Genomic DNA, 57671 nt, shown 5'->3' on the forward strand with positions numbered 1-57671 from the left:
CTTTATTTTCTTGTAGCAGTGATGATGATGCTTCAAATAACACAAAAAACCCAATTGTTGGTGAATGGCAAATAGCCTCATTTATTGAAGAAAACGGCGAAATTCAAGAAGCTTCAGTATGTGAAAAAAAAGGTGTATTAACAATAAACGACGATGGAACTTTCTCCTCAACTTCATACGATAATGATGGAAAAAATGAAGACGGATCTGACAAATGCAAACTAGAGGAGCCAAATACCGGAACATATACCATTGAAGGAGAAAACATTACAGTTGTGAGAAATGATAGCACAACCTCATCCACAACTATATCCGAATTTACCGTTGATTCCAACACATTAACTTTATCAAATGATGATGGAGCCACAGTCTACACAAAAAAATAAATTTATCTAAAAAAACATAAACCACGCTTGTTGAATATTCAACAAGCGTGGTTTTAATTATAAGAAAAAGTTATAAGAAGTTTTTACAACATATCATTTACTATTTTCTTTTTATGGATAAGCGCTCCATATTGTTTAGCACAAAACATTGATTACGAAACCATAAAAAAAAGTAAGCCTTTAAAAGTAAGTGGTATTGTTTCTGCCAACGGCGTGTATTACAACTCCAACCAAAATGCCAGTCGCAATCCTTTTACGTACTTTTTACAAGGCACTTTGAATGTTTCTATCTACAGTTTTTCTTTACCAATTACATACAGTTATAGTAATCAAGGAGAAGATTTAGGCTACCAATTGCCCTTTGATTTTAATAGACTGAGTTTACACCCCAAATACAAATGGATTACTGGGCATATTGGGTCTGTAAATATGAACTTTTCGCCTTACACCCTAAGTGGACATCAATTTACTGGCGGTGGCTTAGAATTAACACCTAAAGGGCCTTTTAAAATAAGCCTAATGGGAGGGCGCTTACTCAAGGCTACTCCCGATGATGGCGATGCTCGAACTCAGCCTGCTTTTGATCGTATGGGCTACGGATTTAAAACTTCGTATGAAAAAGAGCGATACAAAATAGGCCTTATTACTTTTTATGCTAAAGACGATCTGAATTCCTTAGATAGCATTCCTGAAGCACGAGGTGTATTACCGCAAGAAAATTTAGTGATTAGTATTGAATCTCAGGTTAAATTAAATAAACAATTTACAGTACAGGCAGAATTTGCCAACACTGCCATTACCACAGATACGCGAACTGCTAAAAATGAAGCTAGTGGTTTTTCAATAGTTAAACCATTTTTTAACAACAGAGCTGCTACCTCCTATTACAATGCTTTAAAAACGGGTTTGAATTACACACAAGGCAAAGTTAGTGTGGGTATTGGCTACGAACGTATTGATCCTGGATACACCACATTGGGCGCTTATTTTTTTAATAATGATTTTGAGAATATAACCGTAAATGCTACCAATTCCTTTTTTAAAGACAAACTGGTTTTAGGGATTGATATTGGTTTACAACGTGACGATTTAGACGGTCAAAAAGCAAACAATACCAATCGAACTATTGGTGCTGCCAATGCTACTTTAAGCCTAAACGAACGCTTAACCCTTACTGGCATGTATTCCAACTTTACCACATTTACAAATATTAAACCCAATCAATTTGAAGATATTAATGATAGTGATTTGACTGATGAAGCCGTGGAAGATTTGGATTTTAGGCAATTATCGCAAACCGCTAACTTGAACATCAACTATGTAGTATCACCCAAAAAAGAAGCCCACCAAAACCTAAACATCAACTACAACTTAAATGACGTAGCCAACGAGCAAGGGGGTGTAGTGCGTATTGGAGATGCCTCTACATTTCATAATTTAAATATTGGACATACCATTAGCTTTTCGGAACGCAACATTAGTATTACCTCTGCTATCAACACTACTTTTAATACGATCGGAAGGGAAGACGCTACCACATGGGGACCTACTTTAGGCATCTCTAAAAGTTTTTTTCAAAAAACACTGACGAGTCGTTTTTCGGCTTCCTATAATCAATCAGATAACACTGGAGGCAAAAGCAATGTTACCAACCTTAGGGCTGGTGCCAGCTATTCCTTAAAAAAAGTGCATAATTTTAATGTAAATGCCATTCAATTATTTCGGAATTCAGATAATTCAGCTTCTTTGAGTGAGTTTACGGCAACTTTTGGTTACAATTATGCTTTTGGCGTTAAAAAACCGAAACTCAACATTAAACTTCCTAAAAAGAATAAAAAAACACATGATACTATTGCTATTGATTACAGAAAATATCATTATAAAAACACCCCCATTAATATCACTCCTCAATTAGTAAAACTACCCTTTAACGGAAATTTCCCTTACCTCACTTCTGTTAGAAAAAAAGAATTGAATGCTTTAGAAGAACAGTTGCACGATTCGGAAAAAAAGGACAAAAAAGTATACAAAACTGTTGCTTTAGCTTATTTAAAAAAATTAAGTGACTATGATGATTTTGAAGCTAGTTATTACAATATGCTTTATTATGCTTATTTAAAACTAGGTCAAGAAGCTGAGGGAATAAGTTATAAGTTGGAGCGCGAATTGGATTATTTATTAGGAGAACTAGCGAATAAAAAAGGAAAAGACACCTCTGAAGAAGAACGTGTTATTACTATCCAAGAACAACGCTTAGATGCTCACAATAAATTATTGAGCACCTTAAAAAAATGGGCTATAACACCCGATAAAATCACTGAAGCCGATGGTGAATTAAAACTATTACGAGACAAGTATTTAAAACGCGCTTTTGAATTACATGACACTGGAAAAACCAAAGCGCAAATTATCGAATTTTTAGAAGTTCGCTGGGCTGATTATTTCCATAAAAGAATTAAAGAGTAACATTACAAAGGCGTATTCAGAGAATATCTTGATACGTATAGATTATTGATAAGTCACTAATGCTGCTACTTTTTCATAAGTAAAGACAAGTAGAACTCCGCTTTTAGCTCTTTGTAGCTGTTTTCGGGGTTTTTATTCAACTTAACTTACAACAAAACCCTTGTAAAACAAGGGTTTTGTGTATTCTAAATACGCCTTTTAGGCTTCATTTAGAATATTCAAACTATTTAAATAGTATAGATTCATTGTTTATAAAAAACTAATCTGACTGACTATAATAAATTTGAAGTTTAGTTTAAGTTTATAAAGTTTAAATTTTTATCAACAGCTCCTATAAAAGGTTTAAATAATGAAACCCTATTTGGCTCACTAGTCTGAAAACCAGTAACAAATAAAATTCTTTCTTTATCTAAAATTAAATTTGATGAAATATCTGCTTTGGTATAAATTTCTTTTATAATATTACCTGATTCATCATATTTGGTTAAAAACCCTCTTCGACTTATAATAAATGAATCCTCTAATTTTAATAAAAATCCGCCACTTTGAGTTCCTTTTGAAATTAATTCCTCTCCATTTAAATCCATAATTCTAAGTTCACCAAGTCCATAAGTAACAAGTTTGCCTGATGCTAACTTTTCTATATGCATTAAAGAATTTAAGGAATCAAATGATAAAAACGTATCTGGCGATGTTAACTTTGAATTTGGGTATAACTTTGTTTTCGTTATTTCTAAATCAGTATTAAAAAAGATCAATAAAGGGGTATATGAATTTATACTATTTCCATCATTTGAAAATCCTCCTCCAAATGCCACATAACCAGTATCTATTTCAATCATATCTGATATTATGGTGTTTTTAAAATCTAATTCTGTGTTCATGTAAATCTTTGTATCTATAACCACATTGTCCTCATTTCTAATTTCTATTGCAGGATACCTTTCTGTAACTTGGCTTTCTTCATTAAACTTTGATTCACTACCATAAAATATCCTATTTTCATTTACAGCAATGTTCCCATAAACAACACTAATACCTGTAAAATCAACAGCTACTTTATTTTCAGGATCAATCTTAATCTCTCTTGAAAAAAAACTGGTACTAAACGTATTAACAGTATTTATAATTTTATCGCCATTAGTAAGTAAAAACCTAGCAGCTGATCCTGTATTTTCAGTTTGATCCCTTAAAAAAACTTGAGAAGTTTGTTTAAAATCATTGTCTAACTCTTTATAATAGTAGGCCCTCCCACTTGAGCTGGAACCCAAAAGATCTATATAATAAAGCTTTCCTGTAGTAGCGTCTATCCCTGCACCCAAAGGAATAGATTCAAAATCATTTGGAATATTAATAAAAAATAGGTTTTCTTCAAAGTCATTAACAGTTATAGTAATGCTACTAGAGTTAGTTTCTCCATTTTCACCAAACACTTTTACACCTACTAAATGGTCGCCAGGCTTTGGAAAACTAACTTCTATATCAGGTGTAGTTACTGTTACTAGTTTTTGTTGTTGAGAGTCAAAATAGGAATATTCTATAGACTTAAAATTTTTAGAACAATTTGTTATTTTAACTTTTTCACCTACTTCTACATAATTTTTACTAGCATTAATACAGGCTGAAGGCGAATTATCTTCGGATTCATCACTACATGAAATTAAATTGAAAAATGATACGATAAGTAATAGGCGTGGCAATAAATTTTTCATAGCTATAGTTAAATTCTAAGGTTTTTAATTAGTTTTTTTCAAAAAAGTGGAGTGAATTTTAAGAACTAAGTTCTTATCAAAATCTATTTCCTATTTGGAATTGGTCATATTTCAAATCTATTAATTATACACCTAATAAATCTGTACCACCAAAGATAGTTGCTCCACAATCAAATTTTCTATTTATTCAAAAGTCAAAGTAAGGTTTTGCAGTAACAAACTTTCATCTCCCATAATATCTTCTATAGCATCATATTCATGAAATTCTTTAGAGTTTTCAAAAGTTGCAGGAAAAAAAGGTAAATCACCTTCATCTTCAATTGAACTAGAAAAACCACCTGACGAATTTTCACCTTTTACTTGACCTGCTGTAAATCGAGTAACAATTTTAGTCATATCTCCTTCACCATATACAAATCGCTCCCCATCTTCTCCAATAAGAATAAGAATATTGTTTACAAATTCATATTTAGCTTTAAAAATGTCGCCCTCTTCTGAAATTTCAATTTCAGTTTCACTTAAAAATTTAAAAAAATCATTTTTACTGTCATTTTCGAATTCCTCCTTTTTTAATGATACTCTACTATTTAAGAAAGAATTTAAAACTTCTTCAGGCACCTCTGAAGACTCAGCTCCATTTTGGAAAAACAAAAAACGTTCATCAACTTGTTTAAAATTCAATGTAACAGGAAACCTATCATTATCATCAGAATCACAGGATGAGGTAATAAATATTAGAGAAGTTGCTAAAAATAATTTTAATAAAATACTTTTCATATGTGTGTTTTGTTAGTTTGCTCAAAACTAACAAATAAATCAAAAATAACATTCACTTTTTTGGCATATTATATATTTAACATACTAGCAATTAATTTAAAAATTCAGCTACTTAGGCTTAGTGTTATCAAATTTGGCTATAGCCTCAAACAAAACAACACACTCCTTTGCTTCTTTAACATCATGTACTCTCAATATATTGGCTCCTTTTTGTAGGGCTATCATATGTAGCGCGGTAGTACCGTTTAAAGCTTGATCGGCTGTAGTGTTTAGGGTTTTGTAAATCATGGATTTTCGTGAGATTCCTGCTAATATAGGCACATCTAATTGTTTAAGTATCTCAAAATTAGTCAACAATTCAAAGTTGTGATCAAGCGTTTTGGCAAATCCAAAGCCAGGGTCCACAATAATATCATGAATCCCTAAGGCACGTGCTTCGGCTATTTTTTCTGAAAAATAAAAACATACTTCTTGCGTAATGTTTTTATAACTGGCTAATGACTGCATGGTTTGCGGGCTGCCTTTCATATGCATCATGATGTAAGGCACCTGGTAAGCAGCTATAGTTTTAAGCATTTCAGCATCTAAGTTGCCAGCAGAGATATCATTTATTAATGCAGCCCCCTGATCCAGACAAGCTTTGGCAACAGAACTTCTAAAGGTGTCAATTGATAATCGAATCCCCGAAAATTCTTTAACTAATAGTTTTACTACAGGAAGTACGCGATTCATTTCTTCGTCAATAGAAATATCTGTGGCGCCTGGGCGTGAGGAATATCCCCCAACATCAATAAAGTCGGCTCCGTCTTGCAACATTTTTTCTACTTTACTAATTATAGCTGCTTCATTTTTAAGGGAGCCGCTGTCATAAAAAGAATCTGGAGTAAGGTTTACTATTCCTAATATTTTTGGATTAGTTAATTCAATTAAATCTCCAAGGCAATTAATAGTCATGTAGCAGTTATTTTGAATACATTTAGTGTGGAAAAGGTACAAAGTTACGGGCAATTTTATAAATTGCCATTTCTTTATGGAATTGAATACTATTTATACTTTTTATGCATAACACTTCGCAACAATACGATGCCGTTATAACTACCTGCCGCACCTTGTTTTCAAATAAAATGGCAGATTACGGAAGTGCATGGCGCATTTTACGACTACCCTCATTAACCGATCAAATTTTTATTAAAGCGCAACGTATTCGTAGTTTACAAGAGAATGAAGAACGTAAGGTAGACGAAGGACAAGAGTCAGAATTTATTGGTATTATCAATTATTGCATTATGGCGTTGATTCAAATTGACAAAGGCATTGCAACACAACCTGATTTAAATACCGATGAGGCGGTTAGTTTGTATGATATATACATTGCAGAAACTAAAGCCTTAATGGAAGCCAAAAATTACGACTATGGCGAGGCATGGCGTGATATGCGGGTGAGTTCCTTAACCGATTTAATTATTCAAAAATTACTTCGCGTTAAGCAAATTGAAGATAATAAAGGAAAAACACTAGTAAGCGAAGGGATTGCAGCAAATTATCAAGACATGATAAATTATGCAGTGTTTGCTATGATTCATTTGTCTTAAATAAAATTATGTTAATATATTTAAAGAAATTATTTTTTTTCGCTCTATTTATAATAGGATTTAATTCTTTTGGACAAAATAACAAATTAACTAATGGGAGATTTGAGGTAAAACTAACTAAAGATTCATTTTTGGACGTTCAAAAGACTAATAAAGTTGATGAAAAAGGAAGATGTATTGATTGTATGTCAATAAAAGGAACAATAAAATCTATTGCCAAAGATTCGTTGACTTTAAATTTAGATTCATATTGTACTTATAAAAAAATTAATGGCAAAAAAATAAATACTAATTACCAATCTGAAAATGAAAGAGAAACCTATACTATTGGTTTAAATGATATAAATTTTGTGACTAGTTACAGAAATAAAAAAGCTAAAAAAAGGACTGATGTAACAGATAAAATTAGCGGAATATTAACAATAACTGGAGTAACAGCACTTATTGGAAGTCTTTTTATTTCAAATAGTAAGACTAGAAGCACTATCAGAGGGGCTGGATATTACCAAAGCGTCATAGCACTGGGGTTAACATTTGGCAGTGGTGCGCGCTATCATAATTTCAAGAAAAAAAAGAGGCCTTGGGCGTTTGAAAATAATTAATGCTAGTAGCTAAAAGCTAATAGCCAATAATAGCTAAAGAAAAAGATGAAAGTACTTGTTGGATTTTTTCGAATTTTTGTTGGAATATTTTTTATTATTTCAGGATTTATCAAACTGAACGATCCCTTGGGTTTTTCATATAAATTAACGGATTATTTTGCTCCCGATGTATTGAATTTAGAATTCTTAAATCCATATGCTTTAGTATTGTCTATATTCATTGTCATTTTTGAAGTGATGGTTGGTGTGCTTTTAATTATAGGTTATAAAGTAAAATTTACACTCTGGTCCTTGTTAGGGATGATTGTATTTTTTACATTTCTAACCTTTTATTCTGCCTATTTTGATAAAGTAAAAGACTGTGGTTGTTTTGGTGATGCTTTGAAAATCACCCCCTGGCAATCTTTTGGAAAGGATGTAGTACTCACAGCCTTAATTCTTTTAATTTTTGTAGGTAGGAAGCATTTAACACCATTCTTTTCCAAATTTGCAAATACCTTAATTACGTTTGTTGCCTTTATTTTGTGTATGTGGTATGCTTATCACGTTTTAATGCATTTACCAGAAGTTGATTTTAGGGCATACAAAGAAGGCGTAAATATCAAAAAAGGAATGTCCGTACCTGAGGGTGCACCTAAGGCTATTTTTGATTATAATTGGGAGTTTGAGGAAAATGGAAAGACAAAAATTATCACCACCGAAGGTGCCTATCCACAAACTTCAGGAAAATTTATAGGAGTTAAAACCGAAGTAAAGCAAGAAGGTTATGTACCCCCAATTCATGATTTTTCTATTGAAAAAGGCGATCAAGATTTGACCGATCAATTTTTAAATGAAGATAAATTAGTCACTATTATTTGTTATAATTTATCTAAATCAGAGGCTGACGGGATGGGGAAATTAGCAGATGTATATACGCAAGCTACCAAAGCAGGGTATAAAGTCATTGGAATTTCAGCATCGGGAGCTGATAAAATTGGTAATATTAAATCCACCTATGGCTTGCCTTTTGATTTTTATTTTTGTGATGAAACTGCGCTTAAAACAATAGTACGATCCAACCCTGGAATTGTTGTTTTAAATGGCGGAACCATCAAACAAAAACTGCATTGGAATGATGCTGAACAAATTGAACTTCCTTAAGTGATAAGGTATATTTTACATAAAATTGCTTACACGATACTTACGCTTTTCGGTGTAGTCTCAGTAATTTTTCTATTATTTAATGTGTTGCCAGGGGATCCGGCGCAAATGATGCTTGGCCAAAATGAAAATGAAGCGCAATTACAAATAGTACGTAAAAAATACGGCTTTGATTTGCCACTTTCAGCGCAATATGGATATTATTTAAATGACTTGTCTCCAATTTCATTTCATAGCCTAAATCCTGAAAATTTTTGTTTTTATTCCGAAAATAAATATTCTGGCAAACGGCTATTCAAAATCAATGGTTATCAGGTTGTTTTAAAGTTTCCTTATTTAAGAGAATCCTTTCAAAAAACAGGAAAAGAAGTTAGTAGCGTAATAAAAGAAACATTGCCCAATACAGCAGTTCTGGCTGTATTTTCAATTATAATAGCATTATTACTTGGAATATTTTTGGGAGTAATTTCTGCAATAGAAAAGGATTCATGGATTGATCAAACTATTCAATTAGTGAGTACATTGGGGATGAGTGTTCCTTCTTTTTTTAGTGCCATTTTATTTGCCTGGTTGTTTGGTTTTGTATTACGAGAATATACCCATTTGCCAATGACAGGCAGTTTATATCAGTTAGATGATTTTGGCGAAGGCATACATTTAAATTTAAAAAATTTAGTATTACCCGCTGTAGTTTTGGGAATCAGACCCTTAGCGGTAGTTTCGCAATTAATGCGAAATTCTTTATTAGAAGTGCTTTCGCAAGATTATATCCGTACCGCAAAAGCAAAAGGACTTTCTACCGCAAGGGTAATTTATAAACATGCTATAAAAAACGCGCTTAATCCAGTAGTAACTGCAATTTCGGGTTGGTTTGCCTCCATGCTCGCTGGAGCTGTTTTTGTGGAGTATGTGTTTGGTTGGAATGGTATAGGTAAAGAGATTGTTGATGCTTTAAATACATCGGATTTGCCAATTGTAATGGGAGCGGTATTAGTAATTGCATTATTGTTTATAGGAATCAATATATTTGTAGATATTATTTATGGGTGGTTAGACCCAAGAATCAAATTGATAAAATAACCTTACTAAAAATAACATGAGACAAAAAATTGTTGCAGGTAACTGGAAAATGAATAAAAACGTGACCGAGACTAAAAGTTTGATAGCTGATTTAAAGGCACAAACTAAAACATCAAGTGCACGTGTAATTATCACGCCTTCGTTTGTAAGCTTAACTACTGCGGTAGCAGCAACATCGGGTAGTGGAATTGAGGTGGCTGCTCAAAATATGAGTCAGCATGATAGTGGAGCTTACACGGGGGAGGTTTCGGCAGCAATGTTAAAAGATGCAGGTGTAAAAATTGTTTTGTTAGGACACAGTGAGCGCCGCGCTTATTACGGTGAAACTGATGCTTTGTTGGTTGAAAAAGTAAATAAAGCATTGGCTGAAGGCTTGGAAATTATTTTTTGCTTTGGCGAGGAATTAGAAGACAGAAAAGCTGGAAAACACTTTGAAATTGTTGCAAGCCAAATTTCAAATGCATTATTTCATTTAAATGCAGATGCCTTTAAGCAGATTATTTTAGCTTACGAACCAGTTTGGGCAATTGGAACGGGTGAAACGGCAACGGCAGATCAAGCACAGGAAATGCATGCATTTATAAGAAAAACACTGGCGGACAAATATAGCGCTGATTTGGCAGAAAGTGTATCAATCCTTTACGGAGGGAGTTGCAAACCGACGAATGCCGAAGAAATTTTTTCAAAAAAAGATGTTGACGGTGGACTTATTGGTGGTGCTGCACTAAAAGCAGAAGACTTTTTTGGTATTGTTAACGCTAGATAACAAAGCAAAACTCAAAAAATAAATTTAAATAAAATGCAAAGCATGAGCAATTTAACTCATGCTTTGTTTGTTATATTACTTATAAATGTTACATTAGTACTTAAGTATTCTTTTATCCCCACTTAACGAAAGTGAACACATTTAAAAAAAATAATAAATGTCGACTCCAATATATAAAGGATATAATTTTACCATTTCTCCATTACAACCCGCTACTGAAATATTAATAGCCGAATTAGGTGCTGTGGGCTTTGAAAGCTTTGTAGAAACTGAAACAGGCGTAAATGCCTACATACAAGAAAAGGATTGGAATCCTAGTATTTTAGAAGATATATACGTATTAAGTTCTAACGAATTTACTATAAGTTATGTACAAGAAGAGATTGAACAAGTAAACTGGAATGAAGAATGGGAAAAGAATTTTGAACCTATTTTAGTGGATCAAAAATGTAGTGTCCGTGCGCCTTTTCATGAAAAAAAGGAAGTGGAATTTGACATTGTAATAGAACCTAAAATGTCATTTGGGACGGGGCATCATGAAACTACTCATATGATGATTCAGCATTTGTTGACTTTAGATGTAAAGGACAAGAAAACACTGGATATGGGCTGTGGAACTGGTGTGTTGGCCATATTGGCCGAAATGAGAGGGGCGAAACCTATTGATGCCATTGATATTGATAATTGGTGTTACCTAAACACTCTGGAAAATGTAGCGCGCAATAGCTGTACACACATAACAGCCTATGAAGGAGATGCAAGTTTACTTGACAATAAAACGTACCAGTTAATTATAGCAAATATTAATAGAAATATTTTAATCGCTGATATGAATAAGTACGTTACATGCTTAGCAGCAAAAGGTGATTTATTACTAAGCGGATTTTACGAGGAAGATTTTGAGATAATTAAAAAAACTTGTGTTAACTTGGAGTTAGTTTTTAATACCAAAATTGATAAAAATAACTGGGTAGCAGCTCACTTCAAAAAAGTTTAACTTTCTTTATGTTAGCCCATAGTGCAATAAGAAGGACTGCCAACTTAATTTGAGCCTTAACAAATGCGCTTTTTTCAAATAAATTAATTTTAAGTAAAAGCAATGTACAGTTTTTTATTGTAAAACCCTTATCCGTATGTTTAATTTATAAAATTATAATCTAATTGCACTAGCTAGTTTTTCATGTAAATGATTAAGAGAAAAAACTACTTTAGCGTGGATAACGATATAATTAACAATGTTAAATGGATTAGAATAAGTAACGTATTATTTTATACACACTGAATATAATTTATTAAAGTGAGAAAATTAGCATCATTTTTTTTTGTAAATAAATTCTATTTACAAAAACGTTATAGTTATTTTGGTGTTTATTTTATTTTTATATGCTCGTTCAATTTGAGTTAATATAATTTGTGTTTCTTTAATGAAAAACTATACTTTAATAAAGTTTAGTTTTTGATGTGAATTATTTAATAATCAGAAGTTTATGTTATTTATGGCTTTATTGATTCCTGCTTTTTGATATAAGGATTTTAAAAAAAAAGGGGGAACTAAATCACTATAATAATGCGCTACTTTTTACTTAAAAATTTCTCATTTTTTAAAATTACGCTTCATTACATCCATCTTACTTTTAATAAAAAGAGTCGATTTCATATTGAAAAAAGTGACAAACAACTATAAAATGAAGCCTTTTGTGGTCGGAACCGTCAAGCCGCTTTTTCTTAACTAATATTCATTGTTTTTCGAACGTTATATATAATAACTAGTCAACTTTTTAAATAATGAAAAATAAAATTACTACAAGAATTTTAAACGGTTCATTTAAATCTTGTCACTCATCAACAGTATTTACAAACATTAAAATGTGTAATATTTTGTTTGTAATTACTTTTTTAACATTTAATTTATCAGCTTTAAGTCAAACGCATAATTGGACTAGGACCAATCCAGGAGGTGGAGGTTGGTTTAGCTGTATTGGTGCCAGTAAATCTGGAATCGTTCTTGCAGGGAGTGATTTAAGTGGTACTTACAGAAGTAAAAACGGAGGGCGCTCTTGGGATGTAATAGGAGCAAGTAGAGGGGTTAAATCTACGCATGTCTCTGGAATAGGATTTCATAAAACTAATGGTAACATTATGTTTATAGCTAGTGGTGGTATCCACAAAACTACTAATGGTGGAGACTCCTGGCGCAAAACTATAGATACTAAAGGATATGTTTCGGATATAGAATTTGGTACCAATAACCCTAATGTAGGGTATGCTGCTAGCCATTTAGGCAATTGGACTTCTAAAAATGCGGAGATATTTAAAACAACCAATACAGGTGATACTTGGACTAAATTGAAAACCAATTTGCCAAATACAAGAATCCTAAAAGTTATAGTAGATATCAACAACTCAAATACAGTATACTTAATTACTGGAAGAGGAAGACCCTCATGCTCTGTTGCTGATGTTTTTAAAAGTACTAATGGAGGAACAGCATGGACTAATATAACCGATAATAATAATTTTGAGGGCTTTACGGAAGTTGCTGATTTTGCTGTAGATCCTAATAACTCAAATACAATGTATCTTTCAACAGTTAAAGCAGATTGTGATAATCGATTTTGGAGAGATGGTTTAGAAAGCAAACTTTACAAAAGCACTAATGGAGGAAATACTTGGTCAAAAATACAAGACCAAGGTGGTGTTATACGTATCAACCCTAACAATTCTAATATTACGCTTCTTGAATTACATGTAGCTAAAGATTGGAACTCAAGGGCTGGAGTGCGACTTTCTACCAATGGTGGGAATTCATTTACTAAAATAAGCGATTTTTCTAGATGGGAAACTGTTTTTAGTGGTGATATAGCTTACGGAGGGTCAAGTGATGGTTATTGTAGAAACATGGGAGAAGATTTATCCAACCCTAATAATTTTTATACTTTTTCTGCCCAATTTATTGGTCGCACCACAGATGGAGGTCGTAATTTTAAAGTTTTACACGGTAAAAGAGTTGGCGCTAATGGGTGGCAAAGTACAGGTGTAGATAATTTGGTTAACATGGATATGGTAATAAGCCCTAAAAACCCAAATATTATCTATCTAGCATTACCTGACATGGGTTTTTGGAGAAGTTTAGACAAAGGAAAGTCTTGGGAAAACTGTAACAGTGAAGGTAACGTATACGGATGGGGGCAAAGAAGAGGAGGTAGCTTTCATTCAATTGTTGCAGATCCTGACAGAGAAAATATGGTATGGGCTACAAGTAAAACAGGTCATATTTTAAGAAATACCAAAACAGGGCAATTTGATAGTTGGGAAATTGTAAATTCAGACGAAATAAATCTTACTATTTACGTAAACGGTCTTTCTTTAGACCCTAATAGCCCTATTTCTAACAGAACACTTTATTTAACTTCAGAAGGTTCAGTATTTAGAAGTACAAATGACGGAAGAAATTGGCGAAAAGTGCTTGATAATAAATTTTGTAATTATACTGCTGTAGATCAATTTAATAGTAATATTGTATATGCTGGTGGTGCTAAAGGTTTATGGAAATCTACTGATAAGGGTGCTAATTGGAATAAAGTAAATAGTTTTAACGACTTTCCTGCTGATAATGATGAACTTTACATAAGATCAACTAATTATACAGGGGTTTATGATATTGTAACCGATCCAAACAATCCAAACTGGGTATATGTTACTACGCATGGAAAAGGACAAGATGGGGGCTTATTTTTAAGTAAAAATCAAGGGAATAGTTGGACAAAATTACTTACAGATAAATACATGAGACAAGTGGCTGTAATGCCAAAAAACTCTGACGTTATTTATGCTACTTCATCTAATTCGATAGGATCTGGAGGTTATAATAAAAACAGTAATGGTATATGGTTTACAAATGACGGTGGAAAGAACTGGACAAAACAAAATAAAGGTGCGGCCTTCAATACATTTAATTCCATTGATATTTCAAATGAAGACAGACCATACGTACTTGCTGGTGGTCAAGGGATGGGGTTTCAAAAAGCTGATGTTCCCGCTAGAGCCAAACGCCCATCAAAACCAACTATAGGAGGTGATCAAAAAAATGGAGTCACTGTATATTTAGGTTGCAATTTTAAAGGAGCTAATGCTACTTTTGCTCCAGGAACTTACGATTTTAAACAATTTAAGACGCGTTTTCGTAATGATCAATTGTCATCAATAAAGGTGCCTAAGGGCTACAAAGTCACGCTTTATGAGCATGATTTAAAAGGTAAAACATTAGTGTTAAGCTCGGATAATAGTTGTTTAATTGCAGAAAGTTTTAACGATCAAACTTCCTCAATTAAAGTTGAAAAAACACAAAATTCCAAAACTGCTAGTCGTGTTCAAATTAATGGGGTATACACCATTAAAAGTTTAGCGAATCAACAAAATTTGATTGCACCGAGTTGGGATGAGCACAATACAAGAATGTTTAATTCAACCAATATATTCCCTGACCATCAGTGGGAAATTGAACATATTGGGAATGGAATTCATCAAATTAAAAATGTAGGGACAAATCGATTTTTAGAAATTGCTTTTGGAAAATGTGAAAGAAATGCAAATTCTAAAACTTGGACAAACGCAAATTCCAATCACCAAAAATGGTATATAGAAAAAAATGGTAATGCACATTATTTTAAGCCAGTTCATTGTGTATCCATGGCTTTAGATAAAAGTAGTGGTAATGATGGAAATGTAAAATTATGGAGTTTTTCAGCAACAAATGATAATCAAAAATTTGAACTGGTAGCTGCTAGTGGGGCAAAAATTTTAGAAGCTGATAAAAACCCATTTTTAGTCTATCCTAATCCAACTAGTGGTTACGTAAACATTGAATCTTCGTTTAGTGCTAACTTTACAATTACAGGAATTGACGTTTTTTCCCTTAAAGGAGATTTAGTAGCAAGTTTTACTAATACAAGTGCATTAGATCTTACAAATTTGACTAATGGAATGTATTTAGTAGTAGTAAATTTTAAAAGTTCAGAAAGCGGCACGGTTACTAAGCAAGTAGTTAAGCTAATAAAAGAATAGCGCAATACCTATATTAATTGCCAATACCCATAAAAAAGTCTAGAGTTTTCAAAAATCTAGGCTTTTTTGTTTTTATGATTCAGTTTAAAAGTATTTAAATGGACGAAACTATTAAAAGTTATATCGGTGCTGATATAAAATTATTAAAAAAATTACTGATTCAATTTCAAGTAATTTAATGTTAAAATCGTTATAAATTGTGATATTGTAGCAATATTTTTTTTGTCTGTTTTCATAATTTAGCATCTAAGGAAAAGACAGTGAATGTGAATAAAATGCAAAGTGTGAGTAATTTAGCTATATTTTTTTCATTATTATAGTATAATGTTAAACTTTATACTTAAGTATTTTTGCTCAGTAATATTAATTTGATATTATTTAATTTTGAGTATTGGCAAAAAGTTTAGCAGTAGCCTGTACCGCCCAAATTATAACAATATCCTTTTTGATAATTTATTAAAATACGCTAAACTAATTGAAAATATTCATAGTTTAGTTTAGTGGATTTATACTAATAAATTTTATTTTAAGTTATTAATTTGTTTATAAAACTAAGTATTTAAGCTTTAGAATAATTTTTGCTTTTAGATGATTTTATGAAAAAGAATTTTTTAATTATAAGTAAAAATTAGTGTAGAGTTGGTTTGATTTTTGAAAAAAAAAGAAAAATATTCGAATACTTTTCATTTGAAAAAATAAAAAAATTGCTAGTTATGACTGAAGATTGTGATATTCAAATTTTAGAAAAAGAAGTTACTAAAACAAAAAAAGAGCGGTACAATCAAATCATATTATTTAATGATGATGTAAATACTTTTGATCATGTAATTGATACGCTTATTCGTGTTTGCGAACATCAGCCTTTACAGGCCGAACAATGTGCCATGTTAGTGCATTATAGGGGTAAGTGTGGTGTTAAAACGGGGGAGTATAAAGATTTGGAACCCAGGTGTATTGCTTTATTAGATGCAGGTTTGAGCGCCGAGATACACTAAAATATTGCCTTAATTGACTAAAATAATTTAACAGCATATGTACGCTGACTGCATGATGTGTCATTAAATTATTTTAATCACAGTGTTTATTATTGCACTAAGCTTGATTAGTTTAATTTAAAATATACCTGTTCTTTTTCTAACCACTCCAATAGCTCGCTATTGATATCTATTTTTAGCTTACGGCTAGGCATGGTAAGCTGTACCTTTTCCTTAGGTTCAAATACTTGTACATTTAAACTTTTTGAGCCCGAAAATTTGGTTATGGTTTCGTGTAAATTATCAATGTAGGAATCGTTTAAATCATTAACACTCAATTGTAGAGTTAGCTTGCGCGAAAATTGTTCAATAACGTCATGTAATAACATAAAATTATTGAATTGAATTCTTGGTTCTCCGCGCTTGCCAGTGTCTTTTTGAATCCAACCTTCTTTAATAAATGACTTTACGTACACAAATGTATTTTGTATCAAAAATGGTCTAAAGCGTAAATATTCTTCACCAAAAACACGAAATTCAAAAGCCATATCATAATCTTCAATGGTAAACATTGCCCAGCCTTTTCCTGCTTTTGATGTTCGGTGGTCTACGGAAGTTACCACTCCTCCAAATGAAATTTCTCTATTGACAACGTTATTTAAATCCTGAAAATCCTGTAATTTACCGCTGCAAAAATGTTTCAAGGCATGTTTGTGATCATCTAAGGGATGTCCTGAAATATAAATACCAACCACCTCTTTTTCTTTGGCAAGTTTTTCCATAGTTCCCCATTCCTCGCATGGCGGCACAATAGGTTCTTGAATTTGTACTTGACTGCTTTCGCCAAACAAACTTACTTGTGCGGAATTTTTACTTTCCTGAAATTTACTGCCAAATCTAATGGCTTTTTCTAAAAAAGTAGCACCCGTACCTTCATCATGAAAAAACTGGGCTCTATGGGTACTTCCTAATGAGTCAAATCCGCCAGCAAGCGCCAAACTTTCAAAAGCTTTTTTGTTAGCGGCGCGCAGATCAATACGTTTTGCTAAGTCAAAAATAGAATTGAATTTTCCGTTTTCCTTTCTGTTTTCTACAATAGTGGAAACCGCACCACTACCCACACCTTTAATAGCTGCCATACCAAAACGTACAGCACCTTGTTCGTTTACTGAAAATTTATGGAAAGATTCATTCACATCTGGACCTAAAACCTCTAGTCCCATGCGCTTACACTCTTCCATAAAAAAGGTGATCTGCTTAATGTCGTTCATGTTGTTGGAAAGTACCGCAGCCATATATTCGGCAGGATAATGCGCCTTGCAATAGGCAGTTTGGTAGGCAATCCAAGCGTAACAGGTGGAATGCGATTTGTTAAAAGCATAGGATGCAAAAGCCTCCCAGTCCTTCCAAATTTTCTCCAAAGTTTCCACAGCATGCCCTTTGGCCGACGCTTGTTCCAAAAATTTGGGCTTCATTTTATCCAGTACATGTTTTTGTTTTTTTCCCATGGCTTTTCGCAGTACATCAGCTTCACCTTTGGTAAAATCGGCTAACTTCTGCGAAAGCAACATTACTTGCTCCTGATACACGGTTATACCATAGGTTTCTGCTAAATACTCCTCGCAAGCGTCAAGGTCATAAACAATTTCTTCATCCCCATGTTTTCGCGCGATAAAACTAGGAATGTACTCCATAGGACCCGGACGGTACAAGGCGTTCATCGCAATAAGATCAGCAAAAACGGTTGGTTTTAAGGATCTCATGTGTTTTTGCATTCCAGGAGATTCATATTGGAACACCCCAACGGTTTCTCCACGTTGGAATAACTCGTAGGTTTTTACATCGTCAAGCGGGAAGTTTTCCGGATCTAATTCTACACCATGTTTTGCTTTTACAATTTTTACAGTGTCTTTAATTAGGGTAAGAGTTTTTAGCCCTAAGAAGTCCATTTTTAACAGACCCGCATCTTCCACCACCGAGTTGTCAAACTGAGTACAGTACATTTCTGAATCCTTGGCCAAAGCCACGGGAACGAATTTGGTAATATCATCGGGTGTAATAATCACACCACAGGCATGAATTCCAGTGTTACGAACCGAACCTTCTAAAATATAAGCCTGATTTAGGGTTTCGGCTTCTAAACCTTCTCCTTCCGAAATATTGACAAGCTCATTTATTTTTAAAAGCTCTTCATTATTGAATTTCTTTTTTAGCGTAGCCTCATCTATACCAATAATTTTATTAAGCTTAGACATATTCGGAATCAGTTTAGCCATCCGATCGGCTTCCATTAACGGTAAATCTAAAGCACGCGCGGTATCGCGTATGGATGATTTTGCCGCCATGGTACCGTAAGTAATAATTTGTGCCACCTGATTGGCGCCATATTTATCAATTACATAGTCCATAACACGACCTCGACCTTCATCATCAAAGTCAATATCAATATCGGGCATACTCACACGATCCGGATTCAAAAAACGCTCAAAAAGTAAGTCGTATTTAATGGGGTCTAAATTGGTAATCCATAAGCAATAAGCCACCGCGGATCCAGCTGCCGATCCACGTCCGGGACCCACCGAAACATCCATTTTTCGAGCAGCACGTATAAAGTCTTCAACAATAAGGAAGTATCCAGGATAACCTGTTTTTTCAATTACTTTAAGCTCAAAATCTAATCGTTCGTCAATTTCAGGAGTAATTTCGCCATAACGAATTTTAGCACCCTCGTAGGTAATATGACGTAAAAACTTATTTTCACCACGTTTGCCACCATCTAATTTATCTTCTTCAAACTGAAATTCTTCAGGAATATCAAAGGCAGGTAAAAGGACATCTCTGGCCAAGGTAAAGGTTTCCACCTTGTCTATAATTTCCTGAATATTGGTAATCGCTTCAGGGATATCCTGAAACAGTTTTTTCATTTCCTCAGAGGACTTAAAATAGTATTCCTGATTAGGTAATCCGTAGCGGTAACCACGTCCACGACCAATAGGTGTGGCTTGTTTTTCGCCATCTTTTACACATAATAAAATATCATGCGCATGGGCGTTTTCCTTATCACAATAATAGGTGTTATTGGTAGCAACAAGTTTTATGCTGTGTTTTTTTGCAAATTGAATTAATACTTGGTTTACACGGTCTTCATCCTCCTGTCCGTGACGCATTAATTCGATATATAAATCATCGCCAAAGGTATCTTTCCACCAAATTAAGGCTTCTTCGGCCTGCTTTTCTCCAATATTTAATACTTTACTAGGAACTTCTCCGTAAAGATTTCCTGTGAGTACAATAACATCTTCCTTGTATTGTTCAATCACTTTTTTATCAATACGAGGCACGTAGTATTTACCAGCAACAAAGGCAATGGACGACATTTTAGCTAAGTTTAAATAGCCATTTTTGTTTTTGGCAAACATGACAATTTGGTAGCCATTATCCTTTACCGATTTGTTGGTGTGATCCTCACATACTTGAAACTCACAACCAACAATAGGCGTGATCTCTAATTCAGGTTCAGGCAATTCATGTAAAGGTTCTAGACCTTCGGCTAAAGTACCATTTTGAGTGGCTTCAAAACGAGCTTGATTTTCCTCGTTTCGGGATTTTACCCCTTTATTATGATTAATTACTCCATTTACAAAATGAAAAGCCCCCATCATATTAGCATGATCCGTCATGGCAACAGCAGGCATTTTATGCTTGGCTGTAGCTTTGATTAAATCGGGTACACTAATGGTAGATTGTAATATGGAAAATTGCGTGTGATTGTGTAAATGAGCAAAATTGGCGGTTTCGAGCGAAGCTAGATTATTACTTAAATCAGCATCAGAAAGGTGATCATCAATTAGTGATTTTTCAAGCTCTTTTCTAATTTTTTCAGAAGCCTTTTTAAGGTTGATGTGCTTTAAACCTATCAGTTTAAAAGGATCGGGATTGGCTTCTTTAAAACGGGTGTAATAGTGATTGTCAACACCTAATTGCTCAATACTATATTGTTGTTTACGTATCAATTCTAAAAAACAACGGGTGGTAGCCTCCACATCAGCAGTAGCATTATGGGCTTCGCCAAAGGCAGTACCAAATAAATATTGGTGTAGCTCGGTAAGGGTAGGTAGTTTGAATTTACCACCACGTCCACCAGGAATTTGACATAAACTAGCGGTATGTTCGGTACAGGTATCCAGTACAGGTAAGCTAGCCATAAGACTTTCTACTCCATTACGGTAAAACTCACAGCCCATGATATTTACATCAAAGCCTACATTTTGACCGACTACAAATTTTGATTTGGCTAGTACGGCATTGAATTTCTCTAATACTTCGGCTAAAGGAATACCATCTTTTTCTGCTAATTCGGTAGATATTCCGTGAATTTTTTCGGCATCGTACGGAATATTAAAACCTTCGGGTTGTACCAAATAATCCTCGTGTTCAATACAATTTCCTAATTCGTCATGTAATTGCCATGCTATTTGAATACATCTAGGCCAATTGTCAGTATCCGTAATTGGCGCCTTAAAGTTTTTAGGTAAACCTGTAGTTTCAGTATCAAATATTAAGTACATGAATCAAATTTAAGTTTTGGAATTACAAATTTAGTGATTGTATTCATAGAATTCTAATCCACAAAGGTTTCCTTGAGAACAGATTTTAGAGCTGTGATTTCTGGATTACTCATGCGTCCTATTTTTTTGATAATTCTACTTTTATCAATTGTTCTTATTTTATCGACAACAATCCATCTAATTTTATTTCAATTCTTGTGGGATACATTTTAGAACTAGTAGTCATTGGAGCAAGGATAATTGTCCTAAGGTGTTTATTCATTTCATTTGGAGAAATAATAACGCAAGGACGTGTTTTGTTTATTTCGCTACCTACAGTTGGGTTTAGGTTGACTAGGACAATTTCATATTGATTTAATTCCATTCTTCAAAAGTTTCATCTTCAAAAACATCATTAAATAATAGTTTGTCATCACCATTTGCGCTCATTTCTTTAAAAGCATCATCCCATCCTTTTCCAAGAATTAAATCAACTTTATCTTTTATATTATATTTTTCGAGGATGGTTTTACTAAAATGTATTCCTCTAGGATTTCCTATTTGTGTTACTGAAACTTCCATAAAATTTTAGACTAATAGTTATTACAAAAAAGTAAATTTTCCTAATAGTTGGAAAGTGTGTAGGTTTCTAAAACAATTTTTTAATAATCTTCATTTTAGCATCAGTATGTTCATAATATTTAAGATTGGGTTCAATCCATGTAGATTTACTTAAAATAGCTTTTTGATGAGAAAAACAATCAAAACTAAATTTACCATGATAACTCCCTGTGCCGCTATTACCAACCCCTCCAAAAGGCAAATGGTGATTAGTAAACTGCATTATGCAGTCATTAATGGCTCCATTGCCAAAAGAAATTTCATTCAGAAAACGTTTTTTAATAGTTTTATTGTTTGAAAATAAGTAAGCAGACAAAGGCTTATCAATTTTTCTGATTATAGCAAAGGCTTCATCAATAGTGTCATATTCAATAACCGGTAATATTGGGCCAAAGATTTCCTCTTGCATTACAGCGTCATCAATAGTTATATCAGTAAGTATAGTGGGTTCAATAAAACGGGTATCTTTAATATAATTACCCCCATAAAACACTTTTTGAGAATCAATTAAAGAAACGACTCTATCAAAGTTTTTATCGTTAATTAGTTGAACAAAATTTCCATTTTCAATACTGTAATTTTGTTTGTTAATTTCGGAGATTACTCGTGCTAAAAATTTTTCTTTGATACTTTTTTGAACCAGTACATAATCAGGGGCAATGCAAACTTGTCCCGCATTTAAAAATTTACTAGCCACCATACGTTTTACACCAATGTTCAACGCGCAATCTTGGGTAAAAATAGCAGGATTTTTTCCGCCAAGTTCTAAAGTAACATCGGTTAAATGAGGTGCTGAAGCTTGGTTTATAATTTTTCCAACTTGCGGACTTCCTGTAAAGAAAATTTTATCAAAACGCTGTTTTAATAGTGCACTAGTTTCTGGAATGCCTCCTTGAATAACGTTTAGGTAATCCGAAGGGAAGTTATCGTTAATTAGTTGAGCCATAATAGCACTAGTAGCTGGAGCCATTTCACTAGGCTTTAAAATACTCGTGTTTCCAGCAGCTATAGCGCCTACAAGCGGGATGAATGCTAAATTGTATGGAAAGTTCCAAGCACTTATAATTAATGAAGTGCCTAGTGGTTCCGAAATGATGTAGCTTTTAGAAGGTATGTTTAAAAGGTTTGTTTTAACCCGTTTAGGTTTTGCCCACTTTTTTAAGTTTTTTATAGTGTAGTCAATTTCACTATAAATAGGAAGTATTTCAGTAGTTAAATTATCAAATTCAGATTTTTTAAGATCTTCATAAATAGCTTTATGAAGGTTGCTTTCATTTTTTTTAAGTATCTCCTTAAGTTTTTTTAACTGATCAATTCTAAACGCAATTGATTTTGTAGCGTTCGTATCATAAAACTGACGTTGAGCTTTAAGAGTTTTCTTAACTTCTTGTTTAAATGGCTGAATGTTGTCGGAAGTATTGTTCATGCTCTTGAGCTCAGATTATTTGATGTTTAAAAAAAAATGGTACTAATAAAAGTGTACATTTAAATAGAGGATAAAAGCAAAAAAATAACTCTTATTTTATAGTTTAGACAATATTGTTAAGAACAGTTTAAGCTAATTAAACTATTTATCTGTTAAAGTATAAGTGTGCACAAAGTCAACATACATTGTTCTATCACTTTGACTCATATTTTTGAGTCTTTCTTTTGTTTCAAAGCCGCCATCGTGATCGTGTGTCCATAAATCCCAAATAACATCCAACTCCCTGGTGAATTTTGATTTTGAAGTGTCAATTGCTGTCTGTTCACCATTTATGTAATAAATCATTGTGTGTGCATCTTTCCAATACAAGCCAAAAGTCTGAAAATCTTCATTCCATTTTTTTCCTTTTGCAGGATTTGAATTCGAAAGTTTTCTGTTATCAAAGTCAGCTACTCTATCAAAATTATCTTTTGCTTCTGGGTGTACCCTTACACTGCGTTCTTCTTTGCTATTTTCGACAATGAAATATTGCGATTGCATTAAGTAAGGTAATTTTGGATCATTATTGATAGGGTTTGACATGTTTTCACAAATATCAATTTCGTCTCTGCCCTCGGCATTTCCGTTATTTAACCAAAATGTATTGTAAGCGGAAATATGGGCTGTTTTCATACTGCACTCAATATACATTGGAAATGAAATTTTGTTTTTTCCGTAGATTCTAGAGGTTTCAAACCACCTGTCAGTAGTATCGTCAGAAGAAACACAAGCCCTTATCCACAACTTTCCGTCAGTTACTCCTGAGTTTTCAGCCTTCATTTTATTTGGTACAGGATAATCCCAAAGTACAGTGCGCCATTTGTTGTCATCCCAATGATCAAATTCATCGGATAAGTTTGCTACAATTTCCCATTTTTTTCCTTCAGGTGGGCTAGGTTGTGCAAATGCGCAAAAGGTTGAAATGCAAAAAGTAAAAAATGTAATAGTTTTTTTAAAAGACAGTAATCTCATTAGAGCGTGTATTATTTAATTTATGTAACAAATTAATAAAAATATCGGATTTGATTTTATAGATTGTTTTAATCTTGATATTTATCTGATTTTGAGTTTGCTATTTCATAGCATAAAGTAACTTTCATTGTGGGACATTGCATATATATAATTAGGTGGAATATTTATTGATAGTAGCGCAAATGCTTTTTACATCCAATCCACAAAGCTGATATAATTCTTCGGTACTACCATGATCAATAAAACGATCAGGAATTCCCATGAGCTTAATTTTTCCTTTGTAATTATGCAATTGAGCTTCTTCCAGTACGGCTGATCCAAAACCACCCTTGGTAACTCCGTCTTCAATAGTTATAATTGTTGTGTAGTTTTTAAACACTTGCGTGAGAAGTTTGGTATCTAATGGTTTTACAAATCCCATATCAAAATGAGCTACATCATGAGCGGATTGATCAATGGCACTACGTACTTGTTGGGTCATTTTTCCAATGCTTAAAACAGCTAAATTTGTACCGTTAGACAGCTTTTTGCCTCTGCCGATACTAATTTTTTCAAAAGGGGTTTTCCAGTTTAAATGAATCCCTCGACCTCTTGGATAACGAATAGCTATAGGTTGATGTAAACCAAGTGAGGCGGTGTAGAGTAAATTCCTAAAAATAATTTCATCTGCTGGAGCCGCAATAATAATGTTTGGAATACATCGCAGGTAAGCGATATCAAACACACCATGATGTGTAGCGCCGTCGTGTCCGACTAAGCCTGCGCGATCAATACAAAAAATAACGGGCAAGTTTTGCAATGCAACATCATGAATGAATTGATCGTAGGCGCGTTGTAAAAAGGTAGAATAAATTACACAAAAAGGAAGCAAGCCTTGAGTGGCCATTCCTGCGGCTAATGTTACAGCATGCTGCTCAGCAATACCCACATCAAAAGTGCGCTCTGGGAACTGTTGCATTAATTGATTTAAGCCACTACCTGTAGGCATGGCTGGAGTTAGTGTAACAATTTTGTTGTTTTTTGCTGCCAATTCAATCAAGCTACTTCCTAATACTTCAGGGAATTTCGGAGGCGCAGGTGAAGTGTTTTTGGGAATGAGTTCTCCAGTTTTAGCATCAAATTTCCCTGGGGCATGATAGCGCACTTGATCTTCTTCTGCTTTTTTAAGTCCTTTGCCTTTGGTAGTAATTATATGGAGTAACTTTGGACCAGGAGTGTTTTTTAATTGTTCCAAATGCAAAATAACTTCATCAATATCATGACCATCAATGGGGCCAATATATTTAAAGTTTAACGCTTCAATAATATTTGGTTGACTGTGAAAAACTCCTTTTTTTGCTTTGGTTAAGTAATTTTTTAAGGCACCAACACTAGGGTCAATGCCAATTGCGTTGTCATTTAAAACAATTGTTAAGTTAGCATTAGCAACACCAGCGTGATTTAAAGCCTCAAATGCCATCCCGCTAGCAATAGAAGCATCACCAATAACAGCAATATGTTGTTTGCTGTTTTCGTTTTTATTTTAGATGCTAAGGCCATACCTAAAACAGCAGAAATGGATGTAGAGGAATGTCCAGTGCCAAAAGCATCGTAATCACTCTCATTTCGCTTTGGAAAGCCGCTAATGCCATTGAGTTGTCTATTAGTCTCAAAGATGGCTTTTCGACCTGTTAAAATTTTATGTGGATAAGCTTGGTGTCCTACATCCCAAACCAGATTATCTATAGGGGTATTGTAGCAGTAATGCAAACCAATACTTAATTCAACAACACCAAGACTGGCTCCTAAATGTCCTTCTTTAGTAGCAACAATGTCGATAATAAAGTTTCGCAACTCTTTAGCTAATTGAGGCAACTCTTTTTTGTCGAGTTTTCGCAAATCATCAGGCGATTGAATTGAATGTAACAGTGTATGCATATTACAAAAATAGGTGTTTTAACAGGTATTACCGTTCTCAAGTGTTATTTTAGTGCGTGCTTTACATGATATTCTTAAATCAAGATTCCAATAGTTCATTAAAACTATATATCTTAAAGAAGTTACTTTTTTTAACAGGTGTCGTGTTTTGTATCTTAACAAAAACCTTTTTTTAAAAGAAAGAAGTTTCACAACACAATTAAATCTAATTTGGTTTTTTAGTTATTGATTTTATAGTGTGCTGGAAAAAGCTAATAAGCCCGAATGGAATTAAATTCTGTAAAATTTGAATTACTTTTAAAAAAAACTTCATTATGGAATCAGTGTTTGATGATACGTACTACATGAAAAAAGCATTACAGGAAGCGGAGGAGGCTTTTGACAAGGATGAAATTCCTGTGGGCGCAGTTATTGTTATTAAGGACAGGATTATTGCTCGAGCACATAATTTAACGGAATTACTTAATGATGTTACGGCTCATGCTGAAATGCAAGCAATAACAGCAGCAGCAAATTTTTTAGGAGGAAAGTATTTACGGGATTGTACGCTGTATGTAACATTGGAGCCGTGTCAAATGTGTGCTGGTGCTTTGTATTGGAGTCAAATTTCAAGAGTAGTTTATGGAGCCTCAGATCCAAAGCGGGGTTGTAAAGCCATGGGGACTCAATTGCATCCTAAAACTACGCTTATTGGTGGTGTTTTGGCTGATGATTGCGAACAATTGTTAAAGCTTTTTTTTATGCAAAAGCGAAATTTAAACTAAATGCTAACGGGTTTTACTATAATTTTTTAATGAAATAGCCTGCTTAAACGATATTTTTTTAGATTTAAAGTGTTGATATTCAATAAAATATTTATTTTTATTTAGTTGTTTACTTCTTTTTGTTAAATTAACAGTGTTTTTTTTACGAATTGAATTGTATGTTAAAATTTAAACCCAACTGTTAATTTAAAAGGTTGAATTTTAATACTGTTGCTTAACATTGGTTTAGGAAAGTATTTGCAATTAAGTATTTTATGTGGAACTATTTAGATTTTAAAACCTACTTTCTACTCTATTTTAGTTTTTCTGAAAATGTTCAGGGAAATCAAAAGCGTCGATTGATTATTGACAGTGTTGGCGAGCACAAATTTGAAGCGCACTTGGAGCAAATACTGGAGGATCGAAGCATGGTAAGCCGTAGAAAAATTAGGAAATATATAGGTGATAATGATATTTCTGAAGAAGAAATAAAAAATTTATATGATGAGTTAAGGAAGATCTATCAGTGCAACCATGCAACGGCACTTACTGAACGCGAAGAACAAATCATAAAAACTATTATCAAAACTTATTTTAAATTGGAAATTTAGGAGCATTCAAATCTTAATTTTCTTTGTCATTTGTGTCTTTCAGCTGCTTTGAAAATTGTTATTTTTGAAGCATGATTTTTACCGATACCCATACACATTTAAATAGTGAGGCTTTTGCCGAAGATAGGCATGAAATGATACAGCGTGCTATTGACAAAGGCGTTTCACGATTGTTTGTGCCTTCAGTTGATTCAGAAACTACCAACAGTATGTTGGAGGTGAAAAAGGCATTCCCAGAACACGTTTTTTTAATGATGGGATTGCATCCAACGCATGTTAAAGATAATTATTTGGAGGAATTAGCACATGTAGAACAGCAATTGGCACAACATCAATTTTGTGCAGTGGGTGAAATAGGAATGGACTTATATTGGGATAAAACTTACGTAGAAGAGCAAAAACAGGCTTTTGAACAACAAATCGAACTAGCCAAAAAGCACCATTTACCAATAAATATACATTGCAGAGATGCTTTTGATGAAACTTTTGAAATACTTGAAGCTCATAAAAGTTCTGAATTAAACGGAATTTTTCATTGTTTTACGGGAACTTTAAAGCAAGCAAAGCAAGCGATTGCTTGCGGTTTAAAATTAGGCATTGGAGGGGTGGCAACTTTTAAAAACGGAAAAATTGACCGATTTTTAAATGAAATTAGTCTGAAAGACATTGTATTAGAAACAGATGCGCCCTACTTGGCGCCAACACCTTTTCGCGGTAAGCGCAATGAGCCAACACATATTGTTACTATTGCTGAAAAATTAGCAGCCATTTATCAATTACCTGTTTCAGAAATTGCTGAGGTGACCACTCAAAATTCAAAAGCTATTTATGGGATTTGAAAAGCAGTTTTGCGTTAGGTGGAAATAGTGGGAAAAATAGTTTTAAGTAAAAGTTATTGCAAAACCTTTGAAAAAATTGAAATTTGAATTTTAGGTAAACTTTAAGCTTTGCAGTGTCTCAAAAGTTGATTTAACATCCTATAATTTATTAAATTTAGTAAAAATATATCGCGTTATGCGAATGAATTAGAGCGTAAATGCAGCAAAAAATTTTACTTGTATACACCGGTGGAACTATTGGTATGGTTAAAGATAGTAGTTCGGGTGTGTTATTGCCTTTTGATCTTGAAAATCTCTTAGATCAAATTCCTAAATTACATTCAATTAATGCTGAAATTGACACGATAAGTGTTCCGAATCCAAAAGATTCGGCAGATATGCAACCTAGTGATTGGCAATTTTTAGGAGATTTAATTTATTCTAAATTTATGCAGTACAATGGATTTGTTGTATTGCACGGAACGGATACTATGTCTTATACTGCTTCGGCACTTAGTTTTATGTTTTCAAATTTAAGGAAGCCTATAATTTTTACGGGATCGCAATTGCCAGTGGGTGATATTAGGACGGATGCACTTGAAAATGTATTGACAGCCATTCAAATTGCCTTATTGCAGGAAAATGGGAATCCTAGTATAAATGAGGTAGGTGTGTATTTTGATAGTCATTTGTACAGGGGAAATCGGAGTACAAAAATAAGTTCAGATCGTTTTAAAGCTTTTTCATCGCCTAATTTCCCTGCCTTAGTAACTTCTGGCGTAAGCCTTAAAGTAAATGAACCTATTCTTTTAAAACCAAATATAAATAGAGCGACTAAATTCTCTCACGATTTAAATACCAAGGTTTTTTTGCTAAAAATACACCCAGCAATTGATCAACTGATGTTTGAGCAATTTTGCAAATTTGTCGATTTTGATGCGCTTATCTTAGAAACATATGGTTCAGGAACCATATTTAGTCAAGATTGGTTATTGATTTTATTGCAAAAAATGCAAGAAAAGGGGAAAAAAATCATCAATTGCTCCCAATGTGTTTCGGGTATTGTAAAACAAGGTATTTATGAAGGTAGTAAGCAGCTTAATGCCTTGGGAATCATTAGTGGAAAGGACATGACAACTGAAGCTGCTTTGGCAAAAACAATGTATTTGTTAGGTCAAAAAAGTGCCGAAAATGACTTTAAAATGCAATTTGAGACCGATTTAAGAGGGGAGTTGTATTAAAAAAGTGTTTTCTATTTTAGAAAACCGTCATTTTTTTATTTATTTGCTAAAGTGATTGTAGGTATTTTTTGATTTAAAATTTAAAAACATATCTTTAAACAAAATTTATAGGGGTCAACTCCTAATTAATCACAAATTTTAACTAAAATAATACTAGTAAACTTAAGACTTGAACTAATGAAAAAAATCTTTTCAATTTTAGCCATCGCAGGAGCAATGATGATTGGTAACGTTGCAAATGCAAACACGGCAGTAGAAGCGGCTGCTACAACAACAGTGGCTGTATCATCAATACAAGAAGACACAGCAGCACCAGTAGTTAAAGAATCATTTCACCAAGGATTGAAAAAGCGTTTCATTGAAGGGGGTCCTGAATTTATGGGGATCGTATTAATTTGTTTGATTTTAGGTTTGGCTATTGCAATTGAAAGAATTATTTACTTAAACTTATCCACTTCAAATTCTAAAAAATTACAGAAAAATGTTGAAGATGCACTAGCTAGCGGAGGTGTTGAAGCTGCAAAGGAAGTTTGTAGAAACACAAAAGGGCCTGTTGCGTCAATTTACTACCAAGGTTTGGATAGAGCTGATGAAAGCATTGATGCCGCTGAAAAAGCAGTTGTTGCTTACGGAGGTGTGCAAATGGGGCAGTTAGAAAAGAACGTTTCATGGTTATCATTATTTATCGCCTTGGCACCAATGCTTGGTTTCATGGGTACGGTAATTGGTATGATTCAGGCATTTGATAAAATTGAGCAAGCAGGAGATATGGATCCAGCGTTAGTTGCAGGGGGGATTAAAGTAGCCTTACTAACAACAGTATTCGGTTTGGTTGTGGCAATTATTCTTCAAATTTTTTATAACTATATTGTTGCTAAAATAGACTCTATAGTAAATGATATGGAAGATGCTTCAATCTCGTTAATTGATATTCTTGTTGCTAACAAAAAGAAATAATCAATATTTATTGAAAAAGGATGTGAAAAACACCCTTTTTGAAACTGATTATTAATACAACACTATCATTTATGGATAGTGTATAAAAGAAAGAAACAAATGAAAATTTCAAAAATCATATCATACGTAGTACTAGCAGTAGGCTTGTTGTCGGGGGTATTATGGTATCTGATGAATGGTGGCTTTTCAGACCTAATGACAGAGGCTGGTGCTACAGAAGCAAGAGAGCTTCCTTTAGCACAATCTACGGAATTAGTAACGCCGCTTTATAATTTATCTTTAGTAATTATTGCAGTGTTATTGGTTGTAACTATAATTACCATTATAGGTGGATTAATCAAAAATCCTTCAAGTTTAATAAAAACATTAATTGGTGCAGCTGCCTTTTTAGTAGTTGTAGGGATTAGCTTTGGATTATCTAAAGGTAAAGAAGTTATTACCAGAGATGGTGTTGTAATTACAGAAGGGGCCACACGTTGGGTAGAAACAGGAATCATTGCCTTTTATATTTTTGCAGCTTTAGCTGTGGGAGCAATGCTTGTAGCAGGAATTAAAAAATCAATAAGTAACTAGTTATGGCAAAAAGAGCGGCACCAGAGGTAAATGCAGGGTCAATGGCCGATATAGCATTCTTGCTTCTTATTTTTTTCTTAGTAACAACCACGATTGCTTCGGATACAGGGATTAACAGAAAGTTACCTCCGAAATTGCCAGATGATATTACTGCTCCAAAAATAAAAGAGAAAAATTTATTTACAGTTATCGTAAATAAAGACAATCAATTATTGGTAGAAGATCAAAACATGGAGCTTAAGGATTTGCGTCAGGCTGCTATTGATTTTTTAGATAACGGAGGTGGTACAGAGGCAAACAACAAATGTAATTATTGTAGAGGAAAAAGAAATCCAGAATCATCGGACAATCCTGATAAAGCGGTAATTTCATTACAGAATAGTCGCGAGACTAATTATGGTACTTATATCGCTATTCAGAATGAGTTAATGGCTGCATATGCTTTTTTACGTGATCGTGAAGCAAAGCGATTATATAAAATGACGTATACTGATATCATTCAGGGATTGAAAGATGCAAAAAAAGATTCCGAGGAAGAAAAGCTGTTTCAGGAAAAGAAAGATGCAGTAAAAGATTTGTTTCCTGAAAAATTATCAGAAGCAGAAGCAAAAGAGTAATAATCATTTAAAAGATAATAATAAATGTCAAAGTTTAATAAAGGAGGTAAAAAAGAGCTTCCAGCTATTTCGACAGCTTCATTGCCTGATATTGTATTTATGCTGTTATTCTTTTTTATGGTAGCTACAGTTATGCGTGATAGCACACTCATGATTGAGAATACACTGCCTTATGCTGATCAAGTTGAAAAACTGGAAAATCGTAGTTTAGTAATGTATATTTACGCTGGTAAACCAAGTAAGGAATACCGCAAGTTTGGTACCGAAGCTAAAGTGCAGTTAAATGATAAGTTTGTAAATAATATTAAGGAGGTGCAAACTTTTGTTCAGGAGACTAGAGCCAACACGCCGGAAGATCAAATTGGAAAGTTAATGACAGCGTTAAAAGTTGATAAAAGCACCAATATGGGGCTTATAGGTGACGTAAAAGAACAATTACGTGAAGTAAATCAGTTGAAAATTAATTATTCAACAAAGGCAGGTGATGCTACCAAAAATGTAAAATAAGTTTACTATTAAAATATTGTACAAAAAATCCCGCTATAGCGGGATTTTTTTGTATTATCATATTTAAAAATTAGTTTACCAACTACCAACTAAAACTTAGTGTCCAACTGAATGTAGTCTAAAAGCTCTCTTTTAGTTGCTGGGTCTTTGAATTTGCCACCAAATTCGCTCGTTACAGTACTGCTTTCAATATCGCGTATTCCTCGAGAGTTTACACACAAATGTTTGGCATCAATAATACAAGCTACATCTTCTGTACCTAATGCGTTTTGAAGTTCCTGTACAATTTGCATGGTTAAGCGTTCTTGTACTTGTGGGCGTTTAGCGTAGTGATCAACAATTCGGTTCATTTTGGATAACCCTACTACCGTACCGTTGGAAATGTATGCCACGTGAGCGCGACCTACAATTGGCAGTAAGTGATGTTCGCAAGTGGAGTAAACGGTAATATTTTTTTCCACTAGCATTTCGCCATATTTGTAGTTATTGTCAAATACAGAGGCTTTGGGCTTGCTTTTTGGGGATAATCCTCCAAAAATCTCCTTAACAAACATTTTGGCAACTCGGTTTGGGGTGCCTTTCAGGCTATCATCTTCAAGGTCAAGTCCTAGAGTAGTCATTATACTTCTTACATCTTTTTTAATTAAAGCGATTTTTTCGCTATCACTTAATTCAAAGGCGTCCTTTCTTAATGGAGTGGTAGCACTTGTGCTTACGTGGTTGTCTCCAATAAAGTCAGCGGATTCCGAATCTTGATTTTCTTTCATTAGTAAGATATTCCTTAACTGTGTAGGTTACACCATTTTCAATAATAAATTACCTGATAAAAAGAGTTTTTTTCTTGAAACTTAAAAATAAATTAGTAAGCCTAGCTAAGGCTTCATTCATATTTTATTTCTATTCCTAACAAGAGTTATTCATTTTTATTGGAGCAATTTAAAACCAAATTGGTATCAATTAATTTTAGCCCACAAAGATACGGCTTTAAACTATATTTTTGTGGCATTGTTTTTTTAAATTTAGAGTGATCTTTAAAATATAACTTTTTAAAGTTGATTACTTTTGAGTAGTTTAAAAATTTACGCCTAAAGTAACTGAAATGGCATCATTCTTTCCGTTAATTTGTGCGCTATTATTATAGGCGTCATTTTCAAAAGGAACTTCGTTAATGTCAGTTTCAATACGATTGTAAGCAATATCTAGTTTCCATTTACCCCAGTCATAGCCTGTACCTAATGAAAAACCTTGAGTATCTCCAGCAATTTGGTCGTTTTTGTAAGGGCTGGTAGCATAATTTATTCCGCCACGTAAACGCCATTTTTTATAGCGGTATTCACCTCCAACTTTTATGGTGTTTACGGCTTGAAAAGTGTTTTTGATACGACGATTTAAAATGTCAAAGTCAAAGGCATTGTCACCATACTCAATGTTTGAAAAATCTTTTCGGGAGTATTGGGCGCTAAACAAACCGTTTTTACCAAATACATAGGCAAAACTAGCAGCAATTTCACCAGGTGTTCTTAAGTCATATTCAGGATATAAAAAAACCAATCTAGGATCTATTTCTCTTATTTCATTATTATTAATATTCAAAAAGCTAGTAAGATTTTGATCTAATTCGTTTTGAAGCGTACTCCAGGTAGGTGTTTGGTAGCTTAGTCCTACTCTTAACTGTTTGCTCACTTTGGCAATAGCCCCCAGGCTAAGCGAAAACCCATTTCCAAAGGTTCTGGATCTTGTTTCAAAAAATAATTCGCTAACATCATCAGTAGTTTCATTATTAATTTCGCTTATCAATGATCTTTTTCTTAAGTCATAATTATGAAAATTAAGATTACCACCTAAATAAATTTTCTTGTCAATTTCAAATGCAAGATTTATACTTATTTTACTACTTCTACCGCTGGTAATAGTGTTTATCTTTTGAGAATTGCCTATTCCGGAAACTTCTGAACTATATAATCTGTCATCACTTTCGTCTTCAGTTATAATAAATGCTTCTCTGGCAAGAAATGCTTGTTGCCCTCGAACTCCAAAGCCATTGGATTCACCAATATCAATGTAGGCGCTTTCAAAATCCTCTCCATCCCTTACAGATATGGTATCAACCGTAAATCCATTCGCTTGCCCTACAAAATAACCCCCTATGTTGCCAGTGCTTGAATTTCCGTTTAATTCATATTCCCTGCGGTAATCATTGTCTTTGTTAAATAATAATCCTAAGCTTATTTTGCTGATTGAGCTAGAATCATCGTCGTTTTTTAAAATAAGAATCCCACCTATTTGATTAAAATTAAAATTAGCTTCATTGGTTGGGGTGTTGGTATTAAAATAATTACTATTAAAGTCGCTACTTCCTTGAGATAGGGTGGCTGAACCGTAAGAATTTGTGAAAACAGCACCACCCGCAGGGTTTTCAGCCACTGCTGTTAAATCGCCTCCTAGTGCTCCAAAAGCGCCACTAAGTCCATTATAGCGAGCTGTACCTAAGTTATGGGTGTTTGAAATATCGAAAATATCCGATGTAGTTTGTCCGGTGCTTATTGCGCTAAATATAATAGCACCAAGCAATGTTAACAAAAACTTTTTCATATAAATGGATGTTTATTTTTATCGTCTTCTATAGTTACCACCACTTGATCTTCCTCCTGACCTAGGAGAATAACTTCTGCTAGATGAACTACTACTACGTGGTGTGTAACTTCGAGATGAATTACTGCGTCTAGGGGTATAAGTTCTGCTTGAAGAATTGCTGCTTCTAGGTGTGTATGTTCTTTTGGAGGAACTGCTGGAGCTTCTAGGAGTGTATGTTCTGTTTGAATTGCTTGATCGCGGAGTATAGGTTCTGCTTGAATTGGCTGAATTTCTTGCACTGTATGATCTGGCATTTGTTGCATTTGAACTCCTTACAGCTCTAGGTCTGTAAGTTCTGGTATTTCGACGGCTTCTATAGTAATTGTTTACAAAGAATGGTCTGTTAAATCCATAAAACCCGTTATAGAATCCTCCACCATAAAATCCATTGTAAAACCCTCCGTAAGGGTGATAAAAGTTATTAAAAAAAGGACCGTATCCAAATCCGTAAAAGTTTCTAAATCCAGGATTCCAAAATGGTGAAAAATTATTGAAACCCAATCCCCATCCTGCATTCCAGCCTGAATTTAAAAATACATTTGCATTATTTCCTTGAGTGTAGTTGTCACCCCAGCCAGGGCGAACTTCATTATTTTGGTTGTAGTTATCGTTTATATAGCTTTCGCTAGAATAATTTTCTACATCAGTAAAAACCACGTTTTCATTATCTTGTTGCTGGTATTCCTTAAGTTTTTTTGAAAAAAAACCTTCTTCTGTTGCTGTTGTATTTGCAGTGGTAGTATTTTGTGTATTGGTAGCTACAGTTTGTGGTGTGGGTCTGTCTTGTCCGTTGGAATAAATTCCATCATCATCATAAGTAACAGCCTGGTAGCTACCACATGCAGAAATGCATACAGATAGCAGTACAAAAAATAAGGTTTTTCCAGTGTTGTGAATCGAAATTTTATGAGTTTGCATATCTATACGTTTTAATTGTTGAACAATCTAAATTTAGTTAGTTTTGTCCTAACTACAAATTTTTAAAATATAGCACAATAGTTGTGCCAAAATATAGACTATGGCTAAGGGTTTAACAAAACGTTCTGAAGATTATTCAAAATGGTATAATGAGTTGGTTGTCAAGGCTGATTTGGCAGAAAATTCAGCGGTAAGAGGCTGTATGGTAATCAAACCATATGGATATGCCATTTGGGAAAAAATGCAGGCAGAGCTGGATAAAAAGTTTAAAGAGACAGGGCATCAAAATGCCTATTTTCCATTATTTGTGCCTAAAAGTTTATTTGAAGCTGAGGAAAAGAATGCAGAAGGTTTTGCAAAAGAATGTGCAGTGGTTACTCATTATCGTTTAAAAACTGATCCAAATGATGCTAGTAAATTAATTGCTGATCCTGAAGCAAAACTAGAAGAAGAGTTGATCGTGCGTCCAACATCGGAAGCTATTATTTGGAATACTTATAAAGGGTGGATACAGTCTTACCGCGATTTGCCAATTTTAGTAAATCAATGGGCTAACGTAGTGCGTTGGGAAATGCGTACGCGGTTATTTTTGCGTACTGCAGAATTTTTATGGCAAGAAGGTCATACAGCGCACGCTACAAAAGCTGAAGCTGTGGCTGAAACGGCGCAAATGAACGAAATTTACGCAAATTTTGTGCAAGACTTTATGGCTATTCCGGTAGTACAAGGACGTAAAACTGAATCAGAACGCTTTGCGGGAGCAGATGACACCTTTTGTATTGAGGCTTTAATGCAGGATGGAAAGGCGTTACAGGCAGGGACGTCACATTTTTTAGGTCAAAATTTTGCCAAAGCTTTTGATGTTAAATTTACAAGTAAGGAGGGGAAACAGGATCATGTATGGGCAACCTCGTGGGGGGTTTCAACACGTTTAATGGGGGCATTGATTATGACTCACAGCGATGACCAAGGCTTAGTGTTGCCACCAAACTTAGCGCCAATTCAGGTAGTAATTGTGCCAATTTATAAAGGAGAAGAACAGTTGGCTCAAATTTCTGAAGTTGCCAGCGCTATTGTTCAAGATTTGCGATCAAGGAATATTACCGTAAAATTTGATAACAGGGATACGTTGCGTCCTGGGGCTAAATTTGCCCAGTATGAATTGCAAGGTGTGCCACTACGGATAGCTATTGGGCCTAAAGATCTGGCAAATGGTCAGGTGGAGTTGGCTCGAAGAGATAATTTAACCAAAACAACCGTGTCTAATGAAAATTTATCTGAGCATATTGCGGGATTATTGAATGAAATTCAGGAAAGTTTATACAGTAAGGCGTTGGAATATAGGGATACGCATATTACAGAAGTAGATACTTTTGATGAATTTAAAGAAGTTTTAGAAACTAAAGGAGGTTTTATTTCAGCACATTGGGATGGAACAGCAGAAACTGAAGAAAAAATTAAGCAACTCACTAAGGCAACTATTCGTTGTATTCCTTTTGAAGGTGCTAAAATACCTGGGAAATGTGTGTTTACAGGTGAAGCATCAGCTGAAAGGGTGCTTTTTGCAAAAGCATATTAATAGTTTAAAGCCACTTGAAATCTTTTTTGATTAAAAAAAGCTGACATTTTGTAAAAGTTTTGATTTTAAAAATCAAGAAGAGTTAATTTTTTTGAAAAAAATAGTGAAGTTTTTTGGGTAACTAAAAAAATAATGTACTTTTGCATCCGCAAATAAGCTATGGTCCGTTCGTCTATCGGTTAGGACGCCAGGTTTTCATCCTGGTAAGAGGGGTTCGATTCCCCTACGGACTACAATTTTTTACAATAAGTTTGCGGAAGTTTAAAATAAACAATAGTTTTGCAAACTAAATTATTAATGGTCCGTTCGTCTATCGGTTAGGACGCCAGGTTTTCATCCTGGTAAGAGGGGTTCGATTCCCCTACGGACTACAATTTTAAAGAAATTAAACAAGGAGAAAATGGCAAATCATAAGTCAGCATTAAAAAGAATCAGAAGTAACGAAGCTAAACGTTTACGTAATAAGTATCAGCATAAAACTACGCGTAACGCTATCAAAAAGTTACGTGAGGCTAGCAAAGAAGAAGCAACAGCTTTATTGCCATCTGTTATTGGAATGCTAGACAAATTAGCTAAAAATAATGTTATTCATAAAAATAAAGCAGCCAACGTAAAGTCAAAATTGACTAAACACGTATCGGCACTATAGTTAACAATTCTCTTTGAAATTATATAAAAAAAGCCTCACTTGTTTAGTGAGGCTTTTTTGTAGATTTAAAGTTAAAATCTTAATTTATTGTGAAGGTCTAAGCTTCTATGTAAATAAACAGTAGTATTGGTAATTTGTTTATAAATCAAATAACTAAATATGCCACTCTTTAATATTTTATACAATGCCTAAAATATCAAGTAAAGGTAGAGCAATGCCAGAATCTCCTATTCGAAAACTTGTTCCTTATGCTGAGAAAGCAACGGAACAGGGAAAGGATATTTTTTATTTAAACATTGGTCAGCCTGACGTTAAAACTCCTGATGTTGCATTACAAGCCGTTAAGGATCATTCGTTAAATACTGTTGCCTACAGTCATTCAGCAGGGAATCCTAGTTTGCGCGAAAAATTAGCAAAATATTACGGAAAGCATGACATTAAAGTTACTAAAAAAGATATTTTGGTGACTACTGGTGGGAGTGAGGCACTTATATTTACTATGGGCAGTATTACTGATCCTGGAAATGAAATCATTGTTCCTGAACCTTTTTATGCTAATTATTATAGTTTTTCAACACAGTCTACGGTCACTGTAGTTCCTGTAATATCTAAAATTGAGGATGATTTTGCATTGCCACCAATTGCTGATTTTGAAAAATTAATTACCAAAAAAACAAAGGCAATATTAATATGCAATCCGGGGAACCCCACTGGGTATTTGTATAGTAAGGAAGAAATAAAACAATTGGCTGATTTGGCCATAAAGTACGATTTGTTTTTAATTTCTGACGAAGTTTACAGGGAGTTTGTTTATGATGATACAGAACATTATTCTATTTTGCAGGAGGAACGTTTGAAAGAGCATGCTATTGTTGTAGATTCGGTTTCTAAACGCTATAGTATGTGTGGGGCACGCATTGGTTGCATGGTTAGTAAAAATAAAAAAGTGATTGCAACTGCCATGAAATTTGCACAAGCGCGATTAAGCCCACCTACTTTTGCTCAAATAGCGAGTGAAGCTGCTTTGAGTGTTCCTGATTCCTATTATAAAGAGGTAGTGGCGGAATATAAGTCGCGTAGGAATACATTAGTCAAAGGTTTGCAACAAATAAAAAATATAAAAGTTTCAGTGCCCAGAGGGGCATTTTACTGTATGGTGGAGCTGCCAGTGGCGGATTCGGAAGATTTTGCGCAATGGATGTTGGAATCTTTTAGTGATAATAACCAAACAATTATGGTAGCGCCAGCAGCAGGTTTTTATTCCAGTGTAAACGCAGGGCGAAACCAAATTAGAATTGCTTATGTATTAAAAAAAGAGGATTTAAAGCGTGCTACCGAAATACTTGGATTGGCATTAAAAACGTACCTTTCTAAATAAAGTAACACAATGAATATTCAGCGTAACGTATCATTAAAAAAATACAACACTTTTGGAATTGATGTAACTGCTAAAGAGTTTGTGAGTATTGCTAATGAAGCTGAATTAGTTGAGGTACTGTCGGACAAAAAACAACCACTTCTTGTTATTAGTGGAGGAAGTAATATGTTGCTTACTAAAGCTATTAATACATTAGTAGTACACATAAATACTAAAGGCATTTTGGTTAATCGGTTTGATAGTTATGCTTTGGTAACCGCTAAAGCTGGTGAAAATTGGCATGATTTTGTTCAATTTTGTATTGATGAAAATTTAGGTGGTTTGGAAAATTTATCGCTAATTCCTGGTTGTGTGGGGAGTGCTCCTATTCAAAATATAGGGGCGTATGGCGTGGAGCTTAAGGACTGTTTTGTCAGCTGTAAGGCAGTACACAGAAAATCAATTAAAGAAAAAATTTTCACTAAGGAGGATTGTCAGTTTGGGTACAGGAATTCTGTATTTAAAAATGAAGCAAAAGATCAATATATAATTACCGAAGTAACTTTTAAATTAAGTGTAGGCAGCCATACACTAAATACCAAATACGGCGCTATTGAAAAGGAGTTAGTTGAAAAAAAACGTATAAAACCGACAATCAAAGATGTTTCAGAAGCGGTAATTGCCATAAGAAAAAGTAAGTTGCCTGATCCAAAAAAAATAGGGAATAGTGGTAGTTTTTTTAAAAACCCTATAATTACAGTGGAAAAATACCAGCAATTGATGGCAATTTTTCCTGAAATGCCACATTATCCTATTTCAAATGAATTGGTGAAAGTACCCGCTGGTTGGTTGATTGATCAAGTAGGGTTTAAAGGTTATGTTTATAAAAATGCAGGAGTGCATGGCAAGCAAGCGTTGGTTTTGATTAATAGAACAGGTAGCGCTACGGGAAAGGAAATCTGGGAGCTGGCAATGATAATACAGAAAAAAATAAAATCTGTTTATAAGATTGAACTGGAGGCAGAAGTGAATGTTTTTTAAATAGTAGTTATAAACCTTATCTTTTGATTAAAAAAGATACTATCAAAGCAAGTTGATTTTTTTAACTAAAGGTTATTCTGCATTTATGGTATTTTAAAAATGTAATTTAAGACATTCTTCAACTTCATTAGCAAATAGTTCCGCCAATGAAATTCCTTTTTTAATTGATTGTTGAGGTAAAATACTGGCTTCACTTAAGCCTGGATTGGTATTAATTTCCAAAAAATAGGGTTTGCCATTGTTAAAAATAAAATCAGTGCGCGAAAATCCTTTCATATTTAAAGCCTTATATACTTCAAGGGTTAGTGCTTCTACCTCTTTGTTTTGTTCAGTTGTGAGTCTGGCAGGAGTAATTTCTTCGGACTTTCCCAGGTATTTGGCTTCGTAATCAAAAAAGTCATTTTCGGTAACAATTTCGGTAATTCCAAGTACCGTAGGTGTTCCATTGAAGCAAGCTACTCCTACTGATATCTCGGTACCACTTAAAAATGATTCAATAATTACTTCGTTGTCAACAGTAAAAGCTTCTTTTAAAGCCGGGGCAATAGCCTCTTTTGTATGAGCTTTTACTACACCAAAACTACTACCTGATCTATTTGCTTTTACAAAACAAGGTAGGCCAACTTTACTAGTAATTTCATCAATATTTATAGGTTGATTTTTATTAATAAAATAGTTCTCTGCGACAGGAATATGATAAGCTTTCAAAATACTTATGCAGTCCCTTTTGTTAAAGGTGACAGCGGCAGTGTAATGGTTGCAGCTTGTTTGAGGAATGGTTAACAATTCAAAATAAGCTTGTAGCAAACCATCTTCACCAGGAGTGCCATGAATGGTATTAAAAACTGCATCAAAAGCAATAGTTTCTTCGTTAAGGGAAATAGTAAAGTTTGAACGATCAACCGGAATTTTAGCGTCAGAATCATCCCAGTAGTACCATTCGTTTTTTGTGACAACGATACGAAAAGTAGTGTAAATTTCTTTTGAAAGGTGTGCGTACACAATATTTCCGCTTTTTATTGAAATGTCGTGTTCGCTGGAGTAGCCACCCATTACTATGGCGATGTTTTTTTTCATGTTGAAATTTCTGAAATGCAATGACAAAAATAACGCATTACTTATAATTTTACCGTTGCCGAAATTAAATTAAGTGCTTAAAATGGTTCTAATTTACTTAAAACTTCAAAATTAATAACAGCATGGTTAAGGTTACTTTTATCTTTTTTTCTTATCTAAACAAATAATTCCTATTTTAAATAATTTAAAGTTTGAAAGCGTATTGATGGGCTTTTAATTGTGAAATTTGAATGCGAATACATCATTTATACTTGTTTTAAGCTGAGGTAGCTTTTAGTATATTTGTTTAAAATTAAAATATGAGTTTTTTTCGCTTTTTAATCAGTAAAGCATTTTTGTTTCAATTATTATTTGCGTTACTAGCAATTGTTCTTATCTGTTTTTTAGGTTTAAAATGGTTGGACATGAAAACAAATCACGATCAACGTATAGCCGTTCCTAACCTAGAAAAGTTAACACTGGAAAAAGCATCGGATTTATTAGAAGCTTCAAAATTAATGGCTAAAGTGCAAGATTCAGCAAATTTTAATCCATCTTACCCGCCATTTTCTGTTATTGAACAAAATCCTAAAGCAGGTAGTTTTGTAAAGGAAGATCGGAAAATATATTTGGTACTGAATCCATCTAACTACAGAAAAATAATTGTTCCTAATATTATTCAAAAAACTCGCCGACAGGCAGAACCTACTTTAAAAGCGTTGGGTTTTAAGGTTGGGAAGGTAATTTATAGGCCTAATATTGCCCGCGATATGGTATTGGAAATGCAACATAAAGGTAAAGTTGTTAAACCTGATGGGTTTTTAAGAAAAACATCGGTTATTGATTTAGTAGTAGGTGATGGATCAGAATAATGAATTAATGAATACTAGCGAAGAAACGTCAGGTCCAGAAGAACGGGATGATTTGCATGAACATTTTCGTTTTGTTGCAGGTAACGGTCAAGTGCCTTTACGTGTAGATAAATTTTTGATGAATTTTGTTGAAAATGCGACGCGAAATAAAATACAGCAAGCAGCTAAAGAAGGCAGTGTTTGGGTGAATGAAGTGCCTGTAAAATCTAATTACAAGGTAAAGCCTAATGATGTGGTGCGGGTAATGTTTAGTCATCCGCCTTACGAACAATTACTAACTCCACAAAACATTGCTATTGATGTGGTGTATGAAGATGATGACTTACTTGTGGTGAATAAACAAGCGGGTATGGTAGTACATCCTGGACATGGGAATTACGAGGGGACATTGATCAACGCGCTTATTTATCATTTTGAAAATTTACCCAACAATAGCAGTAATCGACCGGGATTAGTACATCGAATTGATAAGGATACCTCTGGTTTGCTGGTAGTAGCAAAAACGGAAGCTGCGATGACCCATTTGGCAAAACAATTTTTTGACAAAACGAGCAAACGAGAATACGTTGCATTAGTTTGGGGTAACATTGAGGATGATGCAGGAACAATTGAAGGAAATATAGGTAGGCATCCCAAAAACAGATTGCAAAACACGGTTTGGGAAGGGGAAGAAGAAAACAAAGGGAAACCTGCTGTAACTCATTTTGAAGTCATAGAGCGTTTAGGGTATGTAACACTAGTCAAATGTAAATTGGAAACTGGACGGACACATCAAATACGCGTCCATATGAAACATATTGGTCACACTTTATTTAATGATGAGCGTTACGGAGGCGATAAAATATTAAAAGGAACCACGTTTACCAAATACAAACAGTTTGTAGATAACTGTTTTAAGGTGCTGCCAAGGCAGGCGTTACATGCCCGAACCTTAGGCTTTATTCACCCCACAACAGGAAAGGAACTATTTTTTGAAGCTCCCATTCCAAATGATATAGAAGCATGTATTGAGCGTTGGCGTAACTATGGTCGTCAGCCTAACGAAAACTAATAAGCCTTTAAAAGCTTACTTTATGAAAATAGTAATATCACCAGCAAAATCTTTAGACTTAACGTCTGAATTACCAACGGATACGTACACGCAGTCTCAATTTTTGGCACAATCTGAGGTTTTAAATAAGGAAATTAAAAGTAAAAAACCGAGCGAATTATCTAGTTTAATGCATATAAGCGAAAAGCTTGCCGCTTTAAATTGGCAGCGAAATCAAGATTGGACACTACCTTTTACAGCCGAAAATGCACGACCCGCAGTATTTATGTTTAATGGTGATGTGTATAATGGCTTGGATGCTTATCAGTTATCCAAAGAAAATATTCAAAAAATGCAGGACAAGCTGCGCATTTTATCTGGATTATACGGTTTACTGAAACCGTTAGACTTAATACAGCCTTATCGTTTGGAAATGGGGACAAAGTTTGGAGCAAATGGAGCTAAAAATTTATATGAGTTTTGGAAGAAAACCATTACAGTGCAACTCAATACTGAATTAGAAAAAGATGAATTATTCGTCAATTTAGCCAGTAACGAATATTTTAAAGCTATTGACAAAAAAATGCTTAAGGTGCCAGTAATTACCCCAGTATTTAAAGATTGGAAGAACGATAAATTAAAAATAATTAGTTTTTACGCAAAAAAAGCGCGAGGTACCATGAGTCGTTATTTAATTGAAAACGAAGTTGAAAACCTAAATCAATTAAAAGGATTTAGCTTGGATGGGTATGCATATAGCGAAACCTATACAACAAAAGAAAATGAACCTGTTTTTGTGAGGTAGTATTTTTGGTTATGAGTTGGTAGTTGGTAGTTGGTAATTGGTAATTGGTAATTGGTAATTGGTAATTGGTAATTGGTAATTGGTAATTGGTAATTATATGAATAAATTTCAAGTTAAAAATTTTAGATGAAAGGAAGGCTACTTTTTATAATTTTATTGCTGTATAATTTAGCTTTTTCGGCTTCAGAAATCAGCGTTTATCATGAAGAAGTTTTTGATGGAACCAATATTTACGTAGACAATCCTTTTTTTTGTGAAGTAAGTGTACAATTAAATCTTGAGCTTCAAAATATGAAAGCTCGAAATACTTTAAATTTGTATTTAGTGCCATCAAAGGCAAATAGATACCTTATTACAAAATTGACTCCAATAAATAAGGGACAACCATCTCAGTTTAATTATGTTTACAAGAGTAGCTTAGGGAATCATGCATTAAAAGATTATGATCTTCATTATACTTATCATTTGCCCTATGAAAAAAATAATGAATTCTATTTATCTCAAGGATATAATGGGCGCTATTCTCATCAAAATGAGAATTCGTTAGATTTTGGAATGCCGACTGGAACACCAGTTTTGGCGGTAAAAAAAGGCATCGTTATAGGTGTTATGGATTTGTATGAAAAAGGATGTGGAGAAAAGAGGTGTAAAGATTTTGCAAATTATATATTGATAAGACATGATGATGGTACTTTTGCGCAATACATACATTTAAAGTATAGAGGAGTTATAGTCGAAGAAGGGGATAGGGTTAAAAAAGGTCAAAAAATTGGTTATAGTGGTAACACAGGTTGGAGTTCTGAGCCACATTTGCATCTGACCATTTTTTTTGCAAAGGTTAAATAAAAGAGAGACTTTAAAGACAAGATTTTTATTAGATAAAAGTGGTGCTAATGGTTTTTTGAAAGAAGGAAATTATTACTATAAAAATTATTAAAAAAATAATTTCATCAGCACAATACGTGTATTTGAATAAAGTTTCTTAACCAACAACCAACAACCAACAACCAACAACCAACAACCAACAACCAACAACCAACAACCAACAACCAACAACCAACAACCAACAACCAACAACCAACAACCAACAACCAACAAGCTAACATGAAACACTTAGTCATACTAACAGGAGCTGGAATGAGCGCTGAAAGCGGAATTAATACATTTCGAGATGCTGGAGGTTTGTGGGAAGGTCACGATGTAATGGAGGTGGCAAGCCCAGAAGGCTTTGCGAAAAATCCTGATTTGGTGTATGATTTTTATAATCAACGCAGAAAACAACTTTTTGAAGTTGAGCCGAACAAAGGGCATCATATAGTAGCAGCCTTGGAGCAGGAGTTCAAAGTTACAGTGATTACCCAAAATGTGGATGATTTGCATGAACGTGCGGGTAGCTCAACAGTAGTCCATTTGCATGGAGAATTACGTAAAGCACGTAGTATTAAAAATGAAACATACGTGGTGGATTGGGATGCTGATTTAACGGAAAAAAACACTGATCCTAACGGGAATCCTTTACGTCCACATATTGTTTGGTTTGGCGAAGCAGTTCCTATGCTGGATAAAGCAGTGGATATTGTATCAAAAGCGGATTTGGTGTTAATTATAGGAACATCAATGCAAGTGTATCCGGCAGCAAGTTTGTTTCAATTTGCGCCTGCTTCAGCAAAAATTTATTATATTGACCCCAATCCCGCAAGCGATATTCCTTCTCACGTAAGTGTAATAAAAAATGGAGCAAGTAAAGGGTTACAGGAGTTTAAGGAACTACTAAAAAGTGGTTTAATTTAATTAACTTTGCTTTCCAATTTTCTGGATAATGATTGACAAATTAAATATAGTAAAACAACGTTTCGATGAAATCAGTGATTTGATCATTCAACCTGATATTATTTCGGATCAAAAACGTTATATAAAAATAAATAAGGAGTATAAGGATTTGCGTGCCATTATGGATGAGCGTGACACTTATATTACCTTAACCAATAATATTGCTGAGGCAGAAGAAATTATTGCCGATGGAAGTGATGCTGAAATGGTGGAAATGGCAAAAATAGAATTGGATGAGGCCAAAGAAGCGTTACCTGCTTTGGAGGAAAAAATCCGTTTTATGCTAGTGCCTAAAGATCCTGAGGATGCTAAAAATTGCGTTTTGGAAATTAGAGCCGGAACTGGTGGTGATGAGGCAAGTATTTTTGCAGGGGATTTGTATCGAATGTACAACAAGTATTGCGAAAGTAAAGGTTGGTCCGTAAGTGTTATGGATACGAGTCACGGGACCAGTGGGGGTTTTAAAGAAATTATTTTAGAGGTAAATGGCGAGGATGTATACGGAACAATGAAATTTGAAGCTGGTGTACACCGAGTGCAACGTGTACCACAAACGGAAACCCAAGGGCGCGTACATACTAGTGCTGCAACTGTTATGGTGCTACCTGAGGCCGAAGAATTTGATGTAGAGTTGGATATGACTGAAGTACGAATTGAACGCACCACATCTACAGGGCCTGGAGGGCAGTCGGTGAATACAACCTACTCGGCAATTAAATTACATCATGAGCCTACGGGAATGATTGTGAGTTGTCAGGATCAAAAATCATCGCATAAAAACTTAGAAAAAGCGTTAAAAGTACTACGTTCACGATTGTATGAATTGGAACTGGCAAAAAAACAGGCTGCTGATTCTGAAAAACGAAAAAGTATGGTGTCCAGTGGGGACCGTTCTGCTAAAATCAGAACTTATAATTATCCTCAAGGTCGTGTAACGGATCACAGAATTGGTTTAACACTTTACGATTTACAAAATATTATTAATGGTGATATTCAAAAAATTATAGATGAACTGATGCTTGTTGAAAATACGGAAAAATTAAAGGAATCAAATGACGTGTTTTAACTAGTATTTTAATTCAATTCGGGATGTAGCTTAGTCCGGTTAAAGTGCACGTCTGGGGGGCGTGAGATCGCTGGTTCGAATCCAGTCTTCCCGACTGAGATAAACAACAAAACCACTTAATTTTTAAGTGGTTTTGTTGTTTTTGATAATGAAAGAATGGCCTTAAAATCGGTTGTTAATTAAAATTCACTACAGTCAATAGTTTTTTTTGAGACCTTGCTAAAAAAACACTTAAGTTAGTTTTAATTTCAAATAGGTAAATTAACATCAGAAACGATATTAGTTAGTTCTTTTTATTTCTTCCGACAAAATTAAACACAAGTGTATTAAAACAACTGTTATTTTATGTCGGTTCTGATGTTAAAGTATCAAGCAAAAAAGAATCATTTTTAAATGAGAAATCTAATTTTGGATACGGCATTATTCATTTAATAACCCTAAAAATTTAAACCTATGATTTTATTTAAGAATTTTTTCACGAATAATTTAAAAGTGAACATGCAGCAATCCGTGGCATCTAATTGCCCAAACTGTTGGGGAGATCAAGAATACGATGGTGAAATCCGCGTGAAATACTTAGATCCACAGATTAGCGTTAATAATGGAAAAAGAAACTACACATTCATCAAAAAATTTGTAGTAACTTACTTAAATGGCATTAAATTAAAAAATAGTATTTCCAACATGGAATGCCCTACATGTGTAACCTCTAATAAAGTATAATGAAAGATAGAAAGCAGTGTAATATAAGAAAGCGAACTTTATTGAAAGTGTCGCTTTTTTTATATTTTACGATAGACTACTATGGAGTATCCGCACAAGTAATTTCTTCAAAAATCTTAGACAAAACTACGGGTAAGCCTGTTTATGGAGCCACTATTTTAGCTGCAAGTCAATACGGAGTTTCAGCGGATCAAAAAGGGTATTTTACGTTGGAACTCAACAGAGGATTTAGCAAGCAGGACTCATTACGGATATCATCAATTGGCTATGAGGAGTTGGTTTTGCCAATTACTACAAAAATAGATACGTTACTTTATTTAACTCCCAAAATTGAAGACTTAAATGCTGTTTTTGTTTCCAACAAAAAATTAAATATTGAGGAGATTTTAACTAAAGTGAAAAATAATTTGACAACTAATTACGCCAGTGGTTTTACTAAAAAAGAATTATTTTTTAGGCAATCTGATAACAACCATACGGACTATTTTCAGGTAGATTTTAAAAAATCTTCATTTGAGGAAATTGACAAAAAATTTGTAGAGGAAGAGCTGGCAAAAGTGCCTAAAAGGTCGGTTTTTCACACTGAGTTTTTGGGCGATTTTTATAGCGATTTAGATGATCATAAGTTGGATATAAAAAAGGCAAACAAGCTTTATGATATTTATGGAGAAGATTATTTAGCTGGATTTTACGCTACACTTGAAAATATTTTAAATAAAAACGTTAAAAAAGATTCTTATTTTAAAATTAAATCAGGGCTATTTAGCTTTAAAGCAGATGCAGATCAAAGTTTTATTGAAAATGAAGAGTTGATTGATATGCGTAATGAAATGGGAAAAAATGATGAGGCTAATGAAAATTTCTTTTTAAACCTGAACAGGAAGGCAGTTGGAAAAATTTTCAAAAATTTGATTTATAACGATGATTCCAAATTGAACTTTATTTTTAAGCCCAATCGTTACGATTTTGAAATGCTCAATTTTATTGAAATTGGGGATAATTTAGCCTATCAAATTAAGTTTGATCCCAATGGAGGAGAAGATTTTAAAGGGGTGGTTTATATAAATACAGATGATTTTGCTGTATTGCGTGTCGATTATCAAAACATTAAGCCTTTAAGAAGCATTAAATTATTGGGCTTTAGTTACAAAGAGCAAGGCTATAAAGGCACTATGATTTTCCAAAAAGGAGCTCATGAAAAATACGGCGTTAAGTATATTGAAAATGTACAAACGAAAGTATATGGTATTGATCGGCCTTTAAAAATCATTGAAAAAAATAAACATACCAGAGGGCGTAGAAAACAGAACGAATTAGCGGCCGATGTTAATTTTGGATCTACGGTGGTAACGGACTATAAAGTATTGGTTTATGAATCGGATCAAATTTCCGAGGAAAAGTTTGATTCAGTTATAGAAAATAAAAAAGAACAACCTAAAAACTGGAAAAAATACCAGCCTGATTTCTGGAAAGCCTATTCCAAATCAATAAATTTTGACGAAGAGATTCGTAGATTAAAAAGTAATTTGTATTAAATAGTATTGCGTAATATAAATGCGTCCAGTTTTTGCCTATATTTTTTCTGACTATATAATTAAAATGAAATGATTTTCAATTTTTACTTTTAATTAGTCGTCACCTAAAGCACATCGTATCCATTTAGGTACAATAAAATCGATAACGTGTATTGAGTTCAATCCAAAGTAACATGGTTTGTTTATTTTTTTAGTGCATAAATAAGTATTCCTCCACCATTTTTGGGCTTGAAAGAGGTTGGTGTATAATGAAATTTGTGGAATTATAAAAGCTCAAAATAGCAAGTTGGACGGGGTCATTTAATTGGCTTTCTTACTATTGAAACTTGGCGGGTGCTTTTTTTAATGGAAAGAGCGCATATTGTTCTTTTTAATTTTATAAAAGTCGAAGTAATTTTTAATCTAACATTTGTTGGAAGTTTTTTCTTGCATAAAAAATCATTTATGTTAATGCAGCCTTAACATCATCTGATTATTAAAGTGTTATCTTAGTATTGGTGTTAAAATTAACATTTGTTAGGATCTTGTAAATCTGATTTAGCAAGTTGCCACTTAAACAAAATTATAGTTATGTTTTAAGTAGTTCCTGTGAGTGTTAATGTTAATTCCGAACTAACTAAACTATTAAAGTAAATACATGGAAAGCTTGTTACCTTTTTTTTGAAAAATTACATTGCTTTAATCATTGCAATTTCTTTTGTCGCACTTTTTTTATCAATCAAAATTTTTCCATTAATTATTACACTTACTAAGGCAAAGAATTTAATGGCAGCTCCTTGTGACCGAAGTTCACATTCGGTAAAGACTCCTAATCTAGGAGGAGTTGGGATTTATATTGTATTTACGCTATGCTTAATTTTATCAGGCATTATATTCAATTTTTTACAATTTGAAATGCGTCAATTACTGGCGCTACTACTAAGCATTACAATTTTGTTTTTTATGGGGGTGAAAGATGATTTAATTGGTGTGTCCCCCAAAAGAAAATTACTCGGTCAAATTGTAGCCGCGTTATTGGTAGTTTTATTAACGGATGTAAGGATTACAAATTTATTTGGGCTTTTTGGAGTAGAAACAGTAGCATATTTGCCTTCAGTAGTTTTTACTGTATTTATGTATGTGTTTTTTATCAATTCATACAATTTAATTGATGGGATTGATGGCCTAGCAGGGAGCATTGCTGTAATAGCAAGTTTATTTTTTGGAGTGTATTTTCTTTCAAATCAGTTGTATATGGCAACAATGATATCATTTGTCTTAGTGGCTTGTTTAATAGGTTTTTTGTCGTTCAATTTTTCAAAAAAGCGCAAGCTTTTTATGGGCGACTCTGGCTCCATGTTTATAGGATTACTCTTGATGTTTCAGGCATTGTATTTTTTAAAAGTAGACGTAAAAACGTATGAGTTCATTTGGATTCCAAATAAGATAGCGTTGGTCACTTCTATTTTTTGTTTTCCAATTATTGATACCATTCGTGTATTTACAATCCGTATTTTGAAAGGTATGAGTCCTATGACTGCGGACAGGAATCATATTCATCATAAAATTTTGGATATTGGATTTTCGCACATTCAAGCTACTATTTTTTTGGCAATAAGTAATTTAGCGGTAATAGGGATGGTTTATTTTATTGATGGTTATAATGTAAATGTTCAGCTATTTTTAGTTTTTTCGCTGATATTGTTAATTGTTTATTTATTTTTGAAGCTTAATTATAACAAAACTATAAAATCAGCAATATCATTTTCTACTAATTTTTTCAATCGAAAATCATTTAAATTAAAATAATGGGTGCTAAAATTGTATAGCAACTTATCTGTAGAGCTTGCTTTTTTAGTGTTTTTCAATATTTTAAATGAATTTAAGTTTAAAAAAAAGCAAGGAGTTTCCTAAGTTATTTAGTGTTTTATTAGATCAATTTTTTATGAGTATTACCACTTTGTTGATTAGTGTGATACTTGCCAGAGTTTTTGATAAAACTGATTATGCTGATTTAGTATTGCTTTTTTCGGTAGCCTTATTTACGTTGGGCTTTCAAAGTGCACTAATTTCAAGGCCTTATGCGATAAATTTGAATGACATTACAGATCCTGAAAGTACATCTTTTTACAATTTTAATGTTTTATTTAAATTATTATTTACATTTTTATTAGTATCAGTTGCGCCTGTAATATATTACTTATTTTTTGATGAGACTTATGACTTAAAAAAAATGGGTCTTTTTTTGCTTTATGTGGTAGCACATACTACCTTTTATTTTGTAAGGGAAACTATGTTGAGTGAACGTAAAACAAAACAGAATTTATATTATGGGCTATCCTGCGCTTTTGGGTTAATTGCTACATTGATTGTCATTTTTTATTTTAAAATAAAAGAAGTGACTTTTTTTTTAGTTTCCTTTTCATCAATATACTTATTAGTAAGTTTTTTTATTTTGTTTTTAACTGGAGCAGAATATCTTTCAAAATACAAAACTTAGCCGATTATTTTAAGATCAATTGGAAAGTTGGTAAATGGTTAGTAGGCTCCAATATATTTTTTCATTTTAGTTCCGAAATTTATCCCTGGCTACTGTTGTATTTATCAACAAAAGATAATATTGCAATTTTAGGAGTTTTGTTAAGTATAGCCAATATTATAAATCCATTACTAACTGCCATCAGTTCCTACTTATTACCGCTATTTGTTAAGAGTAATAAGGATTTTAAAAGTTTAGTAGCTATGGTAAAAAAATGGTCGTTGTTATTTGGTAGTATGTCTATATTATTAGTCATTATCGGATATTTTTTTGGTCAATATTTAATTACTATGTTATTTGGTTCAAAATATAATAATTTGGGCATTTTGATTGTTTACCCATTTATAGTTCAGGGAATAAACATTTTTTTTCAACCTTATAAGGTGGCTTTAAACGCCATTAAACGAACTGATGTGAATTTTTGGATTTTAATTCCCAGAAGCATATTAGCCATTAGTGTTGGTTATTTTTTAGTAAGGAAATATGGTTTAGCAGGGGTGTTTTATACCAAAATTATCGAAAACATTGTTTATCAATTAGTGTATTACGTGTTGTACATTAAAATTGTAAAGCGAGGTAAAACTTCTGTTGAAGCATGCTTATAAAAGTTAAAACACATAAAATTTTACTTTCTTTATTTGTTACTTTTTTAGTGATGAATGCAATTACCTATACCATTTTTATTCATTTGGCAGGAAAATACGGTAAATTACTAGTGGCTATGGTTGGTATTGCGTTACTTCAAAAATCAATTAATCAGTTAGTTGATTTTTTAGAAGCTAATAAATATTTGCTGATCTTTTGGTTTTTATGCGTTAGTTTTACCGTATTATGGGTGTTTGATAATGGTTTTAATGGAGCAATCATTCAGAATAACACGCTTTTTGTATTGTTCATTTACTTTTTTTATTTGCTTTCAGAAGCATTTAAATCGAAATCAAAAAGACCTTACTTTAGTTTTTTTAAAACCCTTGCAAACACGCTGAATTACAACTTATTTTTTTGGACAGCATTAGCTATAGTGCTGCCTTTTAAAATTTGGCATACCTTGGAAGATAGAACTGGGCTTGGTTTGTTTTACGAAAACTACATTCAGTTAGGAATTTTTTCTTGTGCTGGAGCCATAGCCAATTTTTCGGTGTATAGAGATAAAACAGCTTATAAGTTTTATTATTTATCAATGGCAATTATATATGCTATTTTGGCAGTACTATCCAACTCTCGTAATCCACAATTAGTGCTTTTAGTGTATGCGTTATTTAATTTATTTCCGTACATCAAAAGAGGAGTCATAAAATATATGTACGTCTTAGTCTTTTTAATTGTACTTGGGAGTGTTTTATTTTTATCTGTAGAAGTGTTAAACTCCTCTACAGTTAGTAGTTTTACCACTGGTCGGAGTAGAATTTGGTATCATATTATTGATTACTATTCTACAAATTCAATTTTTAAAGGGCACGGAATTTTTGGGCTGAATGATATCATTCTTCAAACAAATATTGATGGTAATTACTACTTCCAAAGGTTAGAATTTTTATATTTTCATTCATCATACATGGAGATATTTTCTGCCTCAGGAATTTTAGGATTGCTTTTCTTTTTCTTTTTTTTAGGAAAGTCCTTATACGAAAAGAAGAATTATTACATATCAATAGTGATTATTGGTATTTCCATTGGTGGTTTTTTTGAAAGCTTTATTATTCAGCCCACAGTGTTAATTTCATTTCTTTTTTGGTATTTAATAATAAGTAAGCCTTCTAAACGAAAAACAGGTTTTAAAAAGCACTACAGGTACAACCATTATGACAGCATTAGCCCCCATTATCCTTTTTGTTTATAACCGATTGGATGAAACAAAGAAAACCATTGAAGCGCTGCAAAAAAATTATTTAGCACCGCAAAGTGAATTGTATATTTTTTCGGATGGGACAAAAACAGAGCTTGGTAAGGAAAAAATTGCAAGTGTTCGGAATTATGTAAACACGGTCAAAGGATTTAAAAAAGTAACTGTAATAGCAGCTAAACAAAATAATGGACTGGCAAAGTCTATTATAACAGGAGTTACTGATATAGTAAATACTTACGAAAAAGCAATAATTGTTGAAGATGATTTGGTGACATCGCCTAATTTTTTGGATTACATGAATCAGGCTTTAACATTTTATAAAGATCACGATAAAATCATCTCAATTTCTGGATATACCTTAAATTTACCAAACTTAAAAAATAGTTACAAGGATTATTATTTGGGATTAAGAGCTTCATCTTGGGGCTGGGGAACTTGGAAGCAAAAATGGAATGCTGTAGATTGGGAGCTAAAAGATTATCAAAGTTTTATAAATGATAAACAGCGTGTAGCTGATTTTGCACGCATTGGAAGTGATATGCCAAAAATGCTGAAATATCAAATGGAAGGAAAAATTGACTCCTGGGCTATTCGGTTCTGTTACTATCAATTTAAACAAAAAATGTATTGTGTGTTCCCTACAGTTTCCAAATTAAAAAGTATTGGATTTACAAATGAAGCTACGCATACTGCTGGTAGCACAAGGTTTGATACTACGTTGGATAAAGGAACGCAACGCGACTTTACATTTGACCATAATTTAATTGTTGATGAAAAGTTGCTGAAGGATTTCCGAGATAAGTTTTCGATAAAATCAAGACTAATAGACAAAGTAAAACAACTTATAAACCGATAGAAATTTTATGCTATTTAATTCGTGGGAGTTCATAGCGCTATTGCTATTGACAATGCTTTTTTATTTCAATGTGTCTGAAAAGTTTAAAACAATAGTACTATTTATTAGTTCGTATGTTTTTTATATTTTTTGGAGGTGGGATTTTGCTTTGCTCATGGGGGCGGTCAGTTTAATAAACTATTTTGCTGCTATCCGTATTAGTCAAGTTGATAATCAAAATAGCAAAAAGCTATGGTTATCCGGAGCTGTTATTTTATCCTTATTACCATTAATATATTTTAAATATGGTAATTTTTTAATTGCTAATGTAAATGCAACATTATCTGCAGTAGGGGGGCATAGTCAATTTAATTATCTTAAAGTTATATTGCCTGTGGGAATCTCCTTTTTTACATTTCAGGCGTTAAGTTATGCGCTAGATGTGTACTATGGTAGGACAAAAGTGGAAACTATTTTGCTAAGATTTTCCACCTTTGTGGCTTTTTTTCCTCAATTGGTTGCAGGGCCAATAGAGCGTTCATCAAATTTACTACAACAATTAAAAACGCATCAAAAATTTAATAGAACTTCATTTATTGAAGGGGCTAAATTATTTATTTGGGGATTATTTAAAAAAGTAGTCATTGCTGATAGGTTGGCATTGTATGTAAATAAAGTGTATGATTCCCCTGAACTTTACGGTGCCCCCACATTAATTTTAGCTACGTTGTTTTTTGCATTTCAAATTTACTGTGATTTCAGCGGGTATTCTGATATGGCAATTGCCACAGCACGAATGATGGGATTTAAACTTATGCAAAATTTTAATTTACCCTATTTTGCTAATTCCATTTCTGAATTTTGGAAAAGGTGGCATATATCACTATCTACTTGGTTTGGAGATTATTTGTACATTCCCCTGGGGGGGAGTAGAGTAGTGTATCTTAAATGGATTCGGAATATTTTTATCGTTTTTTTAGTTAGTGGCTTGTGGCACGGCGCCAACTGGACATTCATCCTGTGGGGAGGGTTACATGCCATGTTTTATTTAATAGAAAATTGGGGAGATAAGCTTTTAAAAAAAATGAATTTGTCATCCATTAAAAATACTACTTGGTATAAGCTTTTTAAAATAATTGTGGTGTTTGTTGGTGTATGTTATGCTTGGATTTATTTCAGGGCAACCTCCATTAATGATGCCTTATTGATAACTTACAAAATTTTTAATCATTGGGATCAGAGTCTGTACCTGGGAGCGTCTAGCATTACTTTCGCATTATCCTGCGGGTTGATATTCATGTTAGTTTTGGTACAATTACTTCAATATGCAAAAATTTGTTCTCTGTATTTTTCAAAATCAAAGGTGCCACCATTATTAAGTTTAGTGGGCTATTTATCGTTATTGTTAGGAATATCTTTATTAGGGATGTCATCACAGTCGTTTATTTATTTTCAGTTTTAACTTGCAAAAAATGAGTAAAAAAAAATTCATATACATCATTGTAGGATTTCTGTCGGCCTTTTTTTTAGGGGACTATGTGGTGGGAGCTATTTTATCAGGTGGGCTGGATAAATACTACGGATTAAATTCAAACGCCGAGCTGGCGATTGTTGGACATTCGCATCTAATGTTAGGTATTGATAAGCAAAAAATAGAGCAAGAGCTAAATATTGGGGTGGCTAAATACACCAGAGAAGGTGTTAATTTGGATGAACGAAAAATTATGATTGATCAGCTTTTAGAAGCTAATAAAAATATAAAAACGATAATTATAGGAGTAGATGCCTGGTCTTTTACGGATGAGGGTTTAAGTGCAAACTCCTACAAGTTGTTTTTTCCTTTTATGGAATACCATAGTATTAATGATTATTTGAAGGAAGAAAGTGATTGGCAGGAATATGTAACAAAAAAGATGGTTAGAACTTCCCGGTATAATGAATTGTTATTAGGGGGTGCATTAAGGGGGTATTTGGGAAACTGGAGTAACCTTAAAAACGGAAAAGTGGATGTGCCAAATTTAAAAGAACAGATAAAAAGTGGTGTTTATCGAAAAATAACAATTAATAACAGTAAGGTTAATACTATAAATAAAATTCTAAATACTTTAGAGAAAAATAAAATTAAAGTAATACTGTTGAATGTCCCAACAATTGATATTATGATTGATGCACAAAAAGAGAAAGCGACTGAAGTTTTTGGTGAACTAAATAAAGTGGCAAAAAAGTATAAGAACACCACATTTTTGAATTTACAAGAACCTTGGTCACATAAATACGATCTTTTTTATGATGGTATTCATTTAAATCCTGAAGGGCAAAAAGTAATCACTGCTGAAATTGTCACTTATTTAAATCGAATGGACTTATTACATTAAATAAGTTTTCCAAATTATATGAAAAAGGTATTATTTATTTTGCACTTGCCGCCCCCAGTGCATGGATCAGCTGTTGTTGGTAAATTTATAAAAGATAGCGAATTGATAAATTCAAGTTTTAATACTAGCTATATAAATTTAGGAACTTCAAAAACTATTGAAGAAATTGGAAAGTCACCGCATAAAAAGGTGTTAATTTATCTGAAAATTATACTACAGGTTATTTGTCAATTGCTTTTTAATAGGCCACAAATAGCCTACCTAGCTATCACGGCCAAAGGTGTAGGTTTTTATAAGGACTTTGTAATTGTGCTTTTAATTAAAATATTAGGCGTAAAATTGGTAATTCACCACCACAATAAAGGAGTAAAAAAACGTCAAAACAAGTTTGTAGATAACATTTTATATAAAATCACGTATTGGAATACAAAAGTGATTTTAATTTCGAAATATTTATACAATGACGTTAGTAAATATGTTAAAAAGGAAGATATAAGTTATTGTGCAAATGGAGTTCCAGAGTTTGCATCCATACCAAAAGCTACTAAAAACAATACCGTTCAACTTCTTTTTTTATCAAATTTAATTGAGAGTAAAGGGGTGTATATTCTTTTAAAAGCACTGCGTATACTTAAAGAAAGAAATGCAAATTTCTTTTGCACCTTTATCGGAAGGGAGGGAGATATCTCCGCTGAAGATTTCAATCAGAAAGCATTAGAATTAACTATTGAAAATTTTGTAACTTATAAAGGAAAACGATACGGGAAAGAAAAAGAAGCTGCATTTGCAACTTCGGATATTTTTGTTTTTCCTACTTGTAATGATGTTTTTGGATTAGTTAATCTAGAAGC

At 33.4% G+C, this 57671-nt stretch carries 51 protein-coding genes, 3 tRNA genes and 1 pseudogene (1 of these 55 running past the window's edge); 41 read left to right on the forward strand and 14 right to left on the reverse strand.

Annotated features, from left to right (window positions below; translation table 11 throughout):
- Together GMC_RS18745 and GMC_RS0102210 are read left to right on the forward strand one after the other, a co-directional pair.
- Nucleotides 1–386, forward strand: a 386-nt coding sequence (locus GMC_RS18745; RefSeq protein WP_010520596.1) for a lipocalin-like domain-containing protein, incomplete at its 5' end; no start/stop codon positions are given.
- Nucleotides 387–662: 276 nt separating this feature from the next.
- Complete coding sequence (locus GMC_RS0102210) at nucleotides 663–2852, forward strand: TonB-dependent receptor (RefSeq protein WP_238527900.1); 2190 nt, start codon at nucleotides 663–665, stop codon at nucleotides 2850–2852.
- Between the two features lie 290 nt (nucleotides 2853–3142).
- Here the strand turns inward: GMC_RS0102210 and GMC_RS0102215 are convergent, their stop codons facing one another.
- The 3 genes from GMC_RS0102215 to folP form a co-directional block, all read right to left on the reverse strand.
- The gene (locus tag GMC_RS0102215) at nucleotides 3143–4564 is read right to left on the reverse strand and encodes a PKD domain-containing protein (protein ID WP_010520598.1); all 1422 of its coding nucleotides are present in this window, start codon (nucleotides 4562–4564) and stop codon (nucleotides 3143–3145) included.
- A 183-nt stretch (nucleotides 4565–4747) separates the two neighbouring features.
- Complete coding sequence (locus GMC_RS0102220; protein ID WP_010520599.1) at nucleotides 4748–5341, reverse strand: hypothetical protein; 594 nt, start codon at nucleotides 5339–5341, stop codon at nucleotides 4748–4750.
- Nucleotides 5342–5449: 108 nt separating this feature from the next.
- Nucleotides 5450–6295 carry a dihydropteroate synthase gene (gene folP, locus GMC_RS0102225; protein WP_010520600.1) on the reverse strand — a complete coding sequence of 282 codons (846 nt, stop codon included), beginning with the start codon at nucleotides 6293–6295 and terminating at the stop codon, nucleotides 5450–5452.
- Nucleotides 6296–6399: 104 nt separating this feature from the next.
- On the opposite strand from folP, the gene GMC_RS0102230 reads away from it, so the two are divergent.
- The 8 genes from GMC_RS0102230 (at nucleotide 6400) to GMC_RS0102275 (ending at nucleotide 16583) form a co-directional block, all read left to right on the forward strand.
- Nucleotides 6400–6933, forward strand: a complete 534-nt coding sequence (locus GMC_RS0102230; protein WP_010520601.1) for a DUF1599 domain-containing protein — start codon at nucleotides 6400–6402, stop codon at nucleotides 6931–6933.
- Between the two features lie 8 nt (nucleotides 6934–6941).
- Nucleotides 6942–7535 carry a hypothetical protein gene (locus GMC_RS0102235; protein WP_010520602.1) on the forward strand — a complete coding sequence of 198 codons (594 nt, stop codon included), beginning with the start codon at nucleotides 6942–6944 and terminating at the stop codon, nucleotides 7533–7535.
- Between the two features lie 45 nt (nucleotides 7536–7580).
- The gene (locus GMC_RS0102240; protein ID WP_010520603.1) at nucleotides 7581–8678 is read left to right on the forward strand and encodes a BT_3928 family protein; all 1098 of its coding nucleotides are present in this window, start codon (nucleotides 7581–7583) and stop codon (nucleotides 8676–8678) included.
- The gene (locus GMC_RS0102245; protein WP_010520604.1) at nucleotides 8679–9758 is read left to right on the forward strand and encodes an ABC transporter permease; all 1080 of its coding nucleotides are present in this window, start codon (nucleotides 8679–8681) and stop codon (nucleotides 9756–9758) included.
- 16 nt (nucleotides 9759–9774) lie between these two features.
- Nucleotides 9775–10524, forward strand: coding sequence for a triose-phosphate isomerase (gene tpiA / locus GMC_RS0102250; protein WP_010520605.1), 750 nt, complete (start codon nucleotides 9775–9777; stop codon nucleotides 10522–10524).
- Nucleotides 10525–10681: 157 nt separating this feature from the next.
- A complete protein-coding gene (gene prmA, locus GMC_RS0102255) occupies nucleotides 10682–11521 on the forward strand; it encodes a 50S ribosomal protein L11 methyltransferase (protein ID WP_010520606.1) in 840 nt (279 codons plus the stop codon).
- Between the two features lie 788 nt (nucleotides 11522–12309).
- Nucleotides 12310–15588 carry a T9SS type A sorting domain-containing protein gene (locus tag GMC_RS0102265; protein WP_010520607.1) on the forward strand — a complete coding sequence of 1093 codons (3279 nt, stop codon included), beginning with the start codon at nucleotides 12310–12312 and terminating at the stop codon, nucleotides 15586–15588.
- 713 nt (nucleotides 15589–16301) lie between these two features.
- Nucleotides 16302–16583: an ATP-dependent Clp protease adaptor ClpS gene (locus GMC_RS0102275; RefSeq protein ID WP_040472332.1), complete on the forward strand. Its 282-nt coding sequence runs from the start codon at nucleotides 16302–16304 to the stop codon at nucleotides 16581–16583.
- Nucleotides 16584–16690: 107 nt separating this feature from the next.
- Here the strand turns inward: GMC_RS0102275 and dnaE are convergent, their stop codons facing one another.
- The 7 genes and pseudogenes from dnaE to GMC_RS18755 form a co-directional block, all read right to left on the reverse strand.
- Nucleotides 16691–21130 carry a DNA polymerase III subunit alpha gene (gene dnaE, locus GMC_RS0102280; protein ID WP_010520609.1) on the reverse strand — a complete coding sequence of 1480 codons (4440 nt, stop codon included), beginning with the start codon at nucleotides 21128–21130 and terminating at the stop codon, nucleotides 16691–16693.
- A gap of 53 nt (nucleotides 21131–21183) precedes the next feature.
- Nucleotides 21184–21312: a type II toxin-antitoxin system PemK/MazF family toxin gene (locus tag GMC_RS23160; RefSeq protein WP_438829876.1), complete on the reverse strand. Its 129-nt coding sequence runs from the start codon at nucleotides 21310–21312 to the stop codon at nucleotides 21184–21186.
- Nucleotides 21285–21494, reverse strand: a complete 210-nt coding sequence (locus GMC_RS18750) for a type II toxin-antitoxin system PemK/MazF family toxin (RefSeq protein ID WP_010520610.1) — start codon at nucleotides 21492–21494, stop codon at nucleotides 21285–21287. The genes GMC_RS23160 and GMC_RS18750 overlap by 28 nt, the downstream gene beginning before the upstream one ends.
- The gene (locus tag GMC_RS0102290; protein ID WP_010520611.1) at nucleotides 21485–21691 is read right to left on the reverse strand and encodes a hypothetical protein; all 207 of its coding nucleotides are present in this window, start codon (nucleotides 21689–21691) and stop codon (nucleotides 21485–21487) included. The genes GMC_RS18750 and GMC_RS0102290 overlap by 10 nt, the downstream gene beginning before the upstream one ends.
- A gap of 67 nt (nucleotides 21692–21758) precedes the next feature.
- A complete protein-coding gene (locus GMC_RS0102295; protein ID WP_010520612.1) occupies nucleotides 21759–23156 on the reverse strand; it encodes an aldehyde dehydrogenase in 1398 nt (465 codons plus the stop codon).
- Nucleotides 23157–23297: 141 nt separating this feature from the next.
- Nucleotides 23298–24167, reverse strand: coding sequence for a LamG domain-containing protein (locus GMC_RS0102300; RefSeq protein WP_010520613.1), 870 nt, complete (start codon nucleotides 24165–24167; stop codon nucleotides 23298–23300).
- Between the two features lie 151 nt (nucleotides 24168–24318).
- Nucleotides 24319–26084: pseudogene (locus tag GMC_RS18755) on the reverse strand (1-deoxy-D-xylulose-5-phosphate synthase).
- 314 nt (nucleotides 26085–26398) lie between these two features.
- On the opposite strand from GMC_RS18755, the gene GMC_RS0102310 reads away from it, so the two are divergent.
- From GMC_RS0102310 to GMC_RS0102345, 8 genes are all read left to right on the forward strand, one after another.
- Nucleotides 26399–26848: a nucleoside deaminase gene (locus tag GMC_RS0102310; RefSeq protein ID WP_010520616.1), complete on the forward strand. Its 450-nt coding sequence runs from the start codon at nucleotides 26399–26401 to the stop codon at nucleotides 26846–26848.
- A gap of 254 nt (nucleotides 26849–27102) precedes the next feature.
- Complete coding sequence (locus GMC_RS0102315; RefSeq protein WP_010520617.1) at nucleotides 27103–27438, forward strand: hypothetical protein; 336 nt, start codon at nucleotides 27103–27105, stop codon at nucleotides 27436–27438.
- A gap of 71 nt (nucleotides 27439–27509) precedes the next feature.
- Nucleotides 27510–28277 (forward strand): TatD family hydrolase, encoded by a 768-nt coding sequence (locus GMC_RS0102320; RefSeq protein ID WP_010520618.1) that lies wholly within the window; start codon nucleotides 27510–27512, stop codon nucleotides 28275–28277.
- A 197-nt stretch (nucleotides 28278–28474) separates the two neighbouring features.
- Entirely contained in the window at nucleotides 28475–29497 is a 1023-nt protein-coding gene (locus GMC_RS0102325) for an asparaginase (protein WP_010520619.1), read from the forward strand.
- Nucleotides 29498–29674: 177 nt separating this feature from the next.
- Nucleotides 29675–30454 (forward strand): MotA/TolQ/ExbB proton channel family protein, encoded by a 780-nt coding sequence (locus tag GMC_RS0102330; RefSeq protein WP_010520620.1) that lies wholly within the window; start codon nucleotides 29675–29677, stop codon nucleotides 30452–30454.
- Nucleotides 30455–30553: 99 nt separating this feature from the next.
- Nucleotides 30554–31027: a hypothetical protein gene (locus tag GMC_RS0102335; protein WP_010520621.1), complete on the forward strand. Its 474-nt coding sequence runs from the start codon at nucleotides 30554–30556 to the stop codon at nucleotides 31025–31027.
- Nucleotides 31028–31029: 2 nt separating this feature from the next.
- Entirely contained in the window at nucleotides 31030–31644 is a 615-nt protein-coding gene (locus tag GMC_RS0102340; RefSeq protein ID WP_010520622.1) for an ExbD/TolR family protein, read from the forward strand.
- Nucleotides 31645–31668: 24 nt separating this feature from the next.
- A complete protein-coding gene (locus GMC_RS0102345; RefSeq protein ID WP_010520623.1) occupies nucleotides 31669–32151 on the forward strand; it encodes an ExbD/TolR family protein in 483 nt (160 codons plus the stop codon).
- 89 nt (nucleotides 32152–32240) lie between these two features.
- Here the strand turns inward: GMC_RS0102345 and folE are convergent, their stop codons facing one another.
- From folE to GMC_RS0102360, 3 genes are all read right to left on the reverse strand, one after another.
- Nucleotides 32241–32918: a GTP cyclohydrolase I FolE gene (gene folE / locus GMC_RS0102350; RefSeq protein WP_010520624.1), complete on the reverse strand. Its 678-nt coding sequence runs from the start codon at nucleotides 32916–32918 to the stop codon at nucleotides 32241–32243.
- A gap of 304 nt (nucleotides 32919–33222) precedes the next feature.
- Complete coding sequence (locus GMC_RS0102355; protein ID WP_010520625.1) at nucleotides 33223–34743, reverse strand: OmpP1/FadL family transporter; 1521 nt, start codon at nucleotides 34741–34743, stop codon at nucleotides 33223–33225.
- 18 nt (nucleotides 34744–34761) lie between these two features.
- Nucleotides 34762–35703, reverse strand: a complete 942-nt coding sequence (locus GMC_RS0102360) for a hypothetical protein (RefSeq protein ID WP_010520626.1) — start codon at nucleotides 35701–35703, stop codon at nucleotides 34762–34764.
- 100 nt (nucleotides 35704–35803) lie between these two features.
- Here GMC_RS0102360 and proS point away from each other — a divergent pair, with 100 nt between their 5' ends.
- From proS to murB, 6 genes are all read left to right on the forward strand, one after another.
- Entirely contained in the window at nucleotides 35804–37282 is a 1479-nt protein-coding gene (gene proS / locus GMC_RS0102365) for a proline--tRNA ligase (RefSeq protein WP_010520627.1), read from the forward strand.
- 161 nt (nucleotides 37283–37443) lie between these two features.
- Nucleotides 37444–37515, forward strand: a tRNA-Glu gene (locus GMC_RS0102370).
- Nucleotides 37516–37581: 66 nt separating this feature from the next.
- Nucleotides 37582–37653: transfer RNA gene (locus GMC_RS0102375), tRNA-Glu, on the forward strand.
- Nucleotides 37654–37682: 29 nt separating this feature from the next.
- Nucleotides 37683–37931, forward strand: a complete 249-nt coding sequence (gene rpsT / locus GMC_RS0102380; RefSeq protein ID WP_010520628.1) for a 30S ribosomal protein S20 — start codon at nucleotides 37683–37685, stop codon at nucleotides 37929–37931.
- Nucleotides 37932–38115: 184 nt separating this feature from the next.
- Nucleotides 38116–39309, forward strand: coding sequence for a pyridoxal phosphate-dependent aminotransferase (locus GMC_RS0102385; protein ID WP_010520629.1), 1194 nt, complete (start codon nucleotides 38116–38118; stop codon nucleotides 39307–39309).
- Between the two features lie 9 nt (nucleotides 39310–39318).
- Nucleotides 39319–40329 (forward strand): UDP-N-acetylmuramate dehydrogenase, encoded by a 1011-nt coding sequence (murB, locus tag GMC_RS0102390; protein ID WP_010520630.1) that lies wholly within the window; start codon nucleotides 39319–39321, stop codon nucleotides 40327–40329.
- Between the two features lie 93 nt (nucleotides 40330–40422).
- On the opposite strand, the gene GMC_RS0102395 is transcribed toward murB, so the two are convergent.
- Nucleotides 40423–41406: a D-alanine--D-alanine ligase gene (locus tag GMC_RS0102395; RefSeq protein WP_029489556.1), complete on the reverse strand. Its 984-nt coding sequence runs from the start codon at nucleotides 41404–41406 to the stop codon at nucleotides 40423–40425.
- Nucleotides 41407–41810: 404 nt separating this feature from the next.
- Here GMC_RS0102395 and GMC_RS0102400 point away from each other — a divergent pair, with 404 nt between their 5' ends.
- From GMC_RS0102400 to GMC_RS0102475, 17 genes are all read left to right on the forward strand, one after another.
- Nucleotides 41811–42257, forward strand: coding sequence for a PASTA domain-containing protein (locus tag GMC_RS0102400; RefSeq protein WP_238527901.1), 447 nt, complete (start codon nucleotides 41811–41813; stop codon nucleotides 42255–42257).
- A complete protein-coding gene (locus GMC_RS0102405) occupies nucleotides 42244–43308 on the forward strand; it encodes an RluA family pseudouridine synthase (protein ID WP_050813282.1) in 1065 nt (354 codons plus the stop codon). Before GMC_RS0102400 ends, GMC_RS0102405 begins: the two co-directional genes overlap by 14 nt.
- Before the next feature lie 22 nt (nucleotides 43309–43330).
- Nucleotides 43331–44092, forward strand: a complete 762-nt coding sequence (gene yaaA, locus GMC_RS0102410; protein ID WP_010520634.1) for a peroxide stress protein YaaA — start codon at nucleotides 43331–43333, stop codon at nucleotides 44090–44092.
- A 126-nt stretch (nucleotides 44093–44218) separates the two neighbouring features.
- Nucleotides 44219–44938, forward strand: a complete 720-nt coding sequence (locus GMC_RS22505; protein WP_010520635.1) for a M23 family metallopeptidase — start codon at nucleotides 44219–44221, stop codon at nucleotides 44936–44938.
- Nucleotides 44939–45196: 258 nt separating this feature from the next.
- Nucleotides 45197–45883, forward strand: a complete 687-nt coding sequence (locus tag GMC_RS0102420) for an SIR2 family NAD-dependent protein deacylase (RefSeq protein WP_010520636.1) — start codon at nucleotides 45197–45199, stop codon at nucleotides 45881–45883.
- A 28-nt stretch (nucleotides 45884–45911) separates the two neighbouring features.
- A complete protein-coding gene (prfA, locus tag GMC_RS0102425) occupies nucleotides 45912–46988 on the forward strand; it encodes a peptide chain release factor 1 (protein ID WP_010520637.1) in 1077 nt (358 codons plus the stop codon).
- A 19-nt stretch (nucleotides 46989–47007) separates the two neighbouring features.
- A tRNA-Pro gene (locus GMC_RS0102430) sits at nucleotides 47008–47082 on the forward strand.
- A 359-nt stretch (nucleotides 47083–47441) separates the two neighbouring features.
- Nucleotides 47442–47711 carry a hypothetical protein gene (locus GMC_RS0102435; RefSeq protein ID WP_010520638.1) on the forward strand — a complete coding sequence of 90 codons (270 nt, stop codon included), beginning with the start codon at nucleotides 47442–47444 and terminating at the stop codon, nucleotides 47709–47711.
- Nucleotides 47711–49246, forward strand: a complete 1536-nt coding sequence (locus GMC_RS0102440) for a carboxypeptidase-like regulatory domain-containing protein (protein WP_010520639.1) — start codon at nucleotides 47711–47713, stop codon at nucleotides 49244–49246. Before GMC_RS0102435 ends, GMC_RS0102440 begins: the two co-directional genes overlap by 1 nt.
- 660 nt (nucleotides 49247–49906) lie before the next feature.
- Nucleotides 49907–51034 carry an MraY family glycosyltransferase gene (locus GMC_RS0102445; protein ID WP_010520640.1) on the forward strand — a complete coding sequence of 376 codons (1128 nt, stop codon included), beginning with the start codon at nucleotides 49907–49909 and terminating at the stop codon, nucleotides 51032–51034.
- A 67-nt stretch (nucleotides 51035–51101) separates the two neighbouring features.
- Nucleotides 51102–51725 carry a hypothetical protein gene (locus GMC_RS22040; protein WP_010520641.1) on the forward strand — a complete coding sequence of 208 codons (624 nt, stop codon included), beginning with the start codon at nucleotides 51102–51104 and terminating at the stop codon, nucleotides 51723–51725.
- Nucleotides 51726–51820: 95 nt separating this feature from the next.
- Nucleotides 51821–52369 (forward strand): lipopolysaccharide biosynthesis protein, encoded by a 549-nt coding sequence (locus GMC_RS22045; protein WP_010520642.1) that lies wholly within the window; start codon nucleotides 51821–51823, stop codon nucleotides 52367–52369.
- The gene (locus GMC_RS0102455) at nucleotides 52360–53604 is read left to right on the forward strand and encodes an O-antigen ligase family protein (RefSeq protein ID WP_010520643.1); all 1245 of its coding nucleotides are present in this window, start codon (nucleotides 52360–52362) and stop codon (nucleotides 53602–53604) included. Before GMC_RS22045 ends, GMC_RS0102455 begins: the two co-directional genes overlap by 10 nt.
- Nucleotides 53567–54466 (forward strand): glycosyltransferase family protein, encoded by a 900-nt coding sequence (locus GMC_RS0102460; protein WP_010520644.1) that lies wholly within the window; start codon nucleotides 53567–53569, stop codon nucleotides 54464–54466. The genes GMC_RS0102455 and GMC_RS0102460 overlap by 38 nt, the downstream gene beginning before the upstream one ends.
- A gap of 7 nt (nucleotides 54467–54473) precedes the next feature.
- Nucleotides 54474–55907, forward strand: a complete 1434-nt coding sequence (locus GMC_RS0102465) for an MBOAT family O-acyltransferase (RefSeq protein WP_010520645.1) — start codon at nucleotides 54474–54476, stop codon at nucleotides 55905–55907.
- 10 nt (nucleotides 55908–55917) lie between these two features.
- Entirely contained in the window at nucleotides 55918–56820 is a 903-nt protein-coding gene (locus tag GMC_RS0102470; protein WP_010520646.1) for an SGNH/GDSL hydrolase family protein, read from the forward strand.
- Between the two features lie 18 nt (nucleotides 56821–56838).
- On the forward strand, nucleotides 56839–57671 hold the 5' portion of the coding sequence (locus GMC_RS0102475) for a glycosyltransferase family 4 protein (protein WP_010520647.1). The gene runs 253 nt beyond the window's last position; 833 of the gene's 1086 nt are visible here — the first part of the coding sequence; its start codon is at nucleotides 56839–56841; its stop codon lies off the right edge, out of view.

The organism is Aquimarina agarivorans, assembly GCF_000218485.1.
Taxonomy (GTDB): domain Bacteria; phylum Bacteroidota; class Bacteroidia; order Flavobacteriales; family Flavobacteriaceae; genus Aquimarina; species Aquimarina agarivorans.

Coding starts and splice junctions, on each gene's coding strand:
- GMC_RS0102215 (WP_010520598.1), bottom strand. CDS start 4,564: ATGAAAAATTTATTGCCACGCCTATTACTTATCGTATCATTTTTCAAT.
- GMC_RS0102220 (WP_010520599.1), bottom strand. CDS start 5,341: ATGAAAAGTATTTTATTAAAATTATTTTTAGCAACTTCTCTAATATTT.
- folP (WP_010520600.1), bottom strand. CDS start 6,295: ATGACTATTAATTGCCTTGGAGATTTAATTGAATTAACTAATCCAAAA.
- GMC_RS0102230 (WP_010520601.1), top strand. CDS start 6,400: ATGCATAACACTTCGCAACAATACGATGCCGTTATAACTACCTGCCGC.
- GMC_RS0102235 (WP_010520602.1), top strand. CDS start 6,942: ATGTTAATATATTTAAAGAAATTATTTTTTTTCGCTCTATTTATAATA.
- GMC_RS0102240 (WP_010520603.1), top strand. CDS start 7,581: ATGAAAGTACTTGTTGGATTTTTTCGAATTTTTGTTGGAATATTTTTT.
- tpiA (WP_010520605.1), top strand. CDS start 9,775: ATGAGACAAAAAATTGTTGCAGGTAACTGGAAAATGAATAAAAACGTG.
- prmA (WP_010520606.1), top strand. CDS start 10,682: ATGTCGACTCCAATATATAAAGGATATAATTTTACCATTTCTCCATTA.
- GMC_RS0102265 (WP_010520607.1), top strand. CDS start 12,310: ATGAAAAATAAAATTACTACAAGAATTTTAAACGGTTCATTTAAATCT.
- GMC_RS0102275 (WP_040472332.1), top strand. CDS start 16,302: ATGACTGAAGATTGTGATATTCAAATTTTAGAAAAAGAAGTTACTAAA.
- dnaE (WP_010520609.1), bottom strand. CDS start 21,130: ATGTACTTAATATTTGATACTGAAACTACAGGTTTACCTAAAAACTTT.
- GMC_RS18750 (WP_010520610.1), bottom strand. CDS start 21,494: ATGGAATTAAATCAATATGAAATTGTCCTAGTCAACCTAAACCCAACT.
- GMC_RS0102290 (WP_010520611.1), bottom strand. CDS start 21,691: ATGGAAGTTTCAGTAACACAAATAGGAAATCCTAGAGGAATACATTTT.
- GMC_RS0102295 (WP_010520612.1), bottom strand. CDS start 23,156: ATGAACAATACTTCCGACAACATTCAGCCATTTAAACAAGAAGTTAAG.
- GMC_RS0102300 (WP_010520613.1), bottom strand. CDS start 24,167: ATGAGATTACTGTCTTTTAAAAAAACTATTACATTTTTTACTTTTTGC.
- GMC_RS0102310 (WP_010520616.1), top strand. CDS start 26,399: ATGGAATCAGTGTTTGATGATACGTACTACATGAAAAAAGCATTACAG.
- GMC_RS0102315 (WP_010520617.1), top strand. CDS start 27,103: ATGTGGAACTATTTAGATTTTAAAACCTACTTTCTACTCTATTTTAGT.
- GMC_RS0102320 (WP_010520618.1), top strand. CDS start 27,510: ATGATTTTTACCGATACCCATACACATTTAAATAGTGAGGCTTTTGCC.
- GMC_RS0102325 (WP_010520619.1), top strand. CDS start 28,475: ATGCAGCAAAAAATTTTACTTGTATACACCGGTGGAACTATTGGTATG.
- GMC_RS0102330 (WP_010520620.1), top strand. CDS start 29,675: ATGAAAAAAATCTTTTCAATTTTAGCCATCGCAGGAGCAATGATGATT.
- GMC_RS0102335 (WP_010520621.1), top strand. CDS start 30,554: ATGAAAATTTCAAAAATCATATCATACGTAGTACTAGCAGTAGGCTTG.
- GMC_RS0102340 (WP_010520622.1), top strand. CDS start 31,030: ATGGCAAAAAGAGCGGCACCAGAGGTAAATGCAGGGTCAATGGCCGAT.
- GMC_RS0102345 (WP_010520623.1), top strand. CDS start 31,669: ATGTCAAAGTTTAATAAAGGAGGTAAAAAAGAGCTTCCAGCTATTTCG.
- folE (WP_010520624.1), bottom strand. CDS start 32,918: ATGAAAGAAAATCAAGATTCGGAATCCGCTGACTTTATTGGAGACAAC.
- GMC_RS0102355 (WP_010520625.1), bottom strand. CDS start 34,743: ATGAAAAAGTTTTTGTTAACATTGCTTGGTGCTATTATATTTAGCGCA.
- GMC_RS0102360 (WP_010520626.1), bottom strand. CDS start 35,703: ATGCAAACTCATAAAATTTCGATTCACAACACTGGAAAAACCTTATTT.
- proS (WP_010520627.1), top strand. CDS start 35,804: ATGGCTAAGGGTTTAACAAAACGTTCTGAAGATTATTCAAAATGGTAT.
- rpsT (WP_010520628.1), top strand. CDS start 37,683: ATGGCAAATCATAAGTCAGCATTAAAAAGAATCAGAAGTAACGAAGCT.
- GMC_RS0102385 (WP_010520629.1), top strand. CDS start 38,116: ATGCCTAAAATATCAAGTAAAGGTAGAGCAATGCCAGAATCTCCTATT.
- murB (WP_010520630.1), top strand. CDS start 39,319: ATGAATATTCAGCGTAACGTATCATTAAAAAAATACAACACTTTTGGA.
- GMC_RS0102395 (WP_029489556.1), bottom strand. CDS start 41,406: ATGAAAAAAAACATCGCCATAGTAATGGGTGGCTACTCCAGCGAACAC.
- GMC_RS0102400 (WP_238527901.1), top strand. CDS start 41,811: ATGAAAACAAATCACGATCAACGTATAGCCGTTCCTAACCTAGAAAAG.
- GMC_RS0102405 (WP_050813282.1), top strand. CDS start 42,244: ATGGATCAGAATAATGAATTAATGAATACTAGCGAAGAAACGTCAGGT.
- yaaA (WP_010520634.1), top strand. CDS start 43,331: ATGAAAATAGTAATATCACCAGCAAAATCTTTAGACTTAACGTCTGAA.
- GMC_RS22505 (WP_010520635.1), top strand. CDS start 44,219: ATGAAAGGAAGGCTACTTTTTATAATTTTATTGCTGTATAATTTAGCT.
- GMC_RS0102420 (WP_010520636.1), top strand. CDS start 45,197: ATGAAACACTTAGTCATACTAACAGGAGCTGGAATGAGCGCTGAAAGC.
- prfA (WP_010520637.1), top strand. CDS start 45,912: ATGATTGACAAATTAAATATAGTAAAACAACGTTTCGATGAAATCAGT.
- GMC_RS0102435 (WP_010520638.1), top strand. CDS start 47,442: ATGATTTTATTTAAGAATTTTTTCACGAATAATTTAAAAGTGAACATG.
- GMC_RS0102440 (WP_010520639.1), top strand. CDS start 47,711: ATGAAAGATAGAAAGCAGTGTAATATAAGAAAGCGAACTTTATTGAAA.
- GMC_RS22040 (WP_010520641.1), top strand. CDS start 51,102: ATGAATTTAAGTTTAAAAAAAAGCAAGGAGTTTCCTAAGTTATTTAGT.
- GMC_RS0102455 (WP_010520643.1), top strand. CDS start 52,360: ATGCTTATAAAAGTTAAAACACATAAAATTTTACTTTCTTTATTTGTT.
- GMC_RS0102460 (WP_010520644.1), top strand. CDS start 53,567: ATGACAGCATTAGCCCCCATTATCCTTTTTGTTTATAACCGATTGGAT.
- GMC_RS0102465 (WP_010520645.1), top strand. CDS start 54,474: ATGCTATTTAATTCGTGGGAGTTCATAGCGCTATTGCTATTGACAATG.
- GMC_RS0102470 (WP_010520646.1), top strand. CDS start 55,918: ATGAGTAAAAAAAAATTCATATACATCATTGTAGGATTTCTGTCGGCC.